The sequence below is a fragment of the Staphylococcus sp. HMSC067F07 genome, assembly GCF_001837405.1.
Taxonomy (GTDB): domain Bacteria; phylum Bacillota; class Bacilli; order Staphylococcales; family Staphylococcaceae; genus Staphylococcus; species Staphylococcus capitis.
In genome coordinates this window covers 1-57,671 of record NZ_KV832232.1, presented here as the reverse complement: position 1 = coordinate 57,671, position 57,671 = coordinate 1, and the positions used below count along the sequence as shown (strand labels likewise).

At 34.1% G+C, this 57,671-nt stretch carries 47 protein-coding genes and 1 pseudogene; 45 read left to right on the top strand and 3 right to left on the bottom strand.

Annotated elements, in window-relative coordinates; translation table 11 throughout:
- Positions 1-226: 226 nt before the first annotated feature.
- Positions 227-1,807: a poly-gamma-glutamate hydrolase family protein gene (locus HMPREF2706_RS12200; RefSeq protein WP_030059214.1), complete on the top strand. Its 1,581-nt coding sequence runs from the start codon at positions 227-229 to the stop codon at positions 1,805-1,807.
- Between the two features lie 212 nt (positions 1,808-2,019).
- Positions 2,020-2,865 carry a poly-gamma-glutamate hydrolase family protein gene (locus HMPREF2706_RS02970; protein ID WP_070862183.1) on the top strand — a complete coding sequence of 282 codons (846 nt, stop codon included), beginning with the start codon at positions 2,020-2,022 and terminating at the stop codon, positions 2,863-2,865.
- Positions 2,866-2,968: 103 nt separating this feature from the next.
- Here HMPREF2706_RS02970 and HMPREF2706_RS02965 read toward each other — a convergent pair whose 3' ends face one another.
- Positions 2,969-3,595, bottom strand: coding sequence for an FMN-dependent NADH-azoreductase (locus HMPREF2706_RS02965; protein ID WP_070862182.1), 627 nt, complete (start codon positions 3,593-3,595; stop codon positions 2,969-2,971).
- 271 nt (positions 3,596-3,866) lie between these two features.
- On the opposite strand from HMPREF2706_RS02965, the gene HMPREF2706_RS02960 reads away from it, so the two are divergent.
- Positions 3,867-3,968, top strand: a complete 102-nt coding sequence (locus HMPREF2706_RS02960; protein WP_016898541.1) for an SE2200 family small protein — start codon at positions 3,867-3,869, stop codon at positions 3,966-3,968.
- Positions 3,969-4,151: 183 nt separating this feature from the next.
- On the top strand, positions 4,152-5,693 hold the full coding sequence (locus HMPREF2706_RS02955; RefSeq protein ID WP_023351027.1) for an NAD(P)H-binding protein: 1,542 nt from the start codon (positions 4,152-4,154) through the stop codon (positions 5,691-5,693).
- Between the two features lie 193 nt (positions 5,694-5,886).
- Here HMPREF2706_RS02955 and HMPREF2706_RS02950 read toward each other — a convergent pair whose 3' ends face one another.
- Complete coding sequence (locus HMPREF2706_RS02950; protein WP_030059210.1) at positions 5,887-7,371, bottom strand: alkaline phosphatase; 1,485 nt, start codon at positions 7,369-7,371, stop codon at positions 5,887-5,889.
- 326 nt (positions 7,372-7,697) lie between these two features.
- Here HMPREF2706_RS02950 and HMPREF2706_RS12195 point away from each other — a divergent pair, with 326 nt between their 5' ends.
- The 27 genes and pseudogenes from HMPREF2706_RS12195 to HMPREF2706_RS02825 all read left to right on the top strand — a co-directional run bounded on the left by HMPREF2706_RS12195 (position 7,698) and on the right by HMPREF2706_RS02825 (position 38,350).
- The gene (locus tag HMPREF2706_RS12195; protein WP_002436229.1) at positions 7,698-7,850 is read left to right on the top strand and encodes a hypothetical protein; all 153 of its coding nucleotides are present in this window, start codon (positions 7,698-7,700) and stop codon (positions 7,848-7,850) included.
- Between the two features lie 30 nt (positions 7,851-7,880).
- Entirely contained in the window at positions 7,881-8,546 is a 666-nt protein-coding gene (locus HMPREF2706_RS02945) for a response regulator transcription factor (RefSeq protein WP_002436233.1), read from the top strand.
- Positions 8,547-8,551: 5 nt separating this feature from the next.
- Positions 8,552-9,448 (top strand): sensor histidine kinase, encoded by an 897-nt coding sequence (locus tag HMPREF2706_RS02940; RefSeq protein WP_037550651.1) that lies wholly within the window; start codon positions 8,552-8,554, stop codon positions 9,446-9,448.
- Positions 9,449-9,557: 109 nt separating this feature from the next.
- A complete protein-coding gene (locus tag HMPREF2706_RS02935; protein WP_030059205.1) occupies positions 9,558-10,307 on the top strand; it encodes an ABC transporter ATP-binding protein in 750 nt (249 codons plus the stop codon).
- 13 nt (positions 10,308-10,320) lie between these two features.
- Positions 10,321-12,324 (top strand): FtsX-like permease family protein, encoded by a 2,004-nt coding sequence (locus HMPREF2706_RS02930; protein WP_230318307.1) that lies wholly within the window; start codon positions 10,321-10,323, stop codon positions 12,322-12,324.
- A 225-nt stretch (positions 12,325-12,549) separates the two neighbouring features.
- Complete coding sequence (locus tag HMPREF2706_RS02925) at positions 12,550-13,422, top strand: DUF4064 domain-containing protein (RefSeq protein ID WP_070862181.1); 873 nt, start codon at positions 12,550-12,552, stop codon at positions 13,420-13,422.
- A gap of 307 nt (positions 13,423-13,729) precedes the next feature.
- The gene (locus HMPREF2706_RS02920) at positions 13,730-15,322 is read left to right on the top strand and encodes a solute:sodium symporter family transporter (protein ID WP_030059200.1); all 1,593 of its coding nucleotides are present in this window, start codon (positions 13,730-13,732) and stop codon (positions 15,320-15,322) included.
- Positions 15,323-15,457: 135 nt separating this feature from the next.
- The gene (locus HMPREF2706_RS02915) at positions 15,458-16,642 is read left to right on the top strand and encodes a 5,10-methylene-tetrahydrofolate dehydrogenase (protein ID WP_070862180.1); all 1,185 of its coding nucleotides are present in this window, start codon (positions 15,458-15,460) and stop codon (positions 16,640-16,642) included.
- Positions 16,642-17,766, top strand: coding sequence for a 5,10-methylene-tetrahydrofolate dehydrogenase (locus HMPREF2706_RS02910; protein ID WP_070862179.1), 1,125 nt, complete (start codon positions 16,642-16,644; stop codon positions 17,764-17,766). The genes HMPREF2706_RS02915 and HMPREF2706_RS02910 overlap by 1 nt, the downstream gene beginning before the upstream one ends.
- 231 nt (positions 17,767-17,997) lie before the next feature.
- Positions 17,998-18,723 carry a zinc ribbon domain-containing protein gene (locus HMPREF2706_RS02905; protein ID WP_030059196.1) on the top strand — a complete coding sequence of 242 codons (726 nt, stop codon included), beginning with the start codon at positions 17,998-18,000 and terminating at the stop codon, positions 18,721-18,723.
- A gap of 441 nt (positions 18,724-19,164) precedes the next feature.
- A pseudogene (locus HMPREF2706_RS12345) lies at positions 19,165-19,429 on the top strand (NAD(P)/FAD-dependent oxidoreductase); the annotation flags it as partial.
- Positions 19,430-19,441: 12 nt separating this feature from the next.
- Positions 19,442-19,927, top strand: coding sequence for a glutathione peroxidase (locus HMPREF2706_RS02900; RefSeq protein ID WP_037550641.1), 486 nt, complete (start codon positions 19,442-19,444; stop codon positions 19,925-19,927).
- A 208-nt stretch (positions 19,928-20,135) separates the two neighbouring features.
- Positions 20,136-20,867, top strand: a complete 732-nt coding sequence (locus HMPREF2706_RS02895; RefSeq protein WP_037550639.1) for a phosphoadenylyl-sulfate reductase — start codon at positions 20,136-20,138, stop codon at positions 20,865-20,867.
- Positions 20,868-21,138: 271 nt separating this feature from the next.
- Positions 21,139-23,004, top strand: a complete 1,866-nt coding sequence (locus HMPREF2706_RS02890; RefSeq protein ID WP_037550636.1) for an assimilatory sulfite reductase (NADPH) flavoprotein subunit — start codon at positions 21,139-21,141, stop codon at positions 23,002-23,004.
- A 19-nt stretch (positions 23,005-23,023) separates the two neighbouring features.
- Positions 23,024-24,742, top strand: a complete 1,719-nt coding sequence (gene cysI, locus HMPREF2706_RS02885; protein ID WP_049427792.1) for an assimilatory sulfite reductase (NADPH) hemoprotein subunit — start codon at positions 23,024-23,026, stop codon at positions 24,740-24,742.
- Between the two features lie 21 nt (positions 24,743-24,763).
- Positions 24,764-25,543, top strand: coding sequence for a uroporphyrinogen-III C-methyltransferase (gene cobA, locus HMPREF2706_RS02880; protein ID WP_049427794.1), 780 nt, complete (start codon positions 24,764-24,766; stop codon positions 25,541-25,543).
- Positions 25,544-25,626: 83 nt separating this feature from the next.
- Positions 25,627-26,235, top strand: coding sequence for an NAD(P)-binding protein (locus tag HMPREF2706_RS02875; RefSeq protein WP_030059188.1), 609 nt, complete (start codon positions 25,627-25,629; stop codon positions 26,233-26,235).
- A 23-nt stretch (positions 26,236-26,258) separates the two neighbouring features.
- Positions 26,259-27,158, top strand: coding sequence for a sulfite exporter TauE/SafE family protein (locus tag HMPREF2706_RS02870; protein ID WP_037550633.1), 900 nt, complete (start codon positions 26,259-26,261; stop codon positions 27,156-27,158).
- Positions 27,159-27,181: 23 nt separating this feature from the next.
- The gene (gene sat / locus HMPREF2706_RS02865; protein ID WP_070862178.1) at positions 27,182-28,360 is read left to right on the top strand and encodes a sulfate adenylyltransferase; all 1,179 of its coding nucleotides are present in this window, start codon (positions 27,182-27,184) and stop codon (positions 28,358-28,360) included.
- A gap of 21 nt (positions 28,361-28,381) precedes the next feature.
- Positions 28,382-28,981 carry an adenylyl-sulfate kinase gene (gene cysC / locus HMPREF2706_RS02860; RefSeq protein WP_030059184.1) on the top strand — a complete coding sequence of 200 codons (600 nt, stop codon included), beginning with the start codon at positions 28,382-28,384 and terminating at the stop codon, positions 28,979-28,981.
- A 246-nt stretch (positions 28,982-29,227) separates the two neighbouring features.
- Positions 29,228-30,598 (top strand): CitMHS family transporter, encoded by a 1,371-nt coding sequence (locus HMPREF2706_RS02855; RefSeq protein WP_049427796.1) that lies wholly within the window; start codon positions 29,228-29,230, stop codon positions 30,596-30,598.
- 389 nt (positions 30,599-30,987) lie between these two features.
- Positions 30,988-31,752, top strand: a complete 765-nt coding sequence (locus tag HMPREF2706_RS02850) for a CHAP domain-containing protein (RefSeq protein WP_002436224.1) — start codon at positions 30,988-30,990, stop codon at positions 31,750-31,752.
- A gap of 195 nt (positions 31,753-31,947) precedes the next feature.
- The gene (locus tag HMPREF2706_RS02845; protein WP_030059182.1) at positions 31,948-32,235 is read left to right on the top strand and encodes a hypothetical protein; all 288 of its coding nucleotides are present in this window, start codon (positions 31,948-31,950) and stop codon (positions 32,233-32,235) included.
- Between the two features lie 217 nt (positions 32,236-32,452).
- Complete coding sequence (gene nrdD / locus HMPREF2706_RS02840; RefSeq protein ID WP_023351049.1) at positions 32,453-34,303, top strand: anaerobic ribonucleoside-triphosphate reductase; 1,851 nt, start codon at positions 32,453-32,455, stop codon at positions 34,301-34,303.
- Positions 34,300-34,830, top strand: coding sequence for an anaerobic ribonucleoside-triphosphate reductase activating protein (nrdG, locus tag HMPREF2706_RS02835; protein WP_030059181.1), 531 nt, complete (start codon positions 34,300-34,302; stop codon positions 34,828-34,830). Before nrdD ends, nrdG begins: the two co-directional genes overlap by 4 nt.
- Positions 34,831-35,044: 214 nt before the next feature.
- Positions 35,045-36,343: an anaerobic C4-dicarboxylate transporter family protein gene (locus tag HMPREF2706_RS02830; RefSeq protein WP_002436174.1), complete on the top strand. Its 1,299-nt coding sequence runs from the start codon at positions 35,045-35,047 to the stop codon at positions 36,341-36,343.
- 384 nt (positions 36,344-36,727) lie between these two features.
- Complete coding sequence (locus HMPREF2706_RS02825) at positions 36,728-38,350, top strand: BCCT family transporter (protein ID WP_002469734.1); 1,623 nt, start codon at positions 36,728-36,730, stop codon at positions 38,348-38,350.
- A gap of 88 nt (positions 38,351-38,438) precedes the next feature.
- Here the strand turns inward: HMPREF2706_RS02825 and HMPREF2706_RS02820 are convergent, their stop codons facing one another.
- Positions 38,439-38,993, bottom strand: a complete 555-nt coding sequence (locus HMPREF2706_RS02820) for a choline uptake/conversion transcriptional regulator CudC (RefSeq protein ID WP_030059178.1) — start codon at positions 38,991-38,993, stop codon at positions 38,439-38,441.
- A gap of 287 nt (positions 38,994-39,280) precedes the next feature.
- On the opposite strand from HMPREF2706_RS02820, the gene betB reads away from it, so the two are divergent.
- The 14 genes from betB to HMPREF2706_RS02750 all read left to right on the top strand — a co-directional run bounded on the left by betB (position 39,281) and on the right by HMPREF2706_RS02750 (position 57,482).
- Positions 39,281-40,771 carry a betaine-aldehyde dehydrogenase gene (gene betB / locus HMPREF2706_RS02815; protein ID WP_023351054.1) on the top strand — a complete coding sequence of 497 codons (1,491 nt, stop codon included), beginning with the start codon at positions 39,281-39,283 and terminating at the stop codon, positions 40,769-40,771.
- A gap of 166 nt (positions 40,772-40,937) precedes the next feature.
- Positions 40,938-42,656 (top strand): choline dehydrogenase, encoded by a 1,719-nt coding sequence (betA, locus tag HMPREF2706_RS02810; protein ID WP_064212219.1) that lies wholly within the window; start codon positions 40,938-40,940, stop codon positions 42,654-42,656.
- Between the two features lie 243 nt (positions 42,657-42,899).
- On the top strand, positions 42,900-44,075 hold the full coding sequence (locus HMPREF2706_RS02805) for a M20 family metallopeptidase (RefSeq protein ID WP_070862177.1): 1,176 nt from the start codon (positions 42,900-42,902) through the stop codon (positions 44,073-44,075).
- Positions 44,076-44,093: 18 nt separating this feature from the next.
- Positions 44,094-45,476: an MFS transporter gene (locus HMPREF2706_RS02800; protein ID WP_030059174.1), complete on the top strand. Its 1,383-nt coding sequence runs from the start codon at positions 44,094-44,096 to the stop codon at positions 45,474-45,476.
- 151 nt (positions 45,477-45,627) lie between these two features.
- Positions 45,628-45,840 carry a sterile alpha motif-like domain-containing protein gene (locus HMPREF2706_RS02795; RefSeq protein ID WP_023351057.1) on the top strand — a complete coding sequence of 71 codons (213 nt, stop codon included), beginning with the start codon at positions 45,628-45,630 and terminating at the stop codon, positions 45,838-45,840.
- Between the two features lie 35 nt (positions 45,841-45,875).
- The gene (locus tag HMPREF2706_RS02790; protein WP_030059173.1) at positions 45,876-46,346 is read left to right on the top strand and encodes an antibiotic biosynthesis monooxygenase family protein; all 471 of its coding nucleotides are present in this window, start codon (positions 45,876-45,878) and stop codon (positions 46,344-46,346) included.
- A 434-nt stretch (positions 46,347-46,780) separates the two neighbouring features.
- On the top strand, positions 46,781-47,146 hold the full coding sequence (locus HMPREF2706_RS12340) for a hypothetical protein (RefSeq protein WP_030059172.1): 366 nt from the start codon (positions 46,781-46,783) through the stop codon (positions 47,144-47,146).
- 271 nt (positions 47,147-47,417) lie between these two features.
- Entirely contained in the window at positions 47,418-49,004 is a 1,587-nt protein-coding gene (mbcS, locus tag HMPREF2706_RS02780) for an acyl-CoA synthetase MbcS (protein WP_030059171.1), read from the top strand.
- 240 nt (positions 49,005-49,244) lie between these two features.
- Positions 49,245-51,872 carry a pyruvate, phosphate dikinase gene (ppdK, locus tag HMPREF2706_RS02775; RefSeq protein WP_037550613.1) on the top strand — a complete coding sequence of 876 codons (2,628 nt, stop codon included), beginning with the start codon at positions 49,245-49,247 and terminating at the stop codon, positions 51,870-51,872.
- A gap of 1 nt (position 51,873) precedes the next feature.
- Positions 51,874-52,695 (top strand): pyruvate, water dikinase regulatory protein, encoded by an 822-nt coding sequence (locus HMPREF2706_RS02770; protein WP_002432738.1) that lies wholly within the window; start codon positions 51,874-51,876, stop codon positions 52,693-52,695.
- 346 nt (positions 52,696-53,041) lie between these two features.
- Positions 53,042-54,547 carry an L-lactate dehydrogenase (quinone) gene (gene lqo, locus HMPREF2706_RS02765; protein ID WP_002432748.1) on the top strand — a complete coding sequence of 502 codons (1,506 nt, stop codon included), beginning with the start codon at positions 53,042-53,044 and terminating at the stop codon, positions 54,545-54,547.
- Between the two features lie 154 nt (positions 54,548-54,701).
- Positions 54,702-55,562, top strand: coding sequence for a class I SAM-dependent methyltransferase (locus HMPREF2706_RS02760; RefSeq protein WP_030059064.1), 861 nt, complete (start codon positions 54,702-54,704; stop codon positions 55,560-55,562).
- Between the two features lie 157 nt (positions 55,563-55,719).
- Positions 55,720-56,274: a PadR family transcriptional regulator gene (locus HMPREF2706_RS02755; protein WP_002432898.1), complete on the top strand. Its 555-nt coding sequence runs from the start codon at positions 55,720-55,722 to the stop codon at positions 56,272-56,274.
- A gap of 23 nt (positions 56,275-56,297) precedes the next feature.
- The gene (locus tag HMPREF2706_RS02750) at positions 56,298-57,482 is read left to right on the top strand and encodes an FAD-dependent oxidoreductase (protein ID WP_030059066.1); all 1,185 of its coding nucleotides are present in this window, start codon (positions 56,298-56,300) and stop codon (positions 57,480-57,482) included.
- Positions 57,483-57,671 lie beyond the last annotated feature (189 nt).

Here is a 57,671-nt window from a genome sequence, read left to right as displayed (position 1 = left end):
ACCTAATACCATTGCGATTCCTCCTCATTTGGTTTAGTTACTTAATTCTAGGTTAATTAGGTAATAAGTGTTATTCAATGATTTGTAGGTTAACTTTCAATAATGTAAGAAATAAAAAAGGTAAGTATGTTTTAAATGTTTACTACAACTAAATAAAAAAGTATTGCTTTTAACAGAAAATGGTATATTATTGTTTTATATTAATTCATTTTTAAGGGGAAATGGTATGAAAATATTAGGACATACTCGTGCATTTTCATTTAGAAAAGTGACTTTGGGAGCAGTCACTGCTTTAATTGGATTAGGCACTATAGGCGCAATGGGTAATCAAGCTCAAGCTAGTACGCACTCGAGTTATTCACAATCTCATCGAACAACGACTAATGGTAAAAGTACATCAACGCAATCGAGGGTTAAAACAACTACAGTTAAACCGATAGTAACATCTACAAAGGTAGTTAAGCCAGTTCATCAGACAAGCAAAGTTCAAACTACTAAGAAAGTCGTGCCTACTAAACAATCGACTAAGAGTATAAAACCTGTAGTTACGAAAGCACCAACTAAACAAGCTACGAGTAGTAAAACTTCAGTTACTGTATCCAAAGCACCCACAACTTCTACGGGTAAAACGACAACTACTAAGTCAGTTACTACTCGACCAAAATCTACATCAGCAGTAAAATCTACATCTACTAAGCCGACAGCTAAAACTTCAAGAACATCATCAACATCTAAAAAATCAACTACTACGACTAAAGCAACAAAGTCTACTACAACTACGAAACGTACGTCGTCATCAACATCGGGAAGTAAGAGTGGAACGACAACATCTCGCACAACAACTCCAAGTAAGTCGACCGCTACTCATACAAGCACATCTACTCGCACAAGTTCGACTAAAAAGTCTACAACATCTACAACAAAGCCATCAACAACAAAATCAACTTCAACGTCGACAAAGCCTATATCATCAACTAAGAAATCAACTACGACAACGACTAAACCTACAACTTCAACAGCGAAGTCTACAACTTCAGCAACAAAATCAACTACGATACCGACAAAGCCATCAACATCAACTAAGCAGCCTACAACAACACCGGCAACTACCGTGCCTACCACTAATCAAACAGATAATAATCAAGAAATGATTGGTACTGCACCAGAAGGACATATAAAAGATAAGTATCAATCGATGACACAACTTGAGAGTGAAACGGTGGAAGGTGTAGATTGGAAAAAAGATACAAGAGATAATGGTACGAAAGTACTTATTGTTGCACCTCATGGAGGAAACATTGAACAAGGAACGACAGAAGCAACGAAAGCTTTGGCGAAAAAAGGAAATTATGATTATTTCTCTTTTGAAGCTATAAGACCTAAAAATAATACTGAATTACACGTTACTTCAACGCATTATGATGATCCTACTCTTAACCAAATGATTCAAAATCGCACAGCTACAATTTCTATTCATGGTGCAGCTGGTACAGATCAAATTATTTATTTAGGAGGACCACCTTCCACTTTAAGAGATGAAATGGAAACACAATTAAAAAGTAGTGGTTTTACAGTGATGGCTCCACTTGATTATATCGGAGGAGTAAAGAAAAATAACTTTATAAACAGAGAAGAAAACAATACAGGCGTTCAACTTGAGCTAACAACTGCACTCAGAAAAGCTTTCTTCAATAATGGTGATACAAGTACTAAGAATCGTTCTAATGAAAGTAATTGGACGCCGCTGATGCAGACATTTGTTGATGCGTTATATACGAGTATCAACAATATTTATCCAAATCATTAATTTTGTAGAAGTAAATTAATTCAAAAACTATATAACAATATTGTCATAATAGGGCTAAAGGATGATTTCGATAGCCCTATTATTTTTTATATTTATAACTAATAGAAGTATTTCAAATTTAATAAATTGATTTGAAATACTTCTTTTATAAATGGTAAGAAGGGAAATGTTTGATTTTGAAAAAGAGAATATCAATAAGTACCTCAAGTAAAATGAAATTATCAATACTTATTTGCTTAGTCATTTTAATTATAGGAATCACTAGCGCCTGTGCTATAACACATGAACATAAGAATTCTGCAACGCATCACTCAAAGTTGCATCATGTACCACTGATTGTAGGTCAAGGAGAAGATAAGGGACAGGCATCCACTGTCAATCTTGAGCCTTCAGAATCAGCACAAGAAGATGTACATCATAAAGACCGTTTTAAATCTATGACTGATTTATTTAAGCATACAAAACGGAATGTGGATTGGAAGAAAGAAGTTAAAAAAGTAGGAAGTCATGTATTAATTATTGCGCCTCACGGAGGAAACATTGAAGAGGGTACCACAGAGTTAACTAAATTAATAGCTAACGATAATCACTATGATTATTTTTCATTTACCGTTTTAAGAAAAAAACATGCTGAAGATTTGCATGTCACTTCAAGTCATTATAATGATCCTACATTATTAAATATGGTTAAATCTAAAGATTATGCAGTTTCCATACATGGTGCTAAAGGGGATAAACCTGTCATTTATCTTGGAGGATTAGATACACCTTTAAAAGAAGCAATTAAAAAACAATTAGTTAAACATCATTTTGTTGTTAAAATCGCACCAACTTATTTAGGTGGAGACTTAAAAGAAAATTTCATTAATGAAGATATCAAAGGGAAAGGTGTGCAACTTGAATTAACGACAGCTTTAAGAAAATCTTTATTTGTGAATGAAAAACTATCTGCGAAATCTAGAAATAATAGAAGTAATTGGTCACCGGCGATGTATCGTTTTTCAGATGCCATTGATAAAGCCGTACAACAAGTTGATGAATCAGGAAAAGATAGATAAAGTGTGGCTATATGAAAGAATATTAAATGCAAAAATTAAAATAGTAGAAAATAAAAAATCTCAGAATCGCAAATGCTTTTCTGAGATTTTTCGCTAATATATTTTAGAAAGTTTTAGCTAGTTCTTTTGCTTCTTCAACGCCGGCTAATTTGATTTCTTCAGCCTTTTCAGGTTCAGCGTTATGACCTTCAATAATAACAGTTTCGTATGAAGGTACACCTAGGAATGTCATAATGTTTCTTAAATATCGGTCTCCAGATTCAATTTCTGCAGTCGGTCCTTCGCTATAGTATCCGCCTCTAGATCGAATGTGAAGTACCTTTTTATCAGTGAGTAAACCTTGAGGTCCTTCTGAAGTGTATTTAAATGTTTTACCTGCTACTGTAATTGCATCGATATAAGCTTTTAAAACAGGTGGGAATGATAAGTTCCACATTGGGCTAACAAATACGTATTTATCAGCTTCTAAAAATTCATCAAGAATGGCTCCTAAACGAGTAACTTTTTTACTTTCTTCAGAAGTAAGTTCTTCGCCTTTTGCAGCTTTTCCCCAACCAATTAATACATCTTTATCAATATGAGGAATATCTTCAGTAAATAAGTCGATGTGTTTAACTTCATCTTCTGAGTGATTATCTTGATAAGCGTCGATGAAAGCTTTGCCAGCTGCCATAGAATTTGAAACGAGTTCATCGAGTGGATGAGCTGTAATGTATAATAATTTTGCCATTTTTTAGTTCTCCTTAAAAATGTTGTATAGTTGATATAATAATTATACTTAGTCAGGGAGATTTCACAATATGTTAAATTAAAAATCATCCTAATGGACTATAAAATAATTTTATATGTGCCTATTTCTACAAGTACACAATTTATTTTCATGAAATTAATATTATCTGAATTTGAAGTTTTTAAAATTAACTTTAAAAAGTGTATAATAGTATTAAAGATTTGAACAGCTTACATGTTCATATTAAGCATCCTAGAAAGGAGTGTAACAGATGAAAAAATTAGCAGTTATTTTAGCATTAGCTGGCGCAGCTTATTATGGTTTTAAAAAATACCAAAACCATGTTAACCAAGCACCAAATATCGAATACTAAAATTTACTTATCAAAGTAAGTGATTATATTGAAGATAAAAGACAAAATCCATTTGGATTTTGTCTTTTTTTGTAAATTTCGGGTATATATATTGATATAGGAAATGAATATCAACTTATTGAAGTAGGGGGCTTTCATTTTCAAAAGCATCAAGAATCCACAATAGTTAAGAGGGGTGGAAAGATGTCTAAAATTTTATTAACTGGGGCCTCGGGATATATCGGTGGTCACCTTAAAGATAAATTAAAAGATCAACATGAAATCATCGCGATTTCTAGAAATACGAGTAACAAACAGAATGAGGAGAATGTTACTTGGAAATCTGCAGATTTATTTGATTTAGATGAAATTACTGAAGTAATGGAAGGGATCGATACAGCCATTTATCTCGTCCATTCAATGATGCCATCAGCAAAGTTAACACAAGCTAACTTTGAAGATATGGATGCACTGCTTGCAGATAACTTCGCACGTGCAGCGAAAAAGCAGGGTGTTAAACATATTGTCTTTATGAGTGGTTTGATTCCAGATGACAATCATTTATCAGCTCATTTAAGAAGTCGTCTTGAATGTGAAAAGATTCTTGGTGATTATGGTATTCCGGTTAGTACATTACGCGCTGGATTAATTATTGGTGCGAAGGGAAGTTCTTATCCGATACTTAAGCGTTTAGTTGAACGTTTACCAGCTATGGTATTACCTAGTTGGGCATATAACATGATAGCACCAGTAGCGATAGAAGATGTCATAGATGGGTTAGCAGCACTTGTTGAACGCTCTCCATCTGAAAATGAATCTATCGATATTAGTGGGCCTGAGACAATGAATTATAAAGAGTTGATTCAGCGCACAGCTAAAGTATTAGACAAACCATTACCTATGCTTGACTTGCCCATTATACCGATAATTGTAAGTCGTTATTGGGTTCAATTGATTTCAAGTGTACCGAAAGAAATGGTTTATCCGTTAATGAATAGTTTAATTCATGATATGGTACCGCATGATAAACGCATCGTACCTAAATTGTCATTAGGAAATATTACATTTGAAGATAGTGTGAAACGTGCTTTAGACGAAGAGAAAGAAGAGAAAAAGAAGAAGGCGAAACAAAGTTCTAGTCACTCTAAATCTAAGAAAGAAGAAATTAAAGATGTGCGCGCCATCACACGATTTGAAATTCCTGATGGATATAGTATTAAAGATGTGACAACGGAATATGCTCGTTTCATAAATAATATTACATTGCACTTAGTGAAAGGTACGATTAATGAACATGAATTCAATATGAATGTACCATTTATTAATAAATTTATTTTGAAAATGAAAAAAGATGAACATGACTCAAGTGAAGAAATGGCAGTTTATCGCATTGTCGGTGGCGATTTAGCACATGCGGATAATGGAGGAAATGCACGTTTCGAATTTCGCAGATTGAGAAATACAAATGAAGGGATTATTGCCCTTCAAGAATATGAACCAACATTACCATGGGTCGTTTATAAATTAACACAAGCGAAAGCCCATAAAACGGTAATGAACATATTTAAGAATAGAATGGCAAAATTATCAAAACAAAAGAAAGGATTAGGTGAGCAAGATATGACAAGAAATATTATTATTGGTGTTTCAGTAGCAGTTGCATTAGTGGCAGGAGGAGCAGGAGCGTTTGCTTTAATTAAGCGCAATCAAATGAAAAAAGAAAGTATGTCAAACGCAGAATTATAAATAGTTGGTAATGACAACTTATTGTACTTCTATCCAGATGAAAATGATCTAAATAGCGTAATGAAAAAATATAAAGCAAACTTAGATTAATAAGCATATCAACCAGTTAGGACACTAAGATGTTCTAACTGGTTTTTCATTAAAAAAGACGACCTGGCATATACCAAGTCGTCTTTATCATTAAATATCTGAATTATTGTTGATTTTGATTAGATGTTACATCATTTTTGAAAAAGTCGAAGATGTTTTGAGCACTCTTAGTGTTTTCCATGTTGCCTTTAAACTTGCTAGATCCTGGACCGTAAGCGTAAGTATTCACATCTTCACCAGTATGACCGTTTGTAGTCCATCCAGTGTGGGACGCATCATTAATTGGTTCTTGGATGGCATTTTGTAATTTTGTAGTAGCTTCTGCTACTTTAGGATCTTTATCATCTTTACCTTCTTTTTGAAGTTTGCGTAAATCTTTGGCAGCTTGTTTCACTTTATCCATTTGTTTGCTAGGGAAGTCAATGCCGTAACCTTCGTTGATGACTTTTTCAGGGTCTTTTCCTGCAGCAATTTCTTTAGTCATATACATACCAGAATGTTTCATTTTATGAATAGCTTCTGGATTCCATTTGTAATCTTTACCTTTAGCAATCGTCATACCACCAGTTGAATGGTCAGCTGTTGCCACAACTAAAGTATCTTTATGTGTTTTCGCATAGTCGATAGAGTTTTGGAATGCTTTTTCAAAGCCTCCCATTTCTGACATTACACCAGTAACATCATTTGGATGTGCAGCTTTATCTATAGAAGCACCTTCAACCATTAAGAAGAAGCCTTTATTGTTCTTATCTAATTTACTTAATGCACTTTGTTCCATATCTACGAGTAAAGGATTTTTAGATGGTGCATCAATTTGAAGAGGCATATCTTTCTCAGAGAAAGTTCCTAATACTTTGTCACTTTGAGAATTAAGAAGTTGTGTTTTATTACTTACTAAATCATAACCGTCTTTTTTGAATTTTTTATCAAGGTTGCCATTTTCTTTACCGAAGTATTTAGAACCGCCACCTAGGAGAACGTCTACTTTATGTTGACCGTTAATTTTATCATTATAAAATTGTTGAGCAATTTCATCTTTTTTATCACGAGAGTCAACATGTGATGCGTAAACAGCAGGAGTTGCATCAGTAAGTTCAGCCGTTGTAACTAAACCAGTTGATTTACCTTGCTCTTTAGCTTGTTCTAAAACAGATTTTAATGCCTTTTTATTATTATCAACGCTGATTGCGCCATTGTATGTTTTATGACCAGTCGCGAAAGCAGTTCCGCCCGCAGCTGAATCTGTTACGTTTTCTTTTGGATCATTAGGATATGTACGATTTGTACCTTTAAGGTATTTATCAAATGCAGTTGCATTCATTTTTTTAGCGCCAGGTTGATTTTTATAATAACGATATGCTGTATTGAAAGATGGGCCCATGCCATCGCCAACCATGAAAATAACATTTTTAGGATTCTTAGTATTACCAAATGCTACTGCATCATCTTGTCCTTGCTGTCCTTGAGCATTTTCACCTGGACCCGCACCACTTCCTGAAGCATGTGATACATTTGAAGCACCTATTACAGATGCAGCTACAATAGAACTTGCTATCGTTGTTTTACCAAATTTATTAATGAAACTCATAATTAATGTGCCCCCTAAATAAGTTATGTATTGCATTTTTAAGTATAGGGTATGAACTTTGATTAAAAGTAATTTTTAAGTAAATGAATTGTAAATGTATATAAATTTGAAAAGAATTTAAATTCTAATTGCTTAAAATTAAATTGAGTTATTATACTAAAAGATACAGAGATTACCTTTTTTCATTCAATATTTTAGGACAAAAAATTGTATGAATCGTGTTTATTTAAAAATGTATTTTTTAGATACAAACATGTAAAATAGTGATAAATAGAAATTTTATTATAAAACGATGAGGACGAAACAACCTCAAAGAAGGTGAAATAATGATACTTGTTATGTTATCTCCAATATTGATTATTGGATTTATAGCTTTAGGTATTTTTGAAGAAAGAAGAAGAAGTAAAAAAGCTCAAGATCAAAAAGACCAAATTGAAAAAGATAAAAATAAAGTTTATGATTCAGAAGAGAACAAATAGTTAAAGTATGTCGTTGAAAGGTGAACAGTTATGAAGATTCTCATAGTCGAAGATGATTTAGTTATTGCTGAGAGCTTGGCTAATGAACTTTCAAAATGGAATTATGAAGTGAATGTTGTTGAAAACTTTGATCAAATTATGGAAGATTTTCGTGAAACAGAACCACAACTAGTATTGTTAGATATCAATTTACCTACACTCAATGGATTTCATTGGTGCCAAGAAATGCGCAAAGAATCTAATGTTCCTATCATGTTTATTAGTTCAAGAACCGATAATATGGATCAAATTATGGCTATTCAAATGGGTGGCGATGACTTTATTGAGAAACCGTTCAATTTATCGCTAACAGTAGCGAAGATACAAGCGTTACTTCGCCGTACATACGATTTATCCGTATCAAATGATGAATTAGATGTGAAAGGTTGCAAGTTGATTCTTGATGAGGCGAAACTCGTAAAGGATGATGACGCTGTTCAATTGTCATTAACAGAACTTCAAATTTTGAAAATGTTATTCCAAAATGAAGGAAAATACGTGAGTCGTACAGCATTAATTGAAAAGTGTTGGGAATCTGAAAACTTTATTGATGACAATACCTTAGCAGTTAATATGACTAGATTACGCAAGAAGTTATTATCTATAGGCGTTGATGATTTTATTGAAACTAAGAAAAATGTCGGATATAGGGTTTAATGATTATGTTACTATCTTTTATAAAATCGATTCGAAATGAGATTACAATTATATTTTGTATATTTTTATTATTTGCATTAATATTTTACTTATTTTCATTACCATTTAGTGCCTTCGGTCTTGCGTTAGGAATCGTATTACTCATCATTGTTATTCATTGGTGGGTAAAGTACCTTGGATTTAAGAGAAATGAGGATCTTAAAGAGAAGGTAGATAATTTGGAAAATGAATTAACTGAAGTAAAAAATCGCCAAGTAGAATATCGTAATGATGTGGAAAGTTACTTTTTAACATGGGTACACCAAATTAAGACACCTATCACAGCGTCACAACTATTACTCGAACGTAATGAAGAAAATGTTGTCAATCGCGTAAGACAAGAAATTGTTCAAATTGATAACTATACAAGCTTAGCATTGAGTTATTTAAAATTACTCAACGAAGAATCTGATATGACAATTTCATCAGTGACAGTGAATGAACTAATACGTCCGTTAATCATGAAATATCGAATTCAATTTATCGAACAACATACTAAAATACACTATGAAAAGTGTGAAGCAACTGTTTTAACGGATGCACAATGGGCGTCTATTATGATAGAACAAATTTTAAATAATGCTTTGAAGTACGCGCGTGGAAAAGACATTTGGATTGAATTTGATTCTGCTAAACAAACATTAATCATTAAAGACAATGGTGTAGGTATTAGTAAAGCAGATATTCCTAAAATATTTGATAAAGGCTATTCTGGTTACAACGGCAGACTTAATGAAGAATCAAGCGGCATAGGATTGTTCATTGTTAAGCATATTTCTAATCATTTGAATCATGAGGTCGATGTAGATTCAGGACTTGGTGAAGGTACGACATTTAAAATACATTTTCCCAACGAAGATTAGCTAACTTTCAAAATTGTAAGTTTGCCAACAATATTTGTAAGAAATTATGAATGTTGTTGGCACTTTTTTATTTTATGATATTAAGTGAAATGAGAAAGGGGCATTCGTGATGTTATTAGAAGTGAAAAATGTAAAAAAAGTATATGGAAGAGGACTTAACTCAACTACCGCATTAAATAATATGAATTTAGAAATTGATGACGGCGAGTTTGTAGCTATCATGGGTGAATCTGGCTCGGGAAAATCTACGCTACTCAATCTCATTGCGACATTCGATAAGGTAACAGAAGGTTTTATTTCGCTTAATGGAACCGCAATCAACAAACTGCGAAATAAAGAAGTTGCCCGTTTTCATAGAGAAACTTTAGGATTTGTCTTTCAAGATTTTAATGTCTTAAACACTATGACCAATAAAGACAACATTCTAATGCCACTTGTCCTTTCTAATGAACGTCCTAAAACAATGAATGAACGACTTGAAACAATAAGCACTCAATTAGGTATTAATGATTTGTTGGACAAATATCCATACGAAATCTCAGGCGGGCAAAAACAGCGAATTGCTATAGCACGCGCACTCATCGCTCAGCCTAAATTATTACTAGCCGATGAACCTACTGGAGCACTAGACTCCAAAACTTCTAAAAACCTTATGAAATTATTTCGAGAAATTAACCAAAATAATCAAACTATCTTAATGGTGACACATTCTAATATCGATGCGTCATATGCCGAAAGAGTTATTTTTATTAAAGATGGGAAACTTTATCATGAAATCTATCGTGGTGAAGAATCTCGAGATGAATATCAGAAACGGATTGCAGATAGCTTAGCTATCCTAAATGGAAGAGGTGATTAGTGTGACATTCAAGATGATATGGAAAATGATAAAACGTGGGTATGTCACACAACGTCATATTATTATTCCGTTTATTATTGCTGTGAGTATCATGTTTGGTATTGAGTATATATTAATATCGATAACTCAAAATACGTATACTCAGCGACACAGCGTCACGCTTCCGCTATTTGCTGTTTTAGGTAATGTACTCATGTCTATGTTGACGTTAATATTTGTTGTATATGCTAATAACTTTGTAATTAAAAGAAGGCAACGAGAGTTTGCTGTATACATGATTTTAGGGATGGAGAAAAAACATATAAAAGTTTCTTTGGTTATTGAATCTTTGATCAATTTCGTAATTATTAGTTGTATAAGTTTAATTGGGGGATACTTGTTCGGTTCTTTATTTTTTATGCTTATAAGTAAAATATGGATAGGGAAGAGTGCAAGTTTAGTTGATTACCCGTTTGATATTAGAGCAATGTGGATAACTTTAATCATGCTAGTGGTAGTTTTAATCGTGCTTAATATTATAAATATTATAAAGGTAACCTTTCAAAGTCCACTTAAATTAGTTAACCAAAATAGTAAAAAAACTGGAAAAACGTCTAAAATTTTTACTTACATTTCATTGTTATTAGGAATTCTTCTAACTGGGTTTGGGTATAGTATTGCCTTACAGAACAATACTATGATTGGTTCATTAGCAAGTATATTTGTAGCTATGCTTAGTGTTTTTATAGGAACATACTTCCTCTTTATATCTTTAAGCGTATTAATATTAGATTGGTTAAAAAGAATACCTAACTTTTATTACAAGACTAATAATTTTTTCACTGTATCTAATTTGAGAAGTAGATTAAAATCTAACGCAGTAAGCTTAGCTACTATATCATTATTAGCTACATTCCTCATAGTTACTTTAGGTATGACAATTCACACTTATAGAGGTTTCAATGAACGAATAGATCAAATATGGCCAAATGAATATTTTATCAGCGTGAGTGGAGACGTTCATAAAGATAAAAAAGTAAAAAAAATAATGGATTCATTAGAAAATGATATTCAAAGGCACGTTAAAACCGATACCTTTAAAATGTATAGTCTAAAAAGCAATAAGGCTGAATTTGTAAATAATAAAAATAACACTATATTAAGGCCGAACTCAAAAAAGTTTGATGGTCGATTATTCTATTTATCTAAAGAAGTACCTCACTATATTACGACATATTTTATGACACTTAATGATTATAATAAATATCACCCTAACTTAAGTCTTAAAAGTAATGAGATAGCAATTAATACAGATAATTCCGTTTTAAATAAGACAGATAAAATAAAAATCAATGGAACTGAATATAGGTTGAAGCATATTAAGAAAATGAATATAAATACGCTATCAAATTTTATGGACGGTGCTTATTTAGTAACGAAAAATAATAAAATTAAAGAAAAGTTATATAATTACCTAAATAATTTTTCTAAAGATGATGACTACTATCCACGATCTTTTTTAGAATTCAATGTTATGGGGGATAAAAAACTCAGTGCTTCTCAAATAAATAAAATAAATAAAAATAGCAATAATGGAGCGTTTGTAGAGGATAGACCCAGATTTGAAAAGGAGTGGACTGGCGTTAATGGCGGATTGATATTTGTCGGGACTGTGGTATCCTTCGTATTATTCATCGCTATCTTCCTAATGATGTATTACAAACAAATTTCTGAAGGTTATGATGATAGACGTGAATATGAAGTAATGAGAAAAATTGGACTTGAACAAGACTTAATTAAGAAAATTATCAATAAACAAATTATATGGATATTTTCAATACCTGTTATTGTAGCAATTATCCATACCTTAGTTGCTTCCAAAATTATTTTTAATCTTCTTGGATTTATAACACCTAAAAATAGTGGAGTATTTGCTACAAGCTTTATAGGAGTTACTTTAGCATTTATCGCTATATATTCTCTTATGTACTGGGTAACTTCACGTATTTACTATATGATCATTAATAATAAACATTAATATTTCAAAGGCTAAGACATGCTTATCGTGTCTTAGTCTTTTTTATACACTATAAAACTTGTATTTCTAGTGCTAATATTGTTTTAAATTTAATTGAAATGACCTTTATATTTTCATGAAATTAATAACTTCAAATAAAATGTTAAATTCTTTTTTTAATTTTTAAGAATAAATCTAAATTTTTAGGGTATTAAACAAATATCTTGCAAAGGAGGAATTATAAACATGATAAAACGTACTGTTGAAAAAGTTCTATCTTGGATAGGAAATATACTCCATCTTTTATACTTAGGTTTTATTGCTTTAATGGTTTCAATGATGGGTAATAAAGATTTTAAACATAAAATGATTCATAATACTCAAGATTCAAATCAAGGTGTATCATCTGACCAACTTAATCAGTCATATGGAATGTTATCAAGTATGGGTACATGGTACATCATTGGTTTTATAGTATTATTAATTCTTGCAATTATTGCTACATTATTAATCAGTAAAAAATCTAAAATTGCAGGTATCATCTTATTAATCGTAGGTGTTATTGCGTTACTTACTTCAAGTTTCTTAGCAGGTATTTTATGGATAATTGCAGGTATCATGCTATTAGCACGTAAACCTAAAAATGATCCAAATCATCAATACAATGATAATCACAATGCCTATGCAAATAATGAGCACCATAGAAATAACAACCACAATGAATATGACAGAAACAATAATTACAATAACAATCATAATGAATATGATAGAAATCATAGTCACGACGACAATCATCATAATCATGATCACCATAATGCTCATGATAATACACATTCTCATGACAATTATCAAAATAATGAGCACTATGAAAATGGTAACAGACAAGTTAATGAGAAGAATAACTCATTTATTTTATCTGGTGATGACAAAAAGCAAGAACAACAAGAAATTAAAGATCAATATTCACACAATAGTGACAGAGAGTCTCGTGATTTAAACAATCATTCAAAAGATAATCATCATGATTTTAATTCTAATGACACTAAACGTGATGATTTTATTAAAGAAGAAGAGCGTCATCGTAAAAACGAAAAAGAAGACAATCCATTTAAATATTAAATTAATAACTGTATAAGTTTATTAAGTACAAAGACCGATCCACCAAAATGAGTGGGTCGGTTTTTTCAATATCTATAAATACATGATGAACGAGTTTCTTCCTATTATATAATATAAAACTTTGAACAGATTTATTATCGAAAATGAAATTTACATACAACTATTGAAAATGTTAATGAATTAGTCTAGAATTTTTCGATGCACACAATTCAATGTACATTTAAAAACGAAGTTTAAATGATTATATTTAAGTCTATATATTTTTGCATGCTAATGTTCAAAATGATTGAGGGAGGAATTATTGAGGATGAATTGGATATCGATACTCTTATTCATTCTGGTAGTAGGTGGTATTTCATTATACGCTTATCTACAATCGAAAAAAGTTAAAACAGATAGTTCAGATGGTTACTTTATGGGAGGTAACAGTCTGACAGGATTCACAGTTGCTTCGACGATTATTATGACTAATTTATCTACGGAGCAAATCGTGGGACAGAATGGACAAAGTTATTCACAAGGTATGGAAGTTATGGCATGGGAGGTTACTGCAGCTGTAGCGGTTGTACTATTAGCTTGGGTCTTCTTACCTAAATATTTACAATATGGTGTTACGACTATATCTGAATTCTTAGAATTAAGATATGATACTTTTACTAAGCGATTTGTATCTATCTTATTTATTTTCACATACGTCGTTTCATTCTTACCCGTTGTACTTTACTCTGGTTCACTCGTGTTCAACAAAATGTTTAACATTGATAAATATTTAGGAGTAAGCAGTACAACTGCCGTTATCATTATTTCCTTGGTCATAGGCGTTGTAGGAATCATCTATTTATTTGTCGGTGGTTTATCTCTTAGCGCATTCAGTGACTCTATTTATGGTATGGCGCTTATTATCGGTGGACTTGCGATTACAATTCTAGGTCTCGGACATCTAGGTGACGGTAATTTTATCCATGGTTTCGATAAAATGGTTCAAAAAACGCCAGAGAAATTGAATGGCTTCGGTAAAATCGATTCTGATATTGTGCCATGGCCTACGTTATTCTTCGGTATGTTCTTCAACAATTTATTCTTCTGGTGCGCAAACCAAATGATTGTTCAAAAAGCGCTTGCTGCTAAGAACTTAAAGGAATCACAAAAAGGTGCTATATACTTAAGTTTATTCAAGGTGTTCGGGCCTTTATTTACAGTGCTTCCAGGAGTAGTTGCATACAACTACTTTAATGGCAGTATTAAAACTCCAGACAATGCGTATCCAGCGCTTGTAAGTTCAGTACTACCTGATTGGGCTTTCGGTTTATTTGGTGCCGTGATTTTCGGAGCAATCTTAAGCTCATTTGTAGGTTCATTAAACAGTACAACGACATTACTTACGCTTGATTTTTATAAACCCATCTTTGGAAAGAATAAATCTGATAAACATATTGCACGTGTAGGTCACATTGCGACAATCGTTATTGGCGCAATTGTAGTAGGGCTTGCGCCAGTCATTTCATTATTCCCAAGTGGTTTATACGCTGTTGTACAACAATTCAATGGTGTTTATAGTATGCCAGTACTCGTACTTGTGTTTGTCGCATTCTATTCTAAGAAGACATCTAAGTTAGGTGCTAAAGTTGCACTTGCTACACACATTATAATATATGCGATTGTGAGTCTCGTATTTACAGAAATTAACTATCTATATACATTCAGCGTATTATTCTTTGTAGATTTAATTATTGTATTAATTTTCAATAAGATTAAACCTTCTAGTGAATATGACTTAAAATCACGTCAAGCACAGGTCGATATGACACCATGGAAATATCGCTATGTTGCTGGAATAATTATCTTGGCATTAGTGGTAATAAGTTATATCATCTTTTCACCACTCGTACTTGCGAAATAAATGTTACAATTGGAACTTGATAAATGAATGAATAGAAGTGTACGTTGGCACGCTAGAGGTAGTGTTAACGTACACTTTATCTATATTAAATTTAATTTTCCTGAAAATGAAAAACGAAAGGAGGTTCTAACGCATATGCATACAGTCGGCATCATACCTTCACCAGGTGTTGCACATCATCATGCGAAGAGAATCATACCAAAAGTAAAAAAATTGCTTACTGAACGTATCGAAGGTGATAGCCATTGGAACTTCGATATTAAAGTAGATTTAATGATAGGTTCAGCTGAAGATGTACATGAAAGTGTGGACAAGGCCGCTCAATTAAAGGACGACCATCACTGGGATTATGTCATCTGTTTAACTGATTTACCGAGTATTTCTGATAATAAAGTCGTGATTAGTGACTATAATAATGATAAGCAAGTAGCTATGTTATCTCTACCTTCACTTGGCTTTATGGGTTTGAACAGTAAATTAGTTAAGACTGTGACATCTTTGATTGAACAGTTATACTATGAAGATCCGAAAAGTAAAAATGCGCCACATCCATTTGTACGCATGAAATCAGTTGAACTTAATGAAGATGAATCTGAAAAAAGACGTTACATTAATACATTATTTATCATTAGTTGGATTCAACTTATTGGTGGTTTAACACGAGCCAATCAGCCATGGAAGAATATCTTTAATTTTAAAAAGATTATCTCCGTTGCATTTGCTACAGGTACGTATATTTCAATTTTCTCTATGCCTTGGGAACTCAGTGTCATTTATTCACCTTTCAGACTTATACTGCTTATGATTATTGCGATATTAGGTATGGCAGGTTGGTTACTATACGCACATCAATTATTAGAAAGAAAGACTGCGAAATCCCAACGCGTTTATCGTTATATCTATAACTCAACGACACTAGTTACATTGAGTGTGATTACTTTAATGAATTATTTTATTCTATACATTTTACTCATTATCAGTATTACGCTATTTGTACCAGTTGATTTATTTAATAGTTGGACAAGTGCAAAGGCTCAATTTACCTTTACTAATTATTTAAGATTGATTTGGTTTGTCGCGTCATTAGGTCTATTAGCAGGCGCTATGGGTTCTACAGTTGAAGATGAAGAAAAAATACGACGCATTACGTATTCATATAGACAATATCATCGCTATAAAGAGGCAGAAGAAGAACAAAAAGAACAACAACAATCTCAAGACGTATCACATCAGAAAGTTGAACAACAAGCTTCAAGTAATGATCAGCAAGATGAACAATATGAAGGTAAAAAACAAGGTCACAGAGAGGAGGATGAGTAATGGCAGATTTGGAGAAAAGAACGGTTGGACTAGTTGTAGCGCCAGGGGTTACAGAACGTCTAGCAGAAAGTTTGATGGAAGAGTTGCCAGATATGTTGTCTGAACAATACAACAACGAAAAAGAATGGATATTTGATTTGGTTACAGATCCATTAACTGGCTTCGCAGAATCTGTAGATGAAATATTTAAGAAAGTTGCAGATTATCATGATAAGCGTCAATGGGATTACGTCATTTCAATTACTGACTTGCCGATGTTTGCTGATCATCAAGTGATGGCATTAGATATCAACATGTATAACGGCGCAGCAATCTTCTCATATCCAGCATTTGGCTGGCGCCCAGTAAAAAATAGATTTAAACAAGCAATTCTTAGTATCATTCAAGAACTCCATGAAGCAGAACACGAAAGTCGTAATTACGATGATAATAACAATATAGAGACATCCGTTAAAAAACAATTTCCTCTCTCTAAAATAGATAAAACTCAAGTGTATTTAGAAGAAACTGAGTCATATCATTTAAGATATTTATCAAGTTCTCGTTCTAGAGGTATGTTTAGACTTGTCAGTGGTATGACATTTGCTAATAACCCATTAAATATGATGGCAAGTTTAAGTAATATAGTTGCCATTGCCTTTACGACAGGCGCTTTCGGGCTTGTCTTTACAACGATGTGGAAAATGGCCAATAACTTTTCAATGTGGCGTCTATTTGGTATATCCATTATCGCGATTATTGGCATGTTAATATGGATTATGATGTCTCACGATCTTTGGGAATCTGTTAAATCAAGTAAAAATAAAAGGATAACTTGGTTATATAATGCTACGACAATTATGACGTTAATTATTGCCATTATCATTTACTATATTATTTTATATACTCTGTTCTTGATTGCAGAGTTAGTGTTGCTACCAGCAGACTTTTTAGGACAACAAGTAAGTCTTAAAGGTCCAGCAGGTCCAGATCTTTATTTAAGTATTCCTTGGTTTGCAGCATCTGTTTCTACAGTTGCAGGTGCTATAGGTGCAGGTTTATTAAATGATCAGTTAATTAAAGAAAGTACGTATGGCTATCGACAACGTATTCGTTACGAAGATACCCATGATAAAACTCAATAAGAATATGACATAAATTTATATGTATAATATGAATGATTGTATATAAAGCCACTCCATAATTTTGGGAGTGGCTTTGTTTATAACTAACTCTTTTCATAATTTATATTAAAAATTAGAAGCAAGATGAATAACAGTATTTTCAACTATTAAGAGCATAGATTTTCTATAAAAAATATTTTAAAATATTGTTTAACAACTTAATTTGAGTAAAAATTGAAAGTAGGGTTAGTTATGTACTGTTCAAATTGTGGACATCAATTAAAAGAGGGCCAATCATTTTGTAATCAATGTGGAGCACATATTAGGCAATCATATCAAAATCACCCACCTCATTATAACCAAAACCATTCTAACTACAACTTACAACGTGCATCTCGTAGTAAGAAGCCAACAGGTTTAATTATTTTATTATCACTCATCTTTATAGGATTCATTGCTGCTATGCTTTACGGAGCATATTATGCTTATGAACATTATGTCAAAGATGATGATAAGACATCAGAATCTGTTCAATCAAGTCCATCTAATACAAATGATTCAAAAAGTGAGAAAGATTCAACTTCTAAAGGTCCGCATATTGATGTCTTTAGTACAGCATTTGATAAAGGGTATATGAAATCTGCGTCAACGAGTGGTTATCAAGGTATATATACAGGTATGACACGTAAAGAAGTTGAAGAAAAATTTGGTAAATCCGATGGAAATGTTGATAGTTCAAATTATACTTACGAAAAGTATGGGAACTTAGCAGTTGCGTATGAGAATGATGAAGTTGTTCATGTAGGGGTGGCCCCTAATGATATTTCAGAAGATCAATTTATCCAAAAATATAACGAACCTGATGACAGAAAGCCAAATCAATTAATCTATGATAGCAATAAAGATAATGATTTCTCTGTATTAGTTAATGTTAAAAATGGGAAAATATCTGTTATCGAAAATGTTGATCAATTATAGAGAGTTGCGAAAGCAACTCTATTTGTTTATATAAAATTATGCAAATATTTTGAATTGTGAAATACAATGTAATAGAATTCAACCAATCGTACTCGATTGAAAAGAGGTGAATGTGTGAATAAGTAACACATGTTACTAGAAAACTAGTTATATTTTAAACTTATCATGTGAGTCGATGATTGACGCAATTATGAAAGAGAGAATTTAAATGGTTTGGTTTAACCAATTCGTAATATTTCGTGTGACTTGTTTTATGAGTTAAGGACACTTAAACTCACAATGGCATGAATAAATAATTAGACCTATTTAATGAAAAGAAACTAAGAATTAAATGTTAAACAGTCCGAAATACTGTTCGCTAAGACGAGGTAACGAAGTCATAAAAGTATAACTTTTATTGTAGCGGGTATCATATGTATAGAATTCGTATCTGTCATGTTTAAAAAGGAGTCGAAGTCGATATCATTTGCCGTATCACGCGGTAAACAAATGATTTCTGAGTATAATAATAAAACTGAAGCGGAAATATCTATTATCTTAGATAATCACAAGCAATGATTGTAGAAATTCACAGTAATAATGCAAGTGGTTTAGTAAATTTATTATTAATAACAAAATGACAGCTCAAAAATTAATTCAAAATATTTTTGCTTTCCCTGGAGCATCTAGTGGCGTTATTGATTTATTAAAATTCGCAATGATGTAGAGGTGTATCTCAATGAGTAAGCGTGTTTATGATATAAAAGTAGAAAGGTGTGGCGGTTCTACTTACTTTTTAGAAGAATATAAAGGAAAGGTTCTTATTATCGTAAATACAGCAACTAATTGCGCATTAAACGATCAATTTGAAGGATTGGAAACGTTATATCAAAAATATAAAAATGATGGATTAGTTGTTTTAAGTTTTCCTTGTAATAACTTTGACAATCAAGAACCTGGGTCGATGGATGAAATCTACAATACTTACCGTCGACGGTTTGGTATTACATTTCCTATCCACTCGAAAACAATTGTAAATGGTGACAATGAACATCCTTTATATACGCTTTTAAAACGCGAGAAACCTGGATTATTTGGTTCGCAAATTAAGTGGAACTTTACAAAGTTTGTTATTGATAGAGAGGGTAAAGTAGTAGGCAAGTATCTTCCTTATGACTCTCCAGAAGAGATGGAGGAATTCATTAAAGAATTATTAAATGAATAAATGATGATGTGTTAGCTCTCTTTTAAGTCGAAGTGACTTTTAAGAGAGTTTTTAGTATTTAATTTTAAAATTAATGATGAATATTTACACTGGTATCTTGACTTTCAAATTAAAAGTAGTTAAAGTAGTAAACATAATTATTTTGACAATTCAGATAGGAATTTAAGTGTTTGAATGAATTTATGAAATGAGGGGGGATCATAAATTGATGTCAGTAGATAAGATTACGTATGATAGTTTTACGGGTGATCCTTTTATCGACACTATCGATGCTGACGACCAAACCAAAGGTGCCTACCAAATATTAGAATGGGCTTACCAAATCTATGGTGACGATATCGTCTATTCATGTAGTTTTGGGACTGAAAGCATGGTGCTTATCAATTTAATTTATCAAATTAAACCAGATGCACAGATCGTCTTTTTAGATACAGACTTACATTTCCAAGAAACTTACGATTTAATTGATAGAGTGAAAGAGAAATATCCACGACTTCGAATTAAAATGAAAAAACCAGAACTTACATTAGAAGAACAGGCTGATAAATATAATCCCGCTCTATGGAAGAATAATCCTAATCAATGTTGTTATATTCGCAAGATTAAACCACTTGAGGAAGTTTTATCTGGCGCGGTAGCATGGGTTTCAGGATTAAGACGTGCCCAATCACCAACACGTGCAAACACGGACTTTATTAATAAAGATGAACGATTTAAATCAGTTAAAGTATGTCCGCTTATTTATTGGACTGAAGACGAGGTTTGGGACTATATCAAGAGTAATGATTTACCTTACAATGAATTGCATGATCAACATTATCCTAGTATCGGTTGTATCCCTTGCACTGCACCAGTATTTGACTCAAATGATTCCCGTGCTGGCAGATGGTCTAATTTCGAAAAAACTGAATGTGGCTTACATGTTGCAGACAAACCATAATAAGGTAATCAAAATTTTTTGACTTTAAAACATAGTATTCCGATAAGATATAACCAAAAACTTACTTTGTTATAGTAAAACTCATTTAAAAATTGTTGAAACATAAAATGATTCTCGGCGGTTAATGAATAGGGATAGATGTATTGTGCATCACTCTCTTTCATTTACTGTCGTGAATATTTAGTACATACTAGAATAAACGATATTGGAAACATTTTCAGAAATAAATATAATCAAATATCGGGATAATTAAGATAAGAGGTGTATATGATTGAACTTAAGTGTCACTAATAGCCCCTTTACTGAAGGGCAAGCAGCACAGATTAATGAATTACTCCAAACTTTAACACCAGAACAACAAACTTGGTTAAGTGGCTACCTCATGGCAAACCAATCATCGAATGCTACGAGTGAGGGAGCTTCTGACAATATAGCATCATCTTCAACGTCTTCAGTAAGTCAAGAAACTGAAGCCATGTTACATCGAAAAGAGCCTGAAGTAACGCCAGAACAACGCTCGATTACTATTCTTTATGGTTCTGAAACAGGTAATGCACAAGGGTTAGCAGAAATCTTTGAAGAACGTTTATCTAACATTGGAAATGATGTCACACTTAAATCTATGGACGACTTCAAGCCTAAAAATCTTAAGAAAGTTGAAGATTTATTTATTGTGACTGCAACGCATGGGGAAGGTGACCCTCCAGATAATGCTGTAGAATTGCATGAATATATCCATGGTCGTAAAGCGCCTAAATTAGATGGTGTAAGATTCTCAGTTTTAGCATTAGGAGACCAAACTTATGAATTCTTCTGTCAAACTGGTAAAGACTTTGATAACCGCCTTGCAGAATTAGGTGCTGAGAGAATTTATGACCGTGTCGATTGCGATGTTGATTATGATGAAGATGCTGAAAAGTGGATGGCGAATGTCATCAATGCGATAGATTCAACACCAGCAGGCACTGACAGTGAACAAGTGGTAAGTGAGTCTATTAAATCCGCAAAGGAGAAGAAATATTCAAAGTCTAATCCTTATGAAGCCGAAGTCTTAACGAATATTAATTTAAATGGTAGAGGTTCAAATAAAGAAACAAGACACATTGAATTATTACTTGATAATTTCGGTGAAGAATATGAACCTGGCGATTGTATTGTTGTCTTACCTCAAAATGATCCAGCCCTCGTCGACTTGCTCGTCAGTACATTAGGATGGAGTCCGGACACGCAAGTGTTAATTAATGAAGATGGCGATACACTTAATCTTGAAGATGCATTAACTTCTCATTTTGAAATAACGAAGTTAACAAAACCTTTAGTTGAGAATGCGGCAACGTTCTTTAACAATGATGAACTTAGCGAGAAAGTTCAAGACAAGGAATGGATTCAAAATTATATTGAAGGTCGCGACCTCATTGATTTATTAAATGATTTTGCAACAACTGAACTTCAGCCAGAAAATATGTATCAATTACTCAGAAAGTTACCACCGAGAGAGTACTCAATTTCAAGTAGTTATAAAGCAACGCCTGATGAGGTGCATATTACGGTGGGCGCTGTAAGATATAACGCGCATGGTCGTGATCGTACAGGTGTATGCTCAGTACAGTTTGCGGAGAGAATTCAAGAAGGTGATACGGTTCCAATTTACTTGAAACGTAATCCAAATTTTAAATTCCCTCAAAACGAAGAGACCCCAGTGATTATGATAGGTCCAGGAACTGGTGTTGCGCCATTCAGATCGTATATGCAAGAACGTGAAGAGCTAGGATTTGAAGGTCACACATGGCTATTCTTTGGTGAACAACACTTCACTACTGATTTCTTATACCAAACTGAATGGCAAGAATGGCTCGATGATGGCACCCTCTCTAAGTTAGACGTGGCCTTTTCAAGAGATACGGATCAAAAAGTGTATGTACAGCATAAAATTGCTGAAAATAGTGAGCAATTTAACCAATGGATTGAAAATGGTGCAGCGATTTATGTGTGCGGTGATGAGAGTAAGATGGCTAAGGATGTTCATCAAGCTATTCGTAATGTATTAGTGAAAGAACAAAATCTTTCTGAAGAAGATGCAGAAGAATACTTGAAGCAATTGAAACGAGATAAGAGATATCAACGAGACGTGTATTAATAGAAAGGATGGGGGATACATGGCTAGAACAAATAAACAAATTTCAGAAGAACTTGATAAGAATCTTGATGAAATGGAATTTTTAAAAGCCGACAGTGACTTTCTACGTGGAACAATCGAACAAGGGCTTGCCGATCCAATTACGGGCTCGATTTCACAAGATGACGCTAAGCTATTAAAGTTCCACGGAAGTTACATGCAAGACGATAGAGATTTAAGAGATGAACGTCGTAAACAAAAATTAGAACCAGCATATAGTTTTATGATACGTGTTCGTGTACCAGGGGGGAAAGCGACACCAGATCAATGGATTGCTATGGATGACATCTCTAATAATCATGCTAATCAAACGATTAAATTGACCACAAGACAGGCATTTCAATTTCACGGAATTTTAAAGCGTAACTTAAAACAGTCTATGAAGGAGATCAACGACTCTGTCTTAGATTCAATAGCTGCTTGTGGCGATGTAAATCGTAATACGATGTGTAACCCAAATCCCTATCAATCAAAAGTTCACAAAGAAGTGAACACATATGCTACTGACATTAGTAATCATTTACTTCCAAGAACTGGCGCATATCATGAAATTTGGCTAGATGGCGAGAAAGTATTAGATTCCAGTGAGGAAAAGGAGCCGATATACGGTAATACGTATCTACCACGTAAATTTAAAATCGGTATTGCTGTACCACCCTCTAACGATATCGATGTCTATTCACAAGATATCGGACTTATTGCTATTGTAGATAACGATGAATTACTAGGATTTAATGTCACGATTGGTGGAGGTATGGGTATGACTCACGGTAATACTCAAACGTATCCACAACTAGGGCGTTTAATAGGATTCATACCAAAAGAAAAAGCTGTAGATGTTTGTGAAAAGCTTTTAACAATTCAAAGAGATTACGGTAATCGTGAAAATCGTAAAAATGCACGCTTTAAATATACAGTCGATCGTCTTGGTGAAGCTTGGGTCAAAGAAGAATTGAACCGTCGATTAGGATGGGATATTGAAGATGCACGTGACTTTGAATTTGAACATAATGGTGATCGTTTAGGTTGGATTGAGGGTAATGGCAATTGGAATTTTACGTTGTTTATTCAAAATGGACGAGTCAAAGATACTGAAGATTATAAATTGAAAACAGCACTTAGAGAAATTGCTGAAATGCATACAGGTGACTTCAGATTATCACCGAATCAAAATTTAGTAATCGCTAACGTTACACCTGAGAAAAAAGATGAAATCCAAGCTATCATTGATAAGTATGGTCTTACAGATGGTAAGAACTATACTGGATTACGTAGAAACTCTATGGCATGTGTAGCCTTTCCAACTTGTGGATTAGCGATGGCAGAATCGGAAAGATACTTACCATCTTTAATCTCTAAAATTGAAGATTTATTAGATGAAGCTGGAGTTCAGGAAGAAGAAATTACAATTCGTATGACAGGATGTCCAAATGGTTGTGCAAGACCTGCACTTGCTGAAGTCGCATTTATCGGAAAAGCACCTGGCAAATATAACATGTATTTAGGTGGTGGCTTCAAAGGTGAGCGTCTCAATAAATTGTATAAAGAAAATATCGGTGAAAATGAAATATTAGAAAGTTTACGTCCATTGTTGATGAGTTACGGTAAAGAACGACTTGAAGGCGAGCACTTTGGTGATTTCGTCATACGTTCAGGTGTGGTAGCAAAAGTCCATGATGGTCGCGACTTCCATAGCTAATCTATAGGGGGAGTGATTAATATGGGCAAGGTATTTCTAGTTGGTGCAGGTCCTGGTGATCCTGATTTATTAACAATTAAAGGTTTAAAAGCAATTAAAAAAGCAGATGTGATTCTTTACGATCGTTTGATTAATAAAGAAATTTTAGAATTCGCCTCTCCTTCCACTAAATTCTTTTATTGTGGTAAAGATCCTAATAAGCATTCATTACCACAAGAAGAAACGAATAAAATGATGGTCACTTTAGCTAAGAAAGGGCATACTGTTACACGATTAAAAGGTGGCGATCCTTTCGTCTTTGGTAGAGGTGGCGAAGAAGCGGAAGTACTAGCAAATCACAATATTCCGTTTGAAATTGTACCTGGTATTACATCGGGTATTGCTGCACCAGCATACGCAGGTATTCCTGTCACTCACAGAGATTTTAGTTCATCTGTCGCATTCGTAACCGCAGTCAATAAACCAGGTATGGATAAAGAACAATATTGGGAACATTTAGCGAATGGACCAGAAACGTTATGCGTTTATATGGGAGTTAAACGACTTCCAGAAATTTGTGATTTATTAACGAAACATGGTCGTTCATCAGAAACGCCAGTCGCACTCGTTCACATGGGTACATCAATACGACAAAAAACGATTACTGGTACACTTGGTAATATTGTAGATAAGGCACATCAAATAACGAACCCAGCTATGATCATCATTGGTGATGTAGTCCATATGCGAGAGAAGATCAATTGGTTTGTGGAGCAAGCTGATGTAAACAAATTGTCAATTCCTAAAGTGACATCTAATTAGGACTGTTTTAGTTTTATCATTTATTTTCTGAAAATGAAGAAAAATAGTAAGATGAATATGACAAATACGAGGAGGGATTTACCGTGAATATGCCATTAATGTTAGATTTAACAAACAAAAAAGTTGTTGTTGTCGGTGGTGGGAAAATTGCTACACGACGTATTAAAACATTGTTAAATTACACAGAACATATTCACGTTGTAAGCCCGGTTATCACTAATCAAATAGCACAATGGGTTGAAACTCAGCGCATCACTTATTTGGAAAAACGTTTCGAACCTACTGATATTGAAGAGGCAGATATGGTAATTGCTGCTACCAATCATTCAGAGGTCAATGAAGAGGTAAGGTTATCAGTACCTGAACATGTGTTATTTAATCATGCAGAACAAGCTGAATTAGGTAATGTTACGTTTCCTAATGTTTTTCGAAGGGATCGCTTAACGATTAGTGTATCCACTGAAGGTGCGAGTCCAAAGTTAGGACAACGTATTATTAATCATTTAGAGGATACATATAATGAGGAGTATGTAACTTATGTTCAATTTCTATATGAAAGTAGACAATACATTAAAGCACTCAGCATAGAGCCATCTGATAAACATGCGTTACTTGAACAAATTTTATCAGACACATATTTAGATGAGAATAAGCAACATGAATTCATCCGATGGCTTCAATCACAGGTTTAATGAAGAATGGGGGCATTTGATATATGCGCAAAGTATTAATATTCGCAATAGCGGGATTTTTAGCACAACTTGTAGATGGGTCACTCGGCATGGGATTTGGTGCATCATCATCATCCATTTTACTCACTTATGGTATTGCGCCAGCAGTAGTTTCTGCAACAGTTCATTTCTCAGAAATTGCTACCACTGCAGCTTCTGGTACATCTCATTGGAAATTTGAAAATGTTCATAAGCCAACGATGTTAAAGCTTGCGATACCTGGTTCTATTTCAGCCTTCATAGGTGCAGGCGTTTTAACGTTTATTCACGGTAATTACATTAAACCATTCATTGCACTCTTTTTATTAAGCATGGGATTCTATATTTTATATCAATTCTTATTTAAAAGAACACATGAACACCATACGCATGTTGGTGATTTGAGTAGTTTCAAAGTGATTCCACAAGGTGCGATTGCAGGTTTCTTAGATGCTATCGGTGGTGGAGGCTGGGGTCCAGTGAATACACCGCTCTTACTTTCAAGCAAGAAAATTCAACCACGTTATGCGATTGGTACGGTTTCAGCTAGTGAATTCTTTGTTACATCTTCTGCAGCAATTAGTTTTATTATATTTTTAGGATTAACTCAGATTAACTGGTTTGCTGTCATTGCACTAAGTGTTGGTGGCATGCTTGCTGCTCCAATTTCAGCATATTTAGTTAAAATTTTACCTATAAATATTTTAGCAATATGTGTGGGTGGGTTAATTATTTTCACAAATAGTAATGCATTATTAAGTTATTTCATTAAAGATACAACAATCTCAAATACAGTTAGATGTATTATTTTAGCAGCAATTTTTGTTTTACTCATCGTTCAGGTGATTCGAAACAAGAAATTGTCTTTTTCTTACAAGAAAAGCCGAGTAAACAAATATAATTAATTGGATAAAGGGGTTATAAAACGATGTCTAAAAATGAAGAAGTAATTAACTATACAATTCAACCACATGGTGGTGAATTAATTAACCGAGTTGTTGAAGGTGAGGAAAGAGAACGTTTAATTAAGGAAGCATCATCATATAAATCAATTACTTTAAATCCTTGGGGTATTTCAGATTTAGAATTAATTGGTATTGGTGGTTTTAGTCCGTTAACAGGATTTATGAATAAAGCAGACTATACCAAAGTTGTTGAAGACACTCATTTAGAAAATGGATTAGTATGGAGTATTCCCATTACTTTACCAGTATCTGAAGAAGAAGCGAATCAATTAGAAATTGGTGATGACATTGCTTTATACGGTGAAGATGGTGAATTATATGGAACATTAAAATTAGAAGAGAAGTACACGTACGATAAAGAAAAAGAAGCAAAATTAGTCTATGGAACTACTGAAGAACAACATCCAGGTGTCAAGAAAGTGTATGAAAAAGGTAATGTGTACTTAGCTGGACCTATTCAATTAATCAATCGCCCTAAACATGATGAATTTTCTGATTATCATCTAGATCCATCTGAAACAAGACAATTATTCCATGATTTAGGTTGGAAAACGGTTGTCGGATTCCAAACTAGAAATCCAGTTCATCGTGCACATGAATATATCCAGAAATCAGCTTTAGAAATTGTAGATGGATTACTTCTCAATCCTTTAGTTGGAGAAACTAAATCAGATGATATACCTGCTGATGTTCGTATGGAAAGTTATCAAGCTATCCTCAAGAATTATTTCCCTGAAAATAGAGCACGACTAGTGATTTATCCTGCAGCAATGCGCTATGCCGGCCCTCGTGAAGCAATATTGCACGCAACAGTGCGTAAGAATTATGGTTGTACACACTTTATAGTGGGACGTGATCATGCGGGTGTGGGTGATTACTATGGCACATATGAAGCGCAAGAGCTTATCACTCAATTTGAAGATGAACTAGATATTCAAATCTTAAAATTTGAACATGCTTTTTATTGTGAAGCATGCGGTAATATGGCGACGGCTAAGACATGCCCTCATGATGCCTCTCAACATTTATATTTAAGTGGTACAAAAGTTAGAGAAAAATTACGTAACGGAGAATCCTTGCCGACTCAATTTTCAAGACCAGAAGTCGCTGAAGTACTAATTAGAGGTTTACGAGAAAAATAATAAAGTAAAAGGAGAGATAGCATGAGTGAATCTAACAATATTACTTGGCATGATTCAGAAGTGACGAAAGAAGAAAGACAAAATCGTAATGGTCATAAAAGTGCAGTTATTTGGTTTACGGGGTTATCTGGTTCAGGTAAATCGACCGTTTCTGTCGCTTTAGAAAAAGCGCTATTCAATGAAGGAAAGCAAACATATCGTTTAGATGGGGATAATGTGCGTCATGGTCTTAATAAAAATTTAGGATTTAGTCCTGAAGATCGTACTGAAAACATACGCCGTATAGGTGAAGTTGCCAAACTCATGGTTGATGCAGGTTCAATCACTGTGACAGCTTTCATTTCACCGTATAAACAAGATCGCGATAATGTACGCGCGATTCTCAAAGATGATGAATTTATAGAAGTATATACGAAATGTAGTGTTGAAGAATGTGAGAACCGCGATCCTAAAGGATTGTATAAGAAAGCACGCTCTGGAGAAATTCCTGAGTTTACAGGTATTAGCGCCCCTTATGAAGCTCCAGATCATCCAGAAATCATTTTAGATACTGAACATGAATCAATTGATCAATCAGTTGATCGTGTGATTCAATACCTTAAGCAACATCAATATATTTAACTCACAAGCATGTATGTCAATGAACATACATGCTTTATGTTTGAATTGTTATATGTCTATACATATTTTTTATTTTGAAAATCTTTGTTACAATTATAGAAAGCGCTTACAAAATACAAGGGGATTTAACGAGTATGATGAGGAATGATTTATTGGGGGATGATTAAAATTTTATACATCTGTGTATAGTAATACTTATTAAACCTACGTATGACATAGCGGAGTTAATAAAAGGGGATGTTAAATATGCATGGAGATAATATATGGTTAACGATGATTGGGTTAGCGATCATTGTTTCAATTGTAGGTTTACTCATAGCGAAGAAAATTAGCCCGGTTGTTGGCATGACATTGATACCATGTATCGGTGCAATGATATTGGGGTACAGTGTGGGAGATTTAGTAAAATTCTTTGATAAGGGCTTATCACAAGTTATGAACGTTGTCATAATGTTTATATTTGCCATCATCTTTTTTGGCATTATGACTGATAGTGGATTATTTAAGCCTTTAGTGAAGCGATTGATATTAATGACGAGAGGTAATGTGATTATTGTTTGTGTTATGACTGCGTTAATTGGTTCATTTGCACAATTAGATGGCGCTGGGGCAGTGACTTTCCTACTTTCAATACCAGCATTGCTTCCATTATATAAAGCGCTAAATATGAATAAATACCTACTAATATTATTACTTGCATTAAGTGCAGCAATTATGAACATGGTTCCGTGGGGTGGACCTATGGCACGTGTGGCAACAGTATTGAAAGTGAAAAGTGTGAATGAATTATGGTATGGTCTGATTCCAATTCAAATTATTGGATTCGTCCTCGTAATCATCTTCGCAGTATACTTAGGATTTCGTGAAAAGAAACTTATTAAGAAGGCGATAGAAAAAGGCGAAGTAGAAGAAACGCAAGATGTAGATATACATAGATTAGTTAATATTTATGAACGTGAACAAGATATTAAGTTTCCAGTTAAAGGCCGTGCTAGGAATAATCCTTATATTATATGGATAAATGTAGTATTAACGATTTTAGTTATCGTCATCATGTTAGCAAATCTAGCGCCACCAGAGTTTGCTTTCATGATAGGCACTTCACTCGCACTAATTATCAACTATAAAAGTGTTGATGAACAAATGGATCGATTAAAGGCTCATGCTCCTAATGCCTTAATGATGGCGGCAGTCATTATTGCAGCTGGAATGTTCTTAGGTGTTCTTAATGAAACGGGTATGCTTAAAGCGATTGCTACTGATTTTATTAAGATTATTCCAGATGCAGTAGGTCCATATTTGCATATCATTGTTGGAATATTCGGTGTGCCGTTAGATTTATTAACAAGTACGGATGCATATTACTTTGCTGTTTTACCTATTGTTGAACAAACTGCTAGTCAATTTCATGTTTCAGCTGTTTCTACAGCATATGCAATGGTGATAGGTAATATTATTGGTACATTCGTAAGTCCGTTTTCACCAGCATTATGGTTAGCCATTGGACTTGCTGAAGCGAATATGGGTACTTACATTAAGTATGCATTCTTTTGGATTTGGGGATTTGCTATTGTGCTACTACTCATCGCAGTACTTATGGGCGTCGTTACTGTTTAGATTTTAATTAAATCATATACTTAGTGTGAAGGCGCTATCACAGAAGGGATGAAACGAAGTTTTCATCCCTTTTTCAATGAAATAATTTACTCTAAAAATTATCAGATAAATTACAACAACTGTAACAACGATGTTGATTAAATCGCTATAACTACTGTCATGAAAGTGGTTTAAATTGTGTAAAATTGACACACGTTTTTTACAAGAGGGCGTTACATTATTATGATTCATTTACAAAGTATTAACATTGTACACAAACGGTTGTGTGTCTGTTACAGTGTTTCTTGTCGTTAATTAACGAAGAAAAAATTAAACTTAAATGTTAAAGATAATTGAAGGTAGCCACGAGATAGTTAAAAGATTTACCCAAATTATAGGAGGATATTAAAATGAAAAAAATCGCTACAGCTACAATCGCTACAGCAGGTATTGCAACATTTGGAATCATGCAACACGATGCAGATGCAGCGGAAAATAACAATAATGGATATAACCCTAACGATCCTTATTCTTACAGCTACACTTATACAATCGATCAACAAGGTAACTATCATTACGATTGGAAAGGTAACTGGAGTCCACAACAAGCTCAACAAGGAAACAACTCTAACTACTCAAATGCTAACCAAAGTACACAAAGCTACAATTCATACAATAACTACAATAATTATAGAACAAATAACCAAACTCAAAGCTACAACTCAAATAATGGTGGAGGTTTAGGTGCAAATTATTCAACTTCTGATAGAAACGTTAAAGTAACAACTCAATCAGCACCAACTCAAAAATCTTCAAGCAATGCATCAGCTGCATTCGCAGGTCAAACATCTTCAGGTTCAAACCTATACACTTCAGGTCAATGTACTTACTATGTTTATGACAAAGTTGGCGGCAAAATCAGCTCAACTTGGGGCAACGCTAACAACTGGGCTAACGCAGCAGCATCATCAGGTTACACTGTAAACAATACACCTAAACAAGGTGCAATCATGCAAACTTCACAAGGTGCATTCGGTCACGTTGCATACGTTGAGAACGTAAATAATGACGGTTCAGTAAAAGTATCTGAAATGAACTATAACGGTGGACCTGGAGTTGTATCTACTCGTACAATCTCAGCAAGCCAAGCTGGCGCTTATAACTACATTTCATAATCGAGTGACTAGAAATATTTTTAGTACTGAAGCCATGAACTTAAACGGTTCATGGCTTTTTTATATAGATAAGAAACTTTATACATATAAAGAGTTAAGTCAATGATTATGTGATTGAAGTTATTTTAAAAGGGAAATTTAAAAATAAAGAGATTAGAGTTGAGCTATTTTTAGCTTTAAGGAAGGTGAAGTAACATGGAATTTAACATTTGGATGTGGATTATTTTAGCAGTTATTATCATTGTCACTATAGCTGTTATTCTTATATTAACAGTTGGTTCAGTTTATGAAGAACGTGCTTACGATAAACGTTCAAAAGAAGAAAAACGTAAAAACACAGAAAAGAACCTTCAAATGGCAAAAGGTCACACAGATGAAGAAAGTGAAAAGAGTGAAGCACCACACCATCAAACTGAAGATAAAGCACATCATTCAGTAGATAATGAAAAAGTTGAAGAACGGTTTAAAGACAAAGATAGATAAGTAGAATATTTTTTATTCATAAGGCTCTGACATGTAGATGATAATCACACATGTTAGAGTTTTCTAATTGTTCGCAATAAAGTGCCCTTTCTACATATAGTTCATGAAACGTTAAAATCTTTTTGACACTTTCGTTAACGTCTAAGTTATCGATTGTAATACTATATATAGTGTTATATTTTGTAAATAGATACCATATATAGAAAAAGGTGATAATATGACTGCTTTAGAACAATCATTAACACGATTGATAACAAAAGACCCGACAATATTAAATGAAAATGCAAATAAAGATAGTAATACTTTCTCTACAATGAGAGATTTAACAGCTGGAACTGTATCTAAATCATATGCACTAGAAAATCTACTTCCAAAACACGTAGCTAAAGCACATTTATCTGGAGATATACATTTCCATGATTTAGACTACCATCCTTTTCAACCATTAACGAATTGTTGTCTAATTGATGCTAAAGATATGTTAGAAAATGGCTTTGAAATAGGTAATGCACATGTGACCTCCCCTAAATCAATACAAACCGCATCTGCACAACTTGTTCAAATTATCGCAAACGTATCAAGCAGCCAATATGGTGGTTGTACAGTTGACCGCGTAGATGAATTATTAAGTACATATGCTAAATTAAATGCAGAACATCATCGTGAAATGGCACAACAATATGTCCAACCGGATAAAATAGAATCTTACGTAGAGCAACAAGTGACTAAAGATATCGGCGATGCCATCGAAAGTTTGGAATACGAAATTAATACACTTTATACCTCCAACGGTCAAACGCCATTTGTAACATTAGGATTTGGTTTAGGTACAGATGAACTTAGTCGCAAAATACAACAAGCTATTTTACGTACGCGTATTAAAGGACTGGGTAAAGACCGTATGACAGCTATTTTCCCGAAACTTGTCTTCTCAATTAAAAAGGGTACTAACTTTAGCCCAGATGATCCCAATTACGATATTAAACAACTCGCGCTTGAGTGTTCAACGAAACGTATGTATCCTGACATCTTAAATTATGACAAAATCGTTGAGCTTTTGGGTGATTTTAAAGCGCCAATGGGTTGCCGTTCATTCTTACCTAGTTGGAAAGATGCAACAGGAAACTTTGAAAATAATGGCCGCTGTAACTTAGGCGTTGTCACATTGAATATCCCAAGAATTGCAATAGAATCTAATGGTGATATGGCCAAGTTTTGGGAGTTATTTGATCAAAAAATGCAATTGATGCATGATGCATTAGTTTATAGAATTAAACGCTTAAAAGATGCAATACCTAATAACGCGCCAATTCTTTATAAAAGTGGTGCTTTTAAATACAAATTAAACGCTTCTGAAAATGTAGAAGAACTGTTTAAACACCAACGTGCGACGATTTCAATGGGTTACATTGGCTTATATGAAGCCGCAACAATGTTTTACGGTCCTGATTGGGAGGATAATATTGAAGCTAAAACATTTACATTAGATATTCTAAGAGAAATGAAATATTATCAGAATGCATGGACTAACCAATATGATATTTGGTTTAGTATTTATAGTACGCCAAGCGAATCTTTGACCGACCGATTTTGTCGCTTAGATAAAGAGCGCTTTGGTGAAATACCTGATATTACCGATAAAGGATACTACCAGAATTCCTTCCATTATGATGTGCGTAAAGATGTAACACCTTTCGAGAAGTTAGATTTTGAAAAGGATTACCCTTACTATGCAAGTGGTGGTTTCATTCATTATTGTGAATATCCTAAACTTAATCACAACATTAAAGCGTTAGAGGCAGTGTGGGATTATTCTTATGATAAAGTTGGCTATTTAGGAACGAATATTCCTATTGATCATTGTTACAAGTGTGATTATGATGGTGATTTTGAAACTACTGAAAATGGTTATAAATGTCCGAACTGTGGAAATAGCGATCCTAAGACCGTCGATGTCGTGAAAAGAACATGTGGTTATTTAGGAAATCCAGTACAACGACCAGTAATAGAAGGACGTCAAAAAGAAATTTGTGCAAGAGTTAAACATATGAAGGAACCACGTTCATGAGCATGTTAGACATTAAAACAGGACAAAATCACATTGCTAAAATTGAAAGTCATAGCTTTGTGGATGGCGAGGGTGTACGTTGTAGTGTATATGTATCAGGATGTCCTTTTCAATGTAAAAAGTGCTATAACGAAAAAGCACAGATTTTTAAATATGGTGAAACATTTTCTGAAGATATCTTGCAAGAAATACTTGAAAATTGTGCCCCCTCATATATTTCTGGAATCAGTATTTTGGGTGGAGAGCCTTTTTGCAATTTGAATATATCTTTAAAGATTGCACGAGCGTTTAGAGAGAGATTTGGTTACAGTAAAACGATTTGGATATGGACTGGCTTTCTATTCGAATATTTGAAACATCAAACGGATGAACGACGAGAATTACTTGAACTTACTGATATTTTGGTTGATGGACTATTTATGTATCAGCTATATAAACCCAATTTACCTTATAAAGGCTCTCTTAACCAACGCGTGATAGACGTTCAAGATTCTTTGCGTAGCCATGGGATTATTGAATATGTGTAATAATGAAGCGGGTGATAACACTCGCTTCAGTTTATTTCATAATCTAAAATGTTAAAAGAGATATTAATCACTAAAGTAGGAAAAATGATAATACCTAATCAAATTTAAAGTGATAATAAATAATATTCTACCTATATATATACTATTTACATCTTTAAGTGATAAAATATTAATGTATACAAAATTTGTTCACCAAGTTTAAGGAGATCTTCTCATGGTTTTATTTATCATAGAAATCATAATAATGATTCTTGCGATATTATTAGGTCTTAGAACAGCTGGCGCACTTGGATGTGGTATCTTTGCGATTGTGGCTCAGTTAATAATGATATTTATCTTTCGATTACCTCCAGGTTCAGCTCCTGTTACAGCAGTTTTAATTATCTTATCTATTGGTATCGCAGGCGGAACTCTTCAAGCAACAGGTGGTATTGATTATCTCGTTTATATTGCTTCGCGTGTGATTGAACGCTTTCCAAAATCGATTATATTTATTGCTCCGATGATTGTTTTCCTTTTCGTCTTTGGTATAGGTACGGCTAATATAGCTTTATCCTTAGAACCTATTATTGCAAAAACGGCGCAGAAGGCACATATACAACCTAAGAGAGCCTTAACTGCATCAGTTTTAACTGCAAATTTAGCACTGCTTTGTAGCCCTGCAGCTTCAGCTACCGCATATATCATTTCAGTTTTAGCAGGATATCATATATCGATGGGTAAGTATTTAAGTATCGTTTTACCAACTGCTCTTATTAGTATGTTGCTACTTAGTATTTTTTGTACTTTTGTAGGGCGTAAAGAGAAAGTACATGATTCATCTGAGCGTTTAGTTCAAATGCCGGAGGACGAGCTTGAAAATCAATTTTCAGGAAAAGTAAAAATAGGCGTGCTAAGCTTTCTATTATGTGTGTTAGGCATCTTAACATTTGGTATATTCCCACATCTTATGCCTACATTCGATGTTAATGGAAAGACAGTCAAAGTAGAAATGACTGAGATAGTACAATTCTTTATGTATTTAAGTTCAGCAATTAATTTACTATTAGTCAAAATTAACACATCAGATATTTTAACTTCTCATATTACGCAATCAGCAACGGGAGCTTTATTTGCTGTGCTTGGACCGGGTTGGTTAGGTGCAACAATCTTTAATGCGCCACAAAATTTAAAAATATTAAAAAATGATATCGGACAAACGATTAGCCAAGTTCCATGGTTAGTCATTATATTGGTTTCCATTGTAGCGATGATTGTAATATCTCAAACTGCCACTGCATCGATTATGGTGCCGATCGTTATGAGTTTAGGCATTCCACCTATTTATTTCGTAGCCATGGTACAAACATTGAACGTTAACTTCGTGATACCAGCTCAACCTACATTACTATTTGCTGTGGAGTTAGATGAAACAGGCAGAACGAGACCAACCAGCTTCGCCGTCCCAGGATTCTTTGTGATTACTGTATCTATCATCATTGGGTTCACTATTAAAGCACTATTAGGTTATTAAAAATTAAATCATTCTCTACGGTTTACATAAACTACTTTTCAATGAAATTGGAAAGTAGTTTTTCTTTTGTATAAGGAATTATTTCTTTAAGAGTCGAAGTTTTGAAAATAAATAAATATTCTTTGAATGCGTATTTTTATGCATAATCAACATTCTGTAAAATTCGTTTATTTTGTTAAATTTTAATTTAACACTGTTGTCATAGTCATTTTAAATGAGCATTAAAATGCCTCAAACTATATAAATATTCACTATAACGGTTAAAAATCTTTGTATGTAATTTGCATTATTATTAAAACTTCGTTATTGTCTTTTTTGTGAATCAATAAATATTGAGCGTAATTGAACACACGATTCATAAAAATAATATTAGGGGGATCACAATTGAAAAAGGAAAAAGTTATGGACTGGACGACCTTCATAGGCGTAGTCATAGTATTACTTTTTGCCGTTATACCTATGATGGTTTTTCCGAAAGCAAGTGAAACAATCATCACAGACATCAATAGTGCCATTTCTAATTCAATTGGTTCTGTGTATTTATTTATGGGACTGGCAATCTTTTGTTTCGTTCTTTACATAGCGTTTGGTAAATACGGCAATGTCACATTAGGGAAAGCAAGTGACAAGCCAGAATTTAATAATTTCACATGGGCTGCGATGCTATTTTGTGCGGGTATCGGCTCAGATATCTTGTATTGGGGTGTGATTGAGTGGGCGTTTTACTACCAAGTCCCACCTAATGGCGCAAAACCAATGTCAGATGAAGCACTTCAATATGCGACACAGTATGGTATGTTCCACTGGGGCCCTATTGCATGGGCTATCTATGTATTACCAGCACTACCAATCGGTTATCTTGTGTTCGTTAAGAAACAACCGATTTATAAAATTAGTCAAGCTTGTCGACCTATTTTAAAAGGTCAAACTGATAAATTTATCGGTAAAGTTGTAGATATATTATTTATATTTGGTTTACTTGGAGGTGCCGCTACGTCATTAGCACTTGGTGTGCCAATGATTTCAGCTGGTGTTGAGAAGTTAACTGGTTTAGATGGAACTAATATGGTGTTACGTTCAATCATCTTATTAACCATTACAGTTATATTCGCAATTAGTTCTTATACTGGATTGAAAAAAGGTATCCAAAAATTAAGTGACGTCAACGTGTGGTTATCATTCATATTACTAGCGTTCGTGTTTATCGTTGGTCCAACAGTGTTTATTATGGAAACAACGGTAACTGGGTTCGGTAACATGTTAAGAGATTTCTTCCACATGGCGACTTGGATGGAACCATTTGGCGGTATTCATGGTCGTAAGGAAACTCATTTCCCTCAAGATTGGACAATTTTCTATTGGTCTTGGTGGTTAGTATATGCACCGTTCATCGGTTTATTTATCGCCCGCATTTCTAAAGGTCGTACACTTAAAGAAGTAGTATTAGGTACAATGTGTTACGGTACATTAGGATGTGTATTATTCTTCGGTATTTTTGGTAACTATGCAGTTTACCTACAAATTACTGGACAATTTAATGTTATTAATTATTTAAATAGTCATGGTACTGAAGCAACAATTATTGAAGTAATGCATCAGTTACCATTCCCAACAATTACAATTATTTTATTCTTAATCTCAGCATTCTTATTCTTAGCAACAACATTTGACTCTGGTTCTTATATCCTAGCAGCTGCATCACAGAAAAAAGTTATCGGGGAACCTTTAAGAGCCAATCGTTTATTCTGGGCATTCGCATTATGTTTACTTCCATTCTCACTCATGTTAGTGGGTGGCGAGAGAGCACTTCAAGTATTGAAAACAGCATCAATATTGGCCAGTGTACCTTTACTCGTCATTTTCACCTTTATGATGATTTCCTTCCTCATCATACTGGGTCGAGATCGAATAAAACTTGAAACACGTGCAGATAAATTGAAAGAAGTTGAACGACGATCACTTCGAATCGTTCAAGTCAAAGAAGAACCAGAAGACGATAATTTATAAATACTAATTCAAAAAAGCCAAGGGATATTCACGTTTAAATACGTTTGAATATCCCTTGGCTTTTTTACGTTATAATTTAAATTTAATTTTATTCATTTTCATGTTCAGGAATAGGGAAGTATTTGAATATTTCTCCAGATTCCAATGACTCGCTTAATTGTTCTAACCATTCATAATATATTTTTGAATGATCTAATTGAGCTTTAACATTTAACGCATTTTCTTTTGCTTCTTCATCTAAATTTTCTTTGTTTAATAGTGGGTTGATGATCTTTTCGGCATCTTTAATTGCTTCCATGTTAGTATCGATTTCTCGTTCCCATTTTCTTGTAAAGAAGTTTCTAAAGAAATTAAAGAAGTCTTTCTCTGCGATAAAATGTTGCTTACGACTTCCGCGTGTAAATTGTTGTTTAACAATGTCGTATTCTTGAAGTTTCTTTACACCTGAACTCATACTTGGTTTACTCATTTGTAGTTGTTGACGCATCTCATCTAGTGTCATGCTGCCTTCAAAAACCATGATGCCATATAAATTGCCGACGCTACGATTAATACCATACAAATCCATCGTTTCTCCAATAGAGTTTATCACTAAATCTTTCGCTTGTTCGACTTGGTGCGCGTCATTATTCGTACGTGTCATCACTGCACCTCCAATTCTAATATTCAATTTTTTTACCACGTCAATTAAGTTAAATAACTTAAAATTGAAAATTTTACATGCCAAACTATTATAAAACCTTTTTACAAAAATTAAAATTAATTTATCAAATTAAAGTTGTAAGTAAGGAGAATAATGTTAAGTTTGGATATTTACTTGTGTATTACAAATGTATTTTAAGAAATTGACACGTTTTCAATACCTATGCTAACATAAGTTTGTAAAATTCGTTAAATAAAAATTTAACAAACTTAACGGAGGTTGTTTTGATGGAACTTGTAGATAAATTATCAAACCGTCAGTATATCGATGGTGAATGGGTTGAAAGTTCAAATAAAAATACAAGAGATATTATAAATCCTTATAATCAAGAAGTTATCTTTACAGTAGCTGAGGGGACTAAAGAAGATACGGAAAGAGCAATTTTAGCTGCAAGAAGATCATTTGAAGAGGGCGAATGGTCACTTGAAACAAGTGAAGTTAGAGGTAAAAAAGTAAGAGCCATCGCAGATAAAATTAAAGAAAATAGAGAAGAATTAGCTAAACTTGAAACATTAGATACTGGTAAGACATTAGAAGAATCTTATGCAGATATGGATGATATTCATAATGTATTCATGTATTTCGCAGGATTAGCTGATAAAGATGGTGGCGAAATCATTAATACGCCAATCCCAAATTCTGAAAGTAAAGTTATCAAAGAACCTATCGGTGTAGTTACACAAATCACACCTTGGAATTATCCTTTACTTCAAGCATCATGGAAGATTGCACCTGCATTAGCTACAGGTTGTTCTTTAGTTATGAAACCTAGTGAAATTACACCATTAACAACAATTCGTGTATTTGAATTAATGGAAGAGGTTGGTTTCCCTAAAGGTACAATCAACTTAATTCTAGGTGCAGGTTCAGAAGTTGGCGACGTTATGTCTGGCCATGAAGAAGTTGACTTAGTATCATTCACAGGCGGTATTGAAACAGGTAAACACATCATGAAACAAGCTGCTGACAATGTAACTGAAGTTGCTTTAGAACTTGGTGGTAAGAATCCAAACATCATTTTTGACGATGCAGACTTTGAATTAGCAGTGGATCAAGCGCTAAATGGTGGTTATTTCCACGCAGGTCAAGTTTGCTCTGCAGGTTCTAGAATTTTAGTTCATAACGATATTAAAGATAAGTTTGAAAAGGCACTGATCGACCGTGTAAGTAAAATTAAAATTGGTAATGGTTTCGATCAAGACACTGAAATGGGACCAGTTATTTCAACTGCACATCGTGAGAAAATTGAAAATTACATGGAAGTTGCTAAACAAGATGGCGCTACAATTGCTATCGGTGGTAAACGTCCTGAACGTGAAGATTTACAAGCAGGTTTATTCTTTGAACCTACTGTTATCACAGATTGTGATACATCAATGCGTATTGTTCAGGAAGAGGTCTTTGGACCAGTCGTAACTGTTGAAGGTTTCTCAGATGAAGAAGAAGCAATTCGTTTAGCTAACGATTCAATCTATGGATTAGCTGGTGCGGTATTCACTAAAGATATTGGTAAAGCACAACGTGTAGCTAACAAATTAAAATTAGGTACCGTTTGGATTAATGATTTCCATCCTTATTTCGCTCAAGCGCCATGGGGAGGTTATAAACAATCAGGTATCGGTAGAGAACTTGGTAAAGAAGGACTTGAAGAATACTTGATTACTAAACACATCTTAACAAACACGAATCCAGAACCAGTGAATTGGTTTAGTAAATAATTCTTCCATTTGAAAAAGTATGCTGATTTAATTTTCGAAATTAAAAAATATTCATTGCGAGTGAGCGCTTAGAAAAACATAATGGCGCTCACTTCAATATGTAAAACCTTTTAAGAAAGAGATGTTGAAAAACAAAGAAAACTATCAATTTTGGAGGTCGAATTTGATGAGTAGAAAACATGATTCATATGATTACATCATTATTGGTGGCGGAAGCGCAGGTTCAGTACTAGGTGCCCGTCTATCTGAAGATAAAGATAAAAATGTATTAGTATTGGAAGCTGGACGTAGTGACTATTTCTGGGATTTATTTATTCAAATGCCCGCAGCATTAATGTTCCCATCTGGTAACCCATTCTATGACTGGAGATATCAAACTGAAGAAGAACCTCATATGGGACGTAAAGTTGACCATGCTAGAGGTAAAGTGCTTGGTGGATCAAGCTCAATTAACGGTATGATTTATCAAAGAGGTAACCCAATGGACTATGAAGGCTGGGCAGAGCCAGAAGGTATGGATACATGGGACTTCGCTCACTGCTTACCATATTTTAAAAAGTTAGAAACAACTTATGGTGCGTCACCTTATGATAAAGTACGTGGACATAACGGACCGGTTAAATTAAAACGTGGACCTGCTACAAATCCATTATTTAAATCATTCTTTAATGCAGGTGTTGAAGCGGGATATCATAAAACACCAGATGTAAATGGCTTTAGACAAGAAGGATTTGGTCCATTCGATAGTCAAGTTCATCATGGTCGCCGTATGTCAGCATCTAGAGCGTATTTACGCCCAGCAATGAGACGTAGAAATCTAGACGTAGAGACACGTGCATTCGTTACGAAACTTAATTTCGATGATAACAATAGTAAAAAGGTAACAGGCGTCACTTATAAGAAAAATGGTAAAGAACAAACGGTTAAAGCTAACGAAGTCATCTTATCAGGCGGTGCGTTCAACACACCTCAATTATTACAATTATCTGGTATAGGTGATTCAGAGTTCTTAAAATCTAAAGGCATAGAGCCACGTATGCACTTACCAGGTGTGGGTGAAAACTTTGAGGATCACTTAGAAGTATACATTCAACATAAATGTAAACAACCTGTATCATTACAACCAAGTCTTGATGTAAAACGTATGCCGTTTATCGGTTTACAATGGATCTTTGCGCGTAAAGGTGCCGCAGCATCTAACCACTTCGAAGGTGGCGCATTTGTAAGATCAAATGATGAAGTGGATTATCCTAACTTAATGTTCCACTTCTTACCTATAGCTGTACGTTATGATGGCCAAAAAGCACCTGTTGCGCATGGTTATCAAGTTCACGTAGGTCCAATGTATTCAAATTCAAGAGGTAGCTTGAAAATTAAATCTAAAGATCCATTTGAAAAACCAAGTATCGTGTTTAACTACTTATCAACTAAAGAAGATGAACGCGAGTGGGTAGAAGCAATTCGTGTTGCACGTAATATTCTTAAACAAAAAGCTATGGATCCATTTAATGGTGGAGAAATATCACCAGGACCAGAAGTACAAACTGATGAAGAAATTCTAGATTGGGTACGTAAGGATGGCGAAACAGCATTACACCCATCTTGTAGTGCTAAAATGGGCCCTTCTTCAGACCCTATGGCTGTTGTAGATCCATTAACTATGAAAGTTCATGGCATGGAAAACTTACGTGTCGTAGATGCATCAGCAATGCCACGTACAACAAATGGTAATATTCATGCTCCAGTTTTAATGTTAGCTGAAAAAGCAGCAGACATTATTCGTGGTAGACAACCATTAGAACCTCAATATGTAGATTACTATAAACATGGTGTTCATGATGAGAAATCTGGCGCAATGGAAGACGATCCATTTTATCAATATTAATCGAACTAAGTTCGTCAATTAAATGAACAAAAGCTATTCTATAATTAGCGAAGCCTTTAAGTGAATTGAATTCAAATTCATTTAAAGGCTTTTTATTTATGTTTTGGTAATTCATTTTCTATTAATTTTCAAAAAGTATAATATTGTAGTTGTTAATATCATAAATAAAAAATATAGTAAAAAGACACTGTGCAACATTCCTTGACGATTAAGTTCTATAATTGAATTGAGGAGAGGATATAAATGAATCAAGAATTAATTAAACGTTTACGTGAGAAAGAAAGTAAAATGATTGAAATCAGACGATATCTTCACGAACATCCTGAACTTTCTTTTCATGAAACTGAAACGCCTCAATACATTGCCGATTTTTATAAAGAGAAAGATTGTGACGTTGAAACGAATGTAGGACCCAATGGTGTTAAAGTAACAATTGATAGTGGGAAATCAGGTAAGACGATTGCGATTCGTGCAGATTTTGACGCACTACCTATTGAAGAACAAACTGGACTGTCATTTGCTTCAAAAAATAAAGGCGTTATGCATGCGTGTGGCCATGATGCGCATACAGCATATATGCTTATTCTCGGAGAAACATTGATAGAAATGAAAGAACAATTCAAAGGTAAAGTCGTTATCATTCATCAACCTGCAGAAGAAATGCCGCCAGGTGGGGCCCAAGGTATGATTAAAGATGGTGTGCTTGATGGTGTGGATCATGTATTAGGTGCGCATGTTATGAGTACGATGGAAGCAGGTAAAGTCTTTTACAAAGAAGGCTATGTTCAAACAGGTCGTGCTTATTTTAAACTAGTTGTACAAGGTAAAGGTGGTCATGGTTCATCACCTCACATGGCTAATGATGCAATTGTGGCTGGTTCCAACTTTGTCACTACTGCTCAAACAGTAGTATCAAGACGTCTGAACCCATTTGAAACGGGTGTAGTCACTATAGGTTCGTTTGATGGTAAAGGTCAATTCAATGTGATTAAAGATCAAATTGAAATAGAAGGAGACGTTCGTGCTCTAACTGACCAGACTAGAGATACAATTCAACAAGAATTAACTAGAATTGTTAAAGGTATAGAGGAAACATTTGGAGTAACATGTGAATTCGAGTTCAAAAAGGATTATCCTGCGTTATATAATGATCCAGAATTCACTTCATATGTCGCAGAAACAATCAAAAATGCACAAATTGATGATATTAAAGGTGTTGAGATATGTGAACCTCAGCCACCATCAGAAGATTTTGCATTTTATGCTACTGAATTACCAAGTACATTTATTTATTCAGGTGCTGCACCTGAAGATGGTGATATTTACCCTCACCACCATCCTAAATTTAATATTAATGCATCATCAATGCTTGTTGCTGCTGAAGCAGTGGGCACTGTTGTTTTAGATTATTTAACTTAAAAGGAGATTTAATCATCAATGAATCAGCAACATGAATACATAGGGACTCGTAAACTTTTAATAGGAATCGTATTAGCAGTCATCACATTTTGGTTATTTGCTAATTCTTTAATCAATGTAATTCCTAATTTACAAACGTCATTTGGCAGTTATTTAAGTACAATAAGCATTGCGGTAAGTCTAACAGCTCTATTTTGTGGCATGTTTGTAGTTGGAGCGGGCAGTTTGGCAGATTATTTTGGACGTGTACGTTTAACGATAATTGGACTATGGTTAAATATTTTTGGCTCATTACTTATTATCGTTTCTGACTACATTCCGTTATTATTGATGGGACGTGCAATTCAAGGTCTTTCTGCTGCATTGATTATGCCTGCGACACTATCATTAATTAAAGCATACTATCATGGTGACAAACGTCAGCGTGCGCTCAGCTTCTGGTCTATAGGCTCCTGGGGAGGTTCTGGTTTCGCATCTTTATTTGGAGGGATGATAGCTACATTCTTAAGTTGGAGATGGATATTTGTCTTTTCAATTATCGTCTCCCTCATTGCAGTACTTTTAATTAAAGGTACGCCAGAATCTAAGAATCAACATGCATCATCAAGACAGTTTGATATTGTGGGTCTTATTTTACTAGTTGTAATGATGCTCAGTCTAAATATTATGATTACACAAGCTGCACATTTAGGTTTATTTTCCGTAGCGATTGTGTCATTATTTGTTGCATTTGTGTTATCTACAATATTATTTATCATCCTTGAAAATAGAAAACGCTATCCACTCATCGATTTTGCTTTATTTCGTAATCGATTCTATACGAGTGCGACATTTGCTAATTTTTTAATTAATACAGTTGCTGGTACGCTTCTCATAACGAATACGTTTGTCCAACAAGGTATAGGTTTAAGTTCATTTGAAACAGGTTTGTTGTCACTCACGTATTTGATTGCAGTATTAACAATGATTCGAGTAGGAGAGAAAATCTTACAAGAGTTTGGTCCTAGAAAACCTATGCTAATTGGTACGATGTCGACAACAGTGGGAATATTCTTAATGTCGATTACGTTTTTACCTATTCCAGTGTATATCACTTTATGCGTGATAGGATTTTTATTATTTGGATTAGGTTTAGGTTTATTTGCAACGCCTTCGACTGATACAGCCATTTCTCATTCTCCAGAGGAAAAGGTAGGCGTCGCCTCAGGTATTTATAAAATGGCTTCTTCAATAGGTGGCGCTTTTGGTGTGGCCATTTCAGGTTCAATTTATAGCATATTTTCAACATTATTTGATCCAAAATTAGGAGCAATGATGGGGCTATGGTTTAATACAATGATTGCTTTCACTGCATACTTTATTGTATGGCTCACACTTCCTAATACTAAAAAGACCTCATAAGAATCGTCTATTTTCTTTAAATTAAACAAACGTTTTAAAGAGTTTTCTTTTTGAAAATGCAAATAAATTTCACTGAATATTCTTTGATATGATGTTTTATGAGTCATTTCGTGATAGTATAAATTTATATTACGAAAAAAGGGGTGTTAGCGTGAGTTTCTATGAATTTATTCAGAACTTTGTGGGAGATCAAACGCCATTGGGAGAGTTAGCGGCGTGGATTAACCAAGATGCTCATTTTCCAATTGAAGAGACTGTAGCTGATAATATACTCAATTATTTCAATGAACTTAAAGATTTCGATCATGAACTCATAGAAATTGTTAAACGCTCATTATCCCTTTATGAACAAAGTAGGATGTAATACTTATAAATTGAAGTGAAATGAAGGAATTATATATGTTAATCAATGATGCATACAAGGCATATATTATAGAAGAAACTGATCATTCTTTTATGATAGAGAAAAATAATGATAAACAATATTACGAAGTGCTAGAATCTATAAATACACTATCGAACGACGCATTTTGCGTGTTAAATCATCTTTTTGTTAATGAAGGAAACGAAGAAGCTTTTGAACAAAAGTTTTTACAAAGAAACAAACACTTAGAAAATGTACCAGGATTTAGAGCGTTGAGATTTTTAAGACCTAAAACTGTAGGTCGACATTATATAATCGTAACTTTATGGGAAGATCGACAAGCATTTTATGATTGGCAGAATTCTGCTGAGTACGCAGAAACACATAAGAAACGTGGAACATCAAAAGGTGTGGATCATCGCATTGTTAATCGCGATTTATCATATAATGTTAGAATTGAACTTGAAAAACTTCATCATCATATAGATTTTGAAAGCGTCATATAGGTAAATAGGTGGAGAGAAGGGCAGAAATATAATTCTATTGTCCCGCATCCAACTTACATAGCTTGTTGAAATCTTTAAAATAATTTTTGATTTGGGAGTCCACCAATAAAAATGTTTAGAATTGTAGAAAATTGATGTAAGCGCAGTTTTAAAATAGTCATCCATTGCTAATATGTTAATTAAGGCTAAGACAATCATTTGTGTCTTAGCCTTCTTATTTATAGGCATTTAATTCTAAACTGCTTTTACAAGTTTAAATTGGTAAACGTGCCCCTCACTCATAATTAGAATAGAAGGTTTTGAGGTCACTGTATCATTTTGACAATATGACATTTCTCAACTTTAATAGTTATAAAGTCGATTAACGATTTCCAAATAAGATTAAATATTGAAAAATAGACAAATTTAAATAGTTAGGAGAGCACGAATCTAAAATGAATTTTTTCAAACTCATTACGATAATTTGTTCCTTAATTCCAATAGAGTTTATCGGCCTAAATATTGATTATCATACGGGGTCACTAATAGGTTATATTCCATTTGTGATTGTCGCGCTCTTAGTGAGTTTATCTATTTTTAAAACTGGTATAAAAAATAACATAGGCATTGTAATATGTAGGGTCATTGGGATATTTCTCTCTTGGATATGTGTTCATTTATTTATGAATGTTTATAATTCATCAGGTTATTTCACCCCATTTTCGACAGATGGTTTTGCAATATTTCTAGGAGCCATTCATGTCATAGTCATTATAATTATCTATTTAGTTATCTATAGTTTCTCTTCTCTAAATAAGTGATTGTATCAATATAGACACAAAAGGCTAGTTTAATGCCTAACCGCGTAAGGATTATTTTTAAAAGTGACTTATAAGTAACTGTTTCTGATTCTGTTCATCATATTCCTTACGCATATACAGTGCTCTAATAAGTAATACAAGAACAATTATCAATATAACTCCAATAATACTAAAAATTCAGAAAATTACTATAATATAAGTTTAATCCATTTGAATGGACTTTAAGTTCTGATAGTATGAGTATGAATGTGAATTGAAAGGAAGTACAGTTATGAACAAATCAGATTTACTTGCTCCAGAGAAATATAATATTATTTCTGAAATTGAAAAATACGCTTCAGATTCATCTAAAAAAGCGATTATTTATAAAGATAACGAACATGATAATATTTCAGTAAGTTATGAAGAGCTATTGCAAAATGCAAATAAAGTAGGGAATGTCTTTTTAAAACATGGTCTTAAAAAAGGTGACAAAGTATTAATCATGATGCCACGCGCTATCGCCACATACGAATTATACATCGCTGCGTTAAAATTGGGTATCGCAATTATACCAAGCTCAGAAATGTTACGTACAAAAGATTTACAATATCGAATTACACATGGTGAAATTGATGCAGTGATTGCATTTCACACATTAACTAAAGAATTTGAAGGCGTTAAAGAATACGAGGAACTTACTAAATTCATTATTGCTGGTCATCAAGATGGTTGGATTTCTATTGAAGATGAAAAAGCTAACGAAAGTAATGAACTTGAAAGTGCTGAAACGACACGTGATGATTTAGCAATTCTTTCATATACTTCGGGAACTACTGGTAATCCTAAAGCTGTTACACATTCTCACGGCTGGGGATATGCGCACTTACAAATGGCACCGAAACATTGGCTATGTATCAAAGAAGATGATCTTGTGTGGGCAACGGCTGCTCCAGGTTGGCAAAAGTGGGTATGGAGTCCGTTCTTATCAATACTAGGAACTGGCGCAACAGCCTTTGTATATAATGGACGTTTCCAACCAGAAACGTATCTTGAATTATTACAAGATTATCAAATTAATGTATTATGTTGTACGCCGACTGAATATCGTATGATGGCAAAATTAAGTAATCTAAATGACTATCATTTAGAACATCTACACAGTGCGGTTTCAGCAGGCGAGCCACTTAATCGTGAAGTTGTAGAGCAATTTAAGAACAACTTTAATCTTACAGTAAGAGATGGTTATGGTCAGACTGAAAGTACATTGCTTATCGGTTTTCTTAAAGATACAGAACCACGTACGGGGTCTATGGGTAAAGGCATTCCAGGTAGTTTTGTCACAATTATTGATGATGATGGTAATGAAGTTCCACCTCAAACTAAAGGTAATATCGCTGTGCCATTAGATTTGCCTGCATTATTTAAAGGATATTATAAAGATGAGGAACGTACGAAAGCGGCTTCAGCAGGTGATTATTATGTCACAGGAGATTTAGCGCATAAAGATGAAGATGGCTATTTCTGGTTTGAAGGACGTCGTGATGATATTATTATCAGCTCTGGCTATACAATCGGTCCATTTGAAGTAGAGGACGCATTGACGAATCATCCTGCTGTTAAGGAATGTGCAGTGGTTGCTAGTCCTCACGAGATTCGTGGTAATATTGTTAAAGCCTTTATCATTTTACAAAATAACTATGAAGGCAATGATGAACTAGTTAAAGAACTTCAGACATTCTGTAAAAATGAAGTGGCCCCTTACAAATATCCTAGAGCAATAGAATTTGTCGATGATTTACCAAAAACAAATTCTGGTAAAATTCGCCGTGTCGAACTGCGTGATGCGGAAATTGCAAAATACAATAACCAAGATTAATTTAATTCGTACTATAAAGTTATAATTATGTATTAAACTGTCGATTCAGTATTAAACTGAGTCGACAGTTTTTTGTGTATAACATATTTATATTTTCACTAATGTTGTTTTAAAGGCTTTTATTCACGTAATCGTAATATTTATGAAATCCTTTTCATAAAAATAGTTGTAATTATTCTTTTAATATGTCATACTAAAAAAATGATTAGTATGACATATTTAAAGAAGAGGTGGTCTATGATGACACAATATATTTATGCATTTGACGAAGGACGCATTTCAATGAAAGATTTATTAGGTGGGAAAGGTGCTAACCTGTCTGAGATGAAACGTTTAGGTTTACCGGTACCTGATGGATTTACAATTACAACCGAGGCATGTATTGATTACTTAAAACAAAATGAACAATTGCCAACAGAAGTTAAAACACAATTGATACATCACTTAACGTCCTTTTCAGAAAGAACAGGAAAATCATTCTCCTCTGACGAAGATTTATTATTAGTTTCAGTGCGTAGTGGCGCAAAAATTTCTATGCCTGGAATGATGGATACTATCCTTAATTTAGGTTTGAACGATGACAACGTGAAGAAACTTGCTGATAAAACAAATGATGCACGCTTCGCCTATGACTGTTATCGACGTTTATTACAAATGTTTGGTGAAGTCGTTTATGGTATCCCTATGATGGCATTTGATACATATTTTGATGATTTCAAAAATAAACATAATTACAAGAACGATGCGGATATACCTGCTGACGGCTTGCAAACGATATGTGAAAGGTTTAAAGAGATTTACCGAGAAGAGGTATATAAGCCATTTCCTCAAGAACCATTAAAGCAATTAGAGGAAGCGATTGAAGCGGTATTCAAATCTTGGGATAACGATCGAGCGCGTGTATATAGAGAATTAAATGATATTCCGCATGATATTGGAACTGCAGTCAATGTGCAAGAAATGGTATTTGGTAATAGTGGAGAACAGAGTGGTACAGGTGTTGCGTTTACCAGAAACCCAGTTACTGGTGATAACCAATTATTTGGAGAGTACTTACTTAATGCGCAAGGTGAAGACGTTGTAGCAGGAATTAGAACACCACAAGATATTGATACATTAAAGGCGCAAATGCCAGAGGTTCATCAAGAATTTGTTGAAGTGACAAAGCAACTTGAAACACACTATAAAGACATGCAAGATATCGAATTTACGATTGAAAACGGCAAGCTTTATTTACTTCAAACACGTAATGGGAAACGTACGGCAAGAGCTGCCATTGAAATTGCTGTGGATATGGTTAATGAAGGTTTAATCACTCGCAAAGAGGCAGTAGCGAATGTGGATGTAAAATCAATCGATCAATTATTGCATCCTAATTTTAAGGAAGAAGCCTTAGAGCAAGCAACTGTTATTTCGAAATTAGGGTTACCTGCAAGTCCAGGTGCAGCAACAGGCCAAGTCGTCTTCTCAGCTGAAGATGCGAAAGAACAAGCTGAAAAAGGTCATCGTGTAGTTCTGATGCGTCCGGAAACGTCCCCAGAAGATATTGAAGGTATGATTGCTAGTGAAGCTATCGTTACAACTCATGGAGGTATGACATCTCATGCAGCAGTTGTGGCAAGAGGGATGGGTAAATGTTGTGTTACAGGTTGTTCAGATGTTGAAATCGATACTCTAAATAAAACGGTTTATTATTCAGATGGCGAATTGAATGAAGGTGATGTGGTTTCGGTAGATGGTTCCACAGGAGATTTATATGTAGGTGAGATTGAAACGGTCAATGCAGAACACAGTGAAGCATTTGAACAATTTATGGAATGGTCTGAAGAAACTGCGCGCTTACAAGTCAGAATGAATGCCGAAACACCTCAAGATATTAAAGCAGGATATAATTTTGGTGCTAAAGGGATTGGACTTGTAAGAACAGAGCATATGTTCTTTGGAGCTGAGCGTTTAATAGAGATGCGCCGATTTATTTTAGCTTCAGACCATGAAGCACGTATTGGTGCATTAGAGAAGATTAGAACGTATCAAGTAGAGGATTTTGAAGCTATATTTAGACTTTCTCAAGACCGACCTACAATTGTGCGCTTATTAGATCCACCATTACATGAATTTTTGCCAAGCTCAGATGAAGACATCGCAAGCGTTGCCGAACAACTTGATATTCCTAAAGATGTATTACGTAAGCGTATCGCTGAACTCAACGAAGTTAATCCTATGTTAGGTCACCGTGGTTGTCGCTTAGCTATAACTTATCCTGAGTTATACGAAATGCAAGTAGAGGCGATTATTGAAAGTGTATTGAAACTTAAGAAAGAGGGCATAGAGTGTCATCCTGAAATTATGATTCCACTTGTTTCAACTGTTGAAGAGTTTATTACTCTAAAAGGCCGTTTAGCAGAAACAATTACTCAATTGGAAAATGACGCAAAAACAAATGTGAATTATCTTATTGGTACAATGATCGAAACACCGAGAGCATGTTTAATTGCGCAACAACTCGCACAACATTGTGATTTCTTTAGTTTCGGTACAAATGATTTAACACAATTAACTTATGGTTTTTCAAGAGATGATGCAGGGAAATTTATAAACGTGTATACTGAAAGTAACATTTTACAGATTGATCCATTCCAAACATTAGATAAAGATGGTGTGGGACAATTGATTCAATACGCGGTTGAACAAGCTAAGCAAATAAAACCAGAGATCAAGATAGGCGTATGTGGTGAACTTGGTGGTGATGCTAAATCAATTCATCAATTTAATCAATGGTCTATTGACTATGTATCATGTTCGCCATTCAGAGTACCTGGTGCGATATTAGCTACTGCTCAAAGTCAGGCGGAGGAAAGCGAGCGATAAGGTGGAAGAGAAGAACGATCAAGTTTTAAAGTTATTTATTGTTTCGGATTCAATTGGGGAAACGGCACAACGTATGATTCATGCTACATTAACCCAATTCCCAGATTTGACCCAAGTTGAGATTAAGAAATTTCCGTACATTAAAGATGAACAAGAATTTCTTAATGTGCTTCAACTTGCTCGAGAACAAAATGCAATTGTAGCGACAACATTAGTGAGCGAATCATTTAATGCTTTAGGTCATCAGTTTGCGAAAGAACATGATATTCCATACGTCGATTATATGTCAGAGTTAATTCGAATAATTGAAACGCATACAGATGCTAAACCTTTAATGGAAAGTGGCGCATTACGTAAACTTAATGATGAATATTTCAAACGTATTGAAGCTATTGAATACTCAGTCAAATATGATGATGGTAAACATTTTACAGATATTGGTGAAGCGGATGCGTTAATTGTAGGAGTTTCACGTACGTCTAAAACACCATTAAGCATGTATTTAGCCAACAAAGGTTATAAAATAGCAAACATCCCTTTAGTACCGGAAGTTGCCATTCCAGACAATGTATTTCAACAAAAGGGACTAAAAGTGTTTGGCTTAACTGCAAGTCCGAACTATATTGCAAACATTCGTCGCAATCGTGCTGAAACGTTAGGGTTATCTGCTGAGTCTACATATAATAGTTTGGAACGAATTAAGAAAGAACTCTCTTATGCAGAAGAAGTTTTCAAAAAATTGAATGCTACAGTCATCAATACTGAGTATAAATCTATTGAAGAATCTGCATTTTATATAGAAAAGTTTTTAATGCAACGTTAAATTGCTTATTTTAACAGTACGAGGTTGAAGTAGAAAACTTTAACTTTGTGCTGTTATTTCATGTTGATGTGGGTGTGCATTAAGAGCAATATTGTAGTCGGATTAAAAGAGAAAAAATATTTTGTAATTAATATATTTTAGTATAAAAAAATTATTATTAAACAATTGAATAATCTTAGTTAGAATAATTTACATTTCCTTATTGTTGCTTTAACATAGAAGTGTAGTAACTAGTAAAGAGTTTAAGATGCTCTTTAATTTTTGGAGTTGTGAATTGGGATTTAATAAAAGAACAACTCTAATGTACTGGTGTAATATATTTTAAATTATTTGAGAGGTGAACAACATGGCAAAGTCTGAGAAAAAAGACGTTGTATTAATTGGTGCCGGTGTACTTAGTACAACATTCGGTTCAATGTTAAAAAGCATCGAACCTGAATGGGATATCCATTTATATGAACGTCTAGATCGTCCCGGTATTGAAAGTTCAAATGAACGAAACAATGCGGGTACAGGACACGCTGCGTTATGTGAATTGAACTATACAGTTCAACAACCAGATGGTTCAATTGATATCGAAAAAGCAAAAGAAATCAACGAACAATTTGAGATTTCTAAACAATTCTGGGGTCACTTAGTAAAAAGTGGACAAATTGAAAATCCTAGAGAGTTTATTCATCCATTACCACACATTAGTTTCGTACGTGGTAAAAATAACGTGAAATTCTTAAAAGATCGTTATGAAGCAATGAAAAACTTCCCAATGTTCGATAATATCGAATATACAGAAGACTTTGAAGAAATGAAAAAATGGATTCCGTTAATGATGGAAGGTCGTGAAAATAACGGTGGCGTTATGGCGGCTAGTAAAATTGATGAAGGTACAGACGTTAACTACGGTGCTCTTACTCGTAAAATGGCTAAAAACCTTCATGACTCTTCAAACGTTGAAGTACAATACAATCATGAAGTTGTAGACTTTGAACGTTTATCTAATGGTAAATGGTTAGTTAAAATTAAAAACCGTAATACTGGTGATGTATTTGAACATCAAACAGATTATGTATTTATTGGTGCCGGCGGTGGAGCGATTCCACTTCTACAAAAAACTGGCATTCCAGAAAGTAAACACTTAGGTGGATTCCCAATTAGTGGTCAGTTTATTGCTTGTACTAACCCTCAAGTTATTGAACAACACGATGCCAAAGTATACGGTAAAGAACCACCTGGCACACCACCTATGACAGTTCCTCACTTAGATACGCGTTATATCGATGGTGAAAGAACATTATTATTTGGACCATTCGCGAATATTGGACCAAAATTCCTTAAATTTGGTTCTAACCTTGATTTATTCAGATCTGTTAAGCCATATAACATCTCAACATTATTAGCTGCAGCAATTAAGAATGTGCCATTAATTAAATATTCAATTGATCAAGTGATTATGACTAAAGAAGGTTGCATGAATCACTTACGTACATTCTATCCTGAAGCACGTGATGAAGATTGGCAATTATACACAGCAGGTAAGCGTGTACAAGTTATTAAAGATACTGAAGAGAATGGTAAAGGCTTCATTCAATTCGGTACTGAAGTTGTGAACTCTGAAGATCATTCAGTTATCGCTTTATTAGGTGAATCACCAGGAGCTTCTACTTCAGTTTCAGTTGCATTAGAAGTATTAGAACGTAATTTCCCTGAATATACTTCTGATTGGAAACCGAAAATTAAAGAAATGATTCCTTCTTATGGAGAATCATTAATTAATGATGAACAATTAATGAGAAAAATCCGTAAACAAACTTCAAAAGACCTAGAACTAGGTTATTATGATAAAGCTAAAAAATAGAATAGATATTTTTAACGTGTGAGATGTAAAGATGTCTCACACGTCTTTTTTATATACAAATATTTCACCTCATGCCTAGAATATTAATTAATTTTAATAAATAAAGGTAAGAGATACAATGGAGTCAAAGTTAGAGTCGAAGGAGTTTGATGATATGACAAATGAAAATATCTTTGATCAACAGTTTTGGAAAGAGGCTTGGGACAATGATCCTAATACACAAGATAAAAGAATGAAACGTGCAGGTTTAGGTCAACCTGATGCTCCAGGCTTTGAAAAATGGGCTGAAAATTTTAATAAAAATTCTTTTACTGAAGAGAGTCAAAAAAGAGTAAAACGAATTATGTCATGGATTCAGAATCAAACAGGAGGATTTGAAAACCTAAGTATACTGGATGTTGGTGCTGCTTCAGGAGTGTTTAGTATACCGTTCTCAAAAGAAAGCGCTAAAGTTACTAGTCTTGAACCCTCATCCATATTGCACGGTATGTTAAAAGATAATGCGCAACATTATGGTGTAGAGATTGAAACAATTAATGAATCATTTGAAAATATTGAAACGACAGAGATTAAAAAATTCGATTTAGTCTTTGCATCAATGTGTCCTGCAGTAACAACATGGGAAGCCGTGGAAAAAGCTATAGATATAGCTCATCAATATGTTTATGTCAGCTTAATAGCAGGACCTAAAGAAAACTCAATCGTGGATGAGGTCGTTGCTTTTCTTGAATTAGAACCTTCGCCGATGACTGCTGATTTATATTATTTATTGCAGCTACTTTATTGCAATAACTATACGTATGAAACCTTAATTGAGCGTCATACACAACATGCTGAAAAAAGTGTAGATGAAGTCATGCGTCAATTACGTTCTTGGTTAAAAGAAGTGGAAATTGAAATGAATGCGCAACAAAAAGAGAGTATTGAACAATATTTACGAGATAAATATGGCGATCATGTGCCCGTAGTTACAGGTGGTAAGTTTGGGAAAGTACTTATCACATTACAAGACTAAATGTATTGAAGGTACGACTTCTAAATGCCGTTTTAACAGTATTTGTTAAAATGGTATTTATTTTTCGAAAAATTATTACGATATATCGTTGACATATTTCGATATATCGCTTAGGATATTGATATATCGAAATAACAAATAAAGAAAGGTGATTTAAATGTTCAGAAGAAGACCTGAAATGATAAGACAAAGAATGGAGCGATTTGAAGGATTTGATTTTGGCAGAGGATTTGGTGGTCCGAGAGGCGGCGGTCGTGACCGCTTTTTCAAGAAAGGCAATTTACAATTTGTCATTCTTAAAATGTTGAAGGAAGAATCACGTCATGGATATCAAATTATTAAAGATTTAGAAGAACGTTTTAAAGGCTTCTATTCACCTAGTCCTGGATCTGTTTATCCTATCTTACAAATGTTAGAAGATAGAGAATTTGTATCAATCTCTAAAGATGGTAAAAAGAAAGTGTACTCAATCACTGAAGAAGGTGAGAAGTTCTTAGAGGAGAATATTAATAATGATGAATTTACACAACGAATGGAACAGTTTCAAAATATAGACTTTGAGCAATTAAAAGCATCAAGAGAACAATTACATGAGGTGTTCCAAGGATTTATGAAAGCGAGTCAGCAAGCACTACAAGATGAAGAATTGAAAAAAGAGTTTGACCAATTTGTAGAAGAAACAAAAGCACGTTTGGAACAATTTTCTAAATAAAAATAGATAGTGGGGGAGTTCAAATGAATATAAAAGATGTTAAAAGCGTAGGTATTATTGGAGGAGGACCTGGTGGATTAATGCTAGGACTTCTTTTGCAACAACAAGGATTTGAAGTGTCAATTTTTGAGAAAGCTGGGTTAGATGTAAATCGAGACCGTGGAGGTTCCTTAGATATTCATGAGGAGAGTGGCCAGTTACCATTAAAAGAAACAGGTATTATTGATCGATTTAGAGAGCTTGCTCGTTTTGAGGGTGAAGATACTCGCGTTTTAGATAAAAATGGTAAGGTTTATTATGAAGAAACAGCCGATCCTGAAGTTGAGGGAGGACGTCCAGAAATTGATCGTGGTGAACTATGTGATATCATCAGTGAACAATTAAGTGAAGGCACAGTAATATATGGTAAAGCGTTCGAATCACTTCGTCGCTTAGACAATGGACAAGTTGAAGTCTCATTTGTTGAGGGAGATACAGCTGAGTTTGACTTTGTAGTTGGGGCTGATGGAGCATTTTCAAAAGTGAGACCTTATTTAGCAAATGTGGACGTAGAATATAATGGTATTTCAATGGTTGAACTAAATGTAGAAGATGCATACAATCAATATCCTGATTTAGCAGCGTTTAATAAAAATGGGAAAATGATGGCATTTGGTGACCATAAAGCAATTCTTGGTCAAGTGAATGGCAATGGAAGAATTAAAGTATATATGTCTTATCAAATGGATTATGAGGAATTTGAAAAATTTAAAGGAATGAGTAAGTCAGAAATTAAAGAACAGTTGTTACAAGATTTCTCGGACTGGGACGAAGATTTAAAAAAATATATTGAATATGCTGGTGATGATGTACTCTTACGTCGAATTTACAAATTGCCTATAGGGTTTAAGTGGGAGAATCAATCTAATCTCACTTTAATCGGAGATGCAGCGCATTTAATGAGTCCATTTGCAGGCGAGGGTGTTAATATGGCATTCTACGATGCATATTTATTAGCGAAAGCACTTAAAGAGAATAATAATTTACAAGATGCGTTGAAAGAATATGAAGCATCTATGTATGAAGCTTCAGAACAGAGTGCAAGTGAGTCTCAAGCTAATTTAGAAGAAATGTTTGGTGATGACGCTGCTCAAAAATTTGGCGATTTCTTTAATCACATTGGTGAATTGTTTGAAGAGCATCAAGCACAAAAATTAGATAATAAATAATAAAAAGTATAAAGAAATGCCGTGTGGTCAAATAGATTACCACACGGCATTTTATATTAGGTTAAGCAAGATAATGTTGCATAACCGGAATGATAGACGGGCTTCAGTAAGCAGGTTTTTCGGCAGAAACTCTCAAAGTCTCGTCAAAACTACAAAACAGTTTTGCTCGCTTTTCGGTTCTGCTCAAAA

Excerpts from the sequence above, each read along its gene's own strand:
- HMPREF2706_RS12200 (WP_030059214.1), top strand. The coding sequence starts at position 227 with ATGAAAATATTAGGACATACTCGTGCATTTTCATTTAGAAAAGTGACT.
- HMPREF2706_RS02970 (WP_070862183.1), top strand. The coding sequence starts at position 2,020 with ATGAAATTATCAATACTTATTTGCTTAGTCATTTTAATTATAGGAATC.
- HMPREF2706_RS02965 (WP_070862182.1), bottom strand. The coding sequence starts at position 3,595 with ATGGCAAAATTATTATACATTACAGCTCATCCACTCGATGAACTCGTT.
- HMPREF2706_RS02960 (WP_016898541.1), top strand. The coding sequence starts at position 3,867 with ATGAAAAAATTAGCAGTTATTTTAGCATTAGCTGGCGCAGCTTATTAT.
- HMPREF2706_RS02955 (WP_023351027.1), top strand. The coding sequence starts at position 4,152 with ATGTCTAAAATTTTATTAACTGGGGCCTCGGGATATATCGGTGGTCAC.
- HMPREF2706_RS02950 (WP_030059210.1), bottom strand. The coding sequence starts at position 7,371 with ATGAGTTTCATTAATAAATTTGGTAAAACAACGATAGCAAGTTCTATT.
- HMPREF2706_RS12195 (WP_002436229.1), top strand. The coding sequence starts at position 7,698 with ATGATACTTGTTATGTTATCTCCAATATTGATTATTGGATTTATAGCT.
- HMPREF2706_RS02945 (WP_002436233.1), top strand. The coding sequence starts at position 7,881 with ATGAAGATTCTCATAGTCGAAGATGATTTAGTTATTGCTGAGAGCTTG.
- HMPREF2706_RS02940 (WP_037550651.1), top strand. The coding sequence starts at position 8,552 with ATGTTACTATCTTTTATAAAATCGATTCGAAATGAGATTACAATTATA.
- HMPREF2706_RS02935 (WP_030059205.1), top strand. The coding sequence starts at position 9,558 with ATGTTATTAGAAGTGAAAAATGTAAAAAAAGTATATGGAAGAGGACTT.
- HMPREF2706_RS02930 (WP_230318307.1), top strand. The coding sequence starts at position 10,321 with ATGATATGGAAAATGATAAAACGTGGGTATGTCACACAACGTCATATT.
- HMPREF2706_RS02925 (WP_070862181.1), top strand. The coding sequence starts at position 12,550 with ATGATAAAACGTACTGTTGAAAAAGTTCTATCTTGGATAGGAAATATA.
- HMPREF2706_RS02920 (WP_030059200.1), top strand. The coding sequence starts at position 13,730 with ATGAATTGGATATCGATACTCTTATTCATTCTGGTAGTAGGTGGTATT.
- HMPREF2706_RS02915 (WP_070862180.1), top strand. The coding sequence starts at position 15,458 with ATGCATACAGTCGGCATCATACCTTCACCAGGTGTTGCACATCATCAT.
- HMPREF2706_RS02910 (WP_070862179.1), top strand. The coding sequence starts at position 16,642 with ATGGCAGATTTGGAGAAAAGAACGGTTGGACTAGTTGTAGCGCCAGGG.
- HMPREF2706_RS02905 (WP_030059196.1), top strand. The coding sequence starts at position 17,998 with ATGTACTGTTCAAATTGTGGACATCAATTAAAAGAGGGCCAATCATTT.
- HMPREF2706_RS02900 (WP_037550641.1), top strand. The coding sequence starts at position 19,442 with ATGAGTAAGCGTGTTTATGATATAAAAGTAGAAAGGTGTGGCGGTTCT.
- HMPREF2706_RS02895 (WP_037550639.1), top strand. The coding sequence starts at position 20,136 with ATGTCAGTAGATAAGATTACGTATGATAGTTTTACGGGTGATCCTTTT.
- cysI (WP_049427792.1), top strand. The coding sequence starts at position 23,024 with ATGGCTAGAACAAATAAACAAATTTCAGAAGAACTTGATAAGAATCTT.
- cobA (WP_049427794.1), top strand. The coding sequence starts at position 24,764 with ATGGGCAAGGTATTTCTAGTTGGTGCAGGTCCTGGTGATCCTGATTTA.
- HMPREF2706_RS02870 (WP_037550633.1), top strand. The coding sequence starts at position 26,259 with ATGCGCAAAGTATTAATATTCGCAATAGCGGGATTTTTAGCACAACTT.
- sat (WP_070862178.1), top strand. The coding sequence starts at position 27,182 with ATGTCTAAAAATGAAGAAGTAATTAACTATACAATTCAACCACATGGT.
- cysC (WP_030059184.1), top strand. The coding sequence starts at position 28,382 with ATGAGTGAATCTAACAATATTACTTGGCATGATTCAGAAGTGACGAAA.
- HMPREF2706_RS02855 (WP_049427796.1), top strand. The coding sequence starts at position 29,228 with ATGCATGGAGATAATATATGGTTAACGATGATTGGGTTAGCGATCATT.
- HMPREF2706_RS02850 (WP_002436224.1), top strand. The coding sequence starts at position 30,988 with ATGAAAAAAATCGCTACAGCTACAATCGCTACAGCAGGTATTGCAACA.
- HMPREF2706_RS02845 (WP_030059182.1), top strand. The coding sequence starts at position 31,948 with ATGGAATTTAACATTTGGATGTGGATTATTTTAGCAGTTATTATCATT.
- nrdD (WP_023351049.1), top strand. The coding sequence starts at position 32,453 with ATGACTGCTTTAGAACAATCATTAACACGATTGATAACAAAAGACCCG.
- nrdG (WP_030059181.1), top strand. The coding sequence starts at position 34,300 with ATGAGCATGTTAGACATTAAAACAGGACAAAATCACATTGCTAAAATT.
- HMPREF2706_RS02830 (WP_002436174.1), top strand. The coding sequence starts at position 35,045 with ATGGTTTTATTTATCATAGAAATCATAATAATGATTCTTGCGATATTA.
- HMPREF2706_RS02820 (WP_030059178.1), bottom strand. The coding sequence starts at position 38,993 with ATGACACGTACGAATAATGACGCGCACCAAGTCGAACAAGCGAAAGAT.
- betB (WP_023351054.1), top strand. The coding sequence starts at position 39,281 with ATGGAACTTGTAGATAAATTATCAAACCGTCAGTATATCGATGGTGAA.
- betA (WP_064212219.1), top strand. The coding sequence starts at position 40,938 with ATGAGTAGAAAACATGATTCATATGATTACATCATTATTGGTGGCGGA.
- HMPREF2706_RS02805 (WP_070862177.1), top strand. The coding sequence starts at position 42,900 with ATGAATCAAGAATTAATTAAACGTTTACGTGAGAAAGAAAGTAAAATG.
- HMPREF2706_RS02800 (WP_030059174.1), top strand. The coding sequence starts at position 44,094 with ATGAATCAGCAACATGAATACATAGGGACTCGTAAACTTTTAATAGGA.
- HMPREF2706_RS02790 (WP_030059173.1), top strand. The coding sequence starts at position 45,876 with ATGTTAATCAATGATGCATACAAGGCATATATTATAGAAGAAACTGAT.
- HMPREF2706_RS12340 (WP_030059172.1), top strand. The coding sequence starts at position 46,781 with ATGAATTTTTTCAAACTCATTACGATAATTTGTTCCTTAATTCCAATA.
- mbcS (WP_030059171.1), top strand. The coding sequence starts at position 47,418 with ATGAACAAATCAGATTTACTTGCTCCAGAGAAATATAATATTATTTCT.
- ppdK (WP_037550613.1), top strand. The coding sequence starts at position 49,245 with ATGACACAATATATTTATGCATTTGACGAAGGACGCATTTCAATGAAA.
- lqo (WP_002432748.1), top strand. The coding sequence starts at position 53,042 with ATGGCAAAGTCTGAGAAAAAAGACGTTGTATTAATTGGTGCCGGTGTA.
- HMPREF2706_RS02760 (WP_030059064.1), top strand. The coding sequence starts at position 54,702 with ATGACAAATGAAAATATCTTTGATCAACAGTTTTGGAAAGAGGCTTGG.
- HMPREF2706_RS02755 (WP_002432898.1), top strand. The coding sequence starts at position 55,720 with ATGTTCAGAAGAAGACCTGAAATGATAAGACAAAGAATGGAGCGATTT.
- HMPREF2706_RS02750 (WP_030059066.1), top strand. The coding sequence starts at position 56,298 with ATGAATATAAAAGATGTTAAAAGCGTAGGTATTATTGGAGGAGGACCT.